The organism is Mesopusillimonas faecipullorum (genome assembly GCF_020539505.1).
Classification (GTDB): domain Bacteria; phylum Pseudomonadota; class Gammaproteobacteria; order Burkholderiales; family Burkholderiaceae_B; genus Mesopusillimonas; species Mesopusillimonas faecipullorum.
This window is the reverse complement of the sequence record NZ_JACDXW010000009.1, coordinates 1-57,671: the sequence shown is the minus strand read 5'-3', so window position 1 is coordinate 57,671 and position 57,671 is coordinate 1. Positions and strand designations below refer to the sequence as shown.

Here is a 57,671-nt window from a genome sequence, read left to right as displayed (position 1 = left end):
GGGGCCAGACCTTGGCAGGCGTTTTTCCAGGTCACTTTGCCTTTGTCTTTACCAGGGGTGATTGCAGGGGGCATGCTGGTGTTCATACCCACTGTGGGCGAGTACGTCATTCCTGAAATGCTGGGTGGGGCCGATACTTTGATGATGGGTCGCGTCATGTGGAATGAGTTCTTCAACAACACCGACTGGCCTATGGCGGCTGCTGTAACCTGCATCATGGTGGCCCTGCTTTTGGTGCCCATGGTGCTGTTTCAGTACAACCAGATGCGTCAGGCACAGGAGGGGCGCTCGTGAACGGGTCAGTCTTTCTGCGTGTGCTGGTGTTGACGCTGGGCTACGGTTTTCTGTACATACCCATCGCTACATTGATCATTTTCTCTTTCAATGATTCGGCCTTGATGACTTCTTGGTCGGGTTTTTCCTTGAAATGGTATGTAGAGCTTTTCCATGATCAGGCTTTGCTGTCGGCTGCTTGGCTATCGCTGAAAATCGGCGCTTTAACAGCCACCGCTTCCGTGGCGTTGGGCACATGGGCGGCTTATGTGTTGGCGCGTATGGGGCGCTTTCGCGGATTTGGCCTGTATGTGGGCATGCTCAGTGCGCCTCTGGTCATGCCAGAGGTCGTTCTCGGTATCTCGTTATTGTTGATGTTTGTCGAGTTCAATACTTTATTCGGCTGGCCCGAAGGCAACGGTATCTTCACTATTTGGGTGGGCCACGTGACTCTGTGCACGGCGTATGTGGCGGTGGTGGTGCAACCTCGCATACGCGATCTGAACCGTTCTTTCGAAGAAGCCGCCCTCGATCTTGGCGCAACGCCATTAAAGGTTTTTTTCGTGGTCACCTTGCCGCTGATCGCGCCGGCCTTGCTTGCGGCCTGGTTGCTGGCATTTACCCTATCGCTGGATGACGTCGTCATTGCATCCTTCCTTTCGGGGCCAGGGTATACCACGCTTCCCCTAGAGGTCTTCTCTCGGGTCCGGCTGGGCTTAAAGCCAGAAATCAATGCTTTGGCCACCTTGTTTATTTTGGTCGTGGGTTTATGCGTCATAGTGGCTAGTCGCATGCAGGGCCGTAGGGAGTCTTTATGAGTCAACTGAAGTTATATGGTTTGAAACGCTGCAGCACGTGTGTGAAAGCATTGGCTTGGCTAGAGGACAATAAGCAGATTTACACTTTTACTGACTATCGGGAAGACCCCATAGACCCCAATCAGCTTTTGGCTTGGCAAGAGCAGTTAGGGGGCTGGGAGAAACTGGTCAATCGAGCCTCCATGACTTGGCGAAATTTGCCCGAGGATCGTAAAGCACCGGAAAACGATGCCGCGTGGCTAACGCTGATCGCAGAGTTTCCCACCTTGATCAAACGCCCCGTCTTGCTCAAGGACGAAACGGTCATGGTGGGATTCTCTGAGAAAAAATACGCGGCTTTGCTGCAGGAGTCAGGCGCATGACGCAACAACAACTTAAGCAACAGGCGGCCCAGGCAGCCATAGACCTGATAGTGCCGCAACTCAAGCCCGAGATGGTGCTCGGCGTCGGTACAGGCTCTACCGTAGACTTGTTTATCGATCTGTTGGCCGAGCATAAAGGGCGCTTCAAAGCGGCGGTTTCCAGCTCCGAGCGCAGCACGGCGCGCATGCAAGGTTTAGGAGTAGCCGTCACTACTTTGGATGAGCTCGCCGAACCCATGCCTTTCTATGTGGACGGGGCGGACGAAATCGACACGCAGCTACGCATGATCAAAGGCGGTGGCGGTGCACTGACGCGTGAAAAAATCGTGGCTTCTGCCGCACGCCAATTCGTATGTATCGTTGATGCCACCAAATTGGTCGAACGCTTAGGTGCTTTTCCTTTGCCTGTCGAGGTCATTCCTATGGCGCGCGCCATCGTGGCGCGTCGACTGCAAGAGATAGGCGGACATGTGCTTGAGCGGGCAGGGTTTCTGACCGATAATGGGTGCGTCATTCTGGACGTCGCCGGCTTGAATATGCTTGAACCCGAGCAGCTAGAAGCTACCATCAACGACATACCCGGGGTGGTTACCTGCGGCTTGTTTGCACTGTCAGCAGCCGATGTTGCCTTGGTGGCTCATGCTGACGGTGTGCGCCGGCTAAGCCGCGACGCTTAACAAAACCGTCACAATCCCGGTGTAAGCTGGCCGGAATACAGGCAAGTCGCGTGCGGCTTGCCTGTCTGCGAATGTTTACCAACCGATTTCTGCGACAAGGCTGATATGTCCGAGCACACGAACAAACAGTTCACTTCCGATCTCGAAACCACGCGTTCCATGTTTTTGCAGATGGGGGGCTTGGTTGAGACCATGGTTCGCGACGCCATGGCTGTGCTGATTAGCGGCGATTTGGCTGTTGTCGACCAGATTCGCGAGCGGGAAAAAGAAGTCAACCGTCTCGAAGTCGAAATCGACGAACGTATCAGTTTGCTGATTGCACGCAACCAGCCTACGGCAGTTGATTTACGGTTTCTGTTGGCCGTTTCCAAGATGCTCACCGACATGGAACGTTGTGGCGACGAAGCCGAGAAGATAGCCAAAGTGGCGCGTCGTCTGCATGAGTCTCATGATCATTATGTGCCGGTGGTCGAGCTCAGGCACATGACGCAAGACGTCATCAGCATGATTCGCCAGACGCTGGATGCTTTTGCGCGCGAAGATGCAGTGCACGCCGCTACGGTTGTGCGCAGCGACAAAGAGGTCGATAAAGAATGGAAAGCCGCTTTGCGCCACACCATTACTTACATGATCGAAGACCCACGCACTATTTCACGTTCCATCGATTTTATTTTTATTGCCCGATCGCTAGAACGTATCGGGGATCACGCCAAGAATATGGCCGAACGCGTTATCTACATGGTACGCGGAGACGACGTGCGTCATACCGGTATCAAGGCTACCGAACGTGCAGCACGCGGTGATGACTTTGGCGAGGAAGCCAACGACGTGTAAATGCTTACGCTTCGAGTCGCCAAATAGCCCCGTAGTCCTTAAAACTATGGGGCTATTTGCATTTTGAGCAGACATAATGAACGCCATAAGGTGTAATAAAAAATTACATCCTTGCGTTTCTGAATTTTCTGGTTACTTTTAAGAAAAAATGTTTCAGGGAGTTATGTTTCAATACAGGGTGTGATGAAATGGCGTCAGCTTAAGCGCCATTGTCATTGAGCATTTTTGCATGTGGGCGCGTCGCATACTCCAACTTGGACACAGATGGATATTGAACGTTTTCTTCATGAGCTTCCCTTGGCCGCCGGCTGGTTTGATAAGCAACTGCGCCTACGATATGTCAACGCTTTGTTCGAAGCCTACGTGGGCAAGTCCAGATCGGATTTGATTGGCTATGGCTGGGAAGACTTAGCGGGTTTGCCCGGCTTCAAGCATTTGCATGCGCCCTTGTTTCAAGGGCTGCAGCTTGATGAGGGTGAACGACAAGCCCAGCATTTACCCGTGCTCAGTGCAAACTCCCAAGAGCTCACTGTGCTAGCCACCCGCTCCGATACCGGATTATTGACCGGCGCCATGTTCTGCATCCAAGACAATACCGAGCAAGTCACTGCCAAAAAAGATCTCAGGGATTTTATGCGTGCCCTGAATGCGCACGCCATTGTGGCCATGACCGATGACAAGGGTATCATTACCTGGGCCAACGAAAAATTCTGCGAGATCTCCAAATATTCTCGCGCCGAGCTCTATGGGAAGACACATAGGGTAGTGAACTCGGGTGCGCACCCACACGCTTTTTTTGGCGAGCTATGGCGAACCATATCCTCTGGGCGTATTTGGCAGGGAGAAATCTGCAACCGAGCGAAAGATGGCGAACTGTACTGGGTGTACAGCACCATCGTTCCTTTCTTGGGGGCCGACGGTAAACCCGAAAAATACATCGCCATTCGCGCCGACATCACCAAACTTAAGCAGGTGCAGCAGCAAGCCAAAGAATTGGCGCTGTACGACCCCCTGACCAATCTACCCAACCGCAGACTGCTGTGGGATCGCATGGAGCAAAGCCGCTATGCCTCGGAAAGAACGGGTAGTTATTGCGCGCTGCTGTCCATAGACTTAGACAAATTCAAAGACGTCAATGACGTTTATGGTCATAGTCAGGGAGACTTGCTGCTTATCAAAGCGGCAGAACGTTTGAGCCAATGTGTGCGCAAAAGTGATACGGTTGCTCGCATGGGGGGCGACGAGTTCGTCATCATCATGAGTGATCTGGGCCAAGAGTACCAGTTGGCTTGTCAACGCGTTTCCGAGGTAAGCACCAAGATATTCTCCCTTATGGGTAGACCTTATCATCTGTCTGGGCTCGAAGACTCGGGCGCTGGCGGAGTGATCGCGACTCCTAGCATGGGGGTCACCTTGTATCGCGGCACCGTCGCCTCGACCGAAGAGTTGCTGCAGCAGGCCGATTTGGCGCTCTATCGAGCCAAGGCCAATGGGCGCAACTGCATGGTGTTTTTCGAGATTTCCCAGCAGGAGGAAGTCAATCGGCGTAATGCCATGGAAAACGATTTGCGCGGTGCTGTGGCGCGTAACGAGCTGTGCCTGTATTACCAGCCTATCGTCAATGGCCAGGCTGAGGTTAGCGCAATGGAGGCGCTGATACGCTGGCGTCACCCCAAGCGTGGTTTGGTGGCACCTGCCGATTTCATTCCGCTGGCTGAACAAAGTGGCTTGATCGTGCCCGTGGGCCTGTGGGTGCTAGAAACCGCGTGTCGCGAGCTGGCAGAGTGGCAACAAGACCCCGTACGCGCTAAATGGCTGATGTGCGTCAATGTCAGTGCCCGACAATTCAAAGAGCCCGGATTTTGCCAGCATTTGTTGGATATCGTGACCCGGACAGGCATTAATGTGGCCGGACTGTGTCTCGAACTTACCGAATCTCTGCTTTTCAGCAATATCGACCAGACTTTGCTCGAAAAAATACACTCCCTGAGAAGTCATGGGGTGAAAATCGCCCTGGATGACTTTGGGACGGGGTATTCCTCGCTCAGTTACCTGAAAGATCTTCCCCTGAACACCCTGAAGATAGATAGGTCGTTCTTGCGCGACATCTTGCATAACCCTAAAGACCAAGGCATTACCGATGCCATCTTGGCTCTGGCCAGAACACTGGAGCTTCAAACGGTGGCCGAAGGGGTAGAAACCCAAGAGCAATTCGAGTACCTGCGTTCGGTGGGCTTTTCACGCTTTCAGGGTTTTTTGTTTGGGCGCCCCGCCCCCAAGGAAGAACTGCAAAAACATGGGTAGCGAAGGCAGGCGCCAGCTGTAAAGGTGGCGCCTACAGACTTATTGCGACGGTGGAACGTAGCCTTGTGCTTCGACATCGACGTCGTTGAACAAGAAGTTCTCCATTTGCTGGGCCAAGTATTTGCGCGCACGGATGTCGGCAAGGTTCAGGCGGTTCTCATTGACCAAGCGGGTTTGGGTTTGCACCCACTCCTGCCAAGCTTCTTGGGAAATGTTCTGCCAGATGCGCACCCCCAGCTCACCAGGGTAGGGTGGCGCTGCTAAGCCTTCGGCTTCGCGCTTGAGCTTTACACAGTTGACCATGCGTACCATAAGCTTGCTACCTTTAGGGTTGATTTCAAACCCGGCTATTGTACCCCCCCTGCGGGAGCTTGATGCTTGCTGGGGCAAGCGTTGCACTTATGAACGAAGCGGCTGGTAAAACCAGCGCGGGGCTGGTTTCAGGCGCTATAGTTTTTTAATGAAAATATGGCTGTTTCGCGAGCGGTTATACAAAGCCTGGCGTTCGCGAGGCAAGTCGGATACGCCCCCTTGAACAAAGCCGCGTTTGATGAACCAATGCGAAGTGCGTGTGGTCAGCACGAACAAACGTTGTGCGCCCATGGCGCGCGCTTTCCCTTCGGCATGGCGCAGCAACATCTCGCCTTCCCCTTCGCCTTGCCACTCGGGGTGAACAATCAGACAGGCCATTTCGACCATGCGTTCATCAAGGTAGGGTATCAGCGCCACGCAGCCGTAAATGACGCTGTCGTGTTCCAGCACGGTAAAGCGTTCGACGTCGCGCTCTACCACTGCACGGCCCCGCGGAACCAGGGTGCCATCTGCCTCAAGCGGCTCGATCAGCTGAACAATGGCCCCAACATCGTCTATGGTGGCGGGGCGTAGATCATCCAGGGTGTCTTCGACAACCATGGTGCCCACACCATCGTGAGTGAAGATCTCCAGTAACACGCTGCCGTCCAGCGTGTAGGGCAGCAGGTGAGCGCGAGCCACCCCGCGTTTGACTGCGCGCGATGCGGCGGTCAAGAATGCGCCGGTGTCTTCGTCCAGCGTGCCGCCGGCCAGCAGCCTGTCTGCGTCTTCGCGGGCAAGCTCGGTGTCGACGCTGCCGTCTTCGTTATGGACGAAAGCGTCTTGGGTCAGGAAAATGAGTTTTTCAGCCCGTAGCGATACGGCGACACTGGTGGCCAGATCTTCCATGGCCAAGTTGAAGGCATCGCCTGTGGGTGAAAAACCCAAGGGAGACAACAGCACGATGCCATTTTGCTTGATGATGGATTTGAGAGCGTCGGTGTCGACTTTGCGTACGGCGCCAGTATGGAGATAATCGACGCCTTCGATCACGCCTACCGGGCGCGCAGTGACGAAATTGCCCGAAATCACCCGGATTTGCGCATGCGACATCGGGGTGTTGGGCAGGCCCTGGCTGAAGCTGGCTTCTATATCCAGGCGTATCTCGCCTGCGGCTTCTTTGGCGCACTCGAGTGCCTCGGACGTGGTGGGTTCAGTGCCACGACCAAACTGGGTGTTGTAGCCCTTGAGCTTCAATTGCTCGTTGACCTGTGGGCGTGAACCGTGCACCAACACCAACCTGACGCCTAGCGCCGACAGTAGGGAAAGATCCTGGATAAGGGCATTGAGCGCCCCATCGCGTACGAGCTCACCGCCAAAAGCGACAACAAAGGTTTTACCGCGGAAATCGTGCACATAAGGTGCGACTTCGCGGAACCATCGCACGAACTGTGCGGGGGCGAATTCTGGGGCTTCTTGGGCGGAAACCGTTTCAGGGTCAGGGTCGGGGTCGGTATTGTTGAGCACGGCAAAGGTTCCAAAAATCAGGGGGCAGGTGCTTGTTGGGGCGGTTGCCCAGCAAGTTCCTGCGCAAAATTATAATAAGCGGGATTCCTCTATGACGTTTTTTATGACACATTCGGCCGATTTGTCGGTAAACCTACACAAACAGCAGCCCGCGACAGCCCTTGAACGTGCGTTGCCCCCCATAGAATTTCCAGATTCCCTGCCTGTCAGTGCGCGACGGGCCGATATTGCAGCGGCCATAGAGCGGCACCAGGTGGTGGTGGTTTGCGGGGAGACAGGCTCGGGCAAGACCACACAGCTACCTAAAATTTGCCTGGAATTAGGGCGCGGCAGGCAAGGCATAATCGGCCATACCCAGCCGCGACGACTGGCGGCCACATCGGTTGCGCGCCGTATTGCCCAAGAGTTGCAAACCGAACTAGGTGACTGGGTGGGTTACCAGATTCGCTTCAATGAGCGCACCAGTGCCGGCACAGCGATCAAGCTGATGACGGACGGTATTTTGCTGGCCGAGTCACAACGCGATCCCTTGCTGCGTCGTTACGACACCTTGATCATCGATGAGGCCCACGAACGCAGCCTGAACATCGATTTTCTGCTGGGCTATCTCAGGCAGTTGCTCCCGCGTCGGCCCGACCTTAAGCTGATTATTACTTCTGCAACCATAGATGCTGCTCAATTGGCAGGCCATTTCCGTTTGCCGGGTGCCGAGGAAGTCCCCATCATTGAGGTTTCTGGTCGCCTGTATCCAGTGGAGCTGCGTTACCGGCCCGTTTTGCAGGATAAACCCGATACCAAGCCTGGCTCAGAGAAGCCCGCTGCCGCACAGGACGCGGGCGTAGATGAGCGCGATCTGATAGACGCGGTGGTCGAGGCCGTGGACGAGTGTGCTCGGGATGGGGCGGGCGACGTGCTGGTGTTTTTGCCCGGTGAGCGCGAGATTCGCGAGGCAGCGGATGCGCTTTCGGGCTGGGCCCGCAAGGGAGAGCAGATATTGCCCTTGTTTGCCCGCCTTTCGCAGGCTGATCAAGAGCGTATCTTTCGCCCCCAAGGGCAGGCACGACGCATCGTATTGGCCACCAACGTGGCGGAAACATCTCTAACCGTCCCCGGTATACGGTACGTGGTGGATAGCGGTCTGGCGCGGGTGAAGCGTTATTCGTGGCGCCAGAAAGTCGAGCAATTACGCATAGAGCCCATCAGCCAGGCATCGGCCAATCAGCGGGCGGGGCGATGCGGCCGTATCGGGCCGGGCGTTTGCATACGGCTGTATGAAGAAGTCGATTTCAAGAGCCGGGCCGAATTTACCGATCCCGAAATCCGGCGTTCGTCCCTGGCATCCGTCATTTTGCGCATGAAAGCGCTGAACCTGGATGATGTCGAGGTCTTTCCTTTTGTCGATCCCCCAGCGGGTCGAGCGATTGCAGACGGCTATCAGCAACTGCACGAATTAGGCGCTTTGGACGAAAGCAACCGATTGACCAAGGTCGGTAAAACTTTGTCCCGCCTGCCCATAGATCCGCGACTGGCTCGCATGGTGTTAGAAGCGCGTGATCAACATTGCTTGGAGGAACTTCTGGTCATCGCCTCGGCCTTGTCGGTACAAGACCCGCGTGAGCGTCCCCTGCAAGCACGAGAAGCCGCCGAGCAGTCACACAGAAAATTCTTTGAAGGTAAGTCCGAGTTTCTGGCTTACGTCAAACTTTGGCAGTGGTTGCAAACGCAGTTCGAAGCCCTGTCGCAACGCAAAGTCGCGGCTTTGCTCAAGCAGCATTTTCTTTCACCTTCGCGGGTACGCGAATGGCGCGATGTGCATACACAGTTGCGCACTATTGTGGAAGAACATAAGTGGAAGACGAACGCTTTGCCGGCAACTTTTGAGCAAGTGCATCGTGCGCTGCTGGCGGGCTTGTTGGGCAATATCGGCTTGCGTAACGATCAGGGCGGCTACACGGGGGCGCGCGAAATCCGCTTTCATGTGCACCCAGGTTCTTATTTGGCACGTAAGGCGGGCACCTGGGTGGTGGCGGCTGAGCTTGTCGAAACCACGCGCCTGTATGCGCGGTGCCTGGCCAATGTAGAGCCTACCTGGATAGAGCAGGCCGGTGCGCATTTGCTTAAGAAATCCTGGTCTGACCCGCGCTGGCTGCGTAAAGCGGGCCAAGTCGTGGCCAACGAAAGAGCCACCTTGTACGGTTTGCCCGTGTATCACGGGCGGCGCGTGCATTATGGACGTATCGAGCCTGCTCAGGCGCGCGAAATTTTCATTCGAGATGGTCTGGTGGCCGGCGACGTCGACACCAAATTGGATTTTGTGCGTCACAACCTGCAGTTGGCATCGCGTATCGAGAAGCTGGAGCATCAGACGCGTCGGCCCGATATTTTGGTGGATGACAGCCTGATCATTGCCTTCTACGATCAGCATTTGCCCGCCGACATCTGCCAAACGGCTACCCTTGAAAAATGGGCGGCTGGCCTTTCCGACACTCAGCGTAAGGCGCTTTATTTGAGTCGCGATGAGCTCATGCGCCATGAGGCCTCCGGTGTCACCACTGAAGTCTTCCCACGCAAAGTGCGTTGGCAGGGGGTCGAACTCGCGCTCGACTACCATTTCGAGCCAGGTTCGGTGAAAGACGGGGTCACGATGAGTGTGCCGTTGTTCGCCTTGAACAAGTTGCAGGCTTGGCGTTGCGAGTGGCTGGTGCCCGGCATGCTGAAAGAGAAAGTTCATCTCTTGCTGAAGTCGCTTCCGCAGAAGATGCGCCGCCATTGCGTGCCACTGCCGGATTACGCTGCCGGCTTCTATGAGCGTTGGTTTGAGCGCGCGCGCGATCCCCAGGTCCCTTTGCTTGAGGCCTTGTCTCAAGACATGTGGGAGCAAGTCAAGGTGCGTCCGACGACAACGGATTTCAAGCTTGAGACGCTGCCGGCGCATTTGTTCATGAACTTCAAGGTCGTGGATGAGCATGGGCGCATGCTGTCGGGGGGGCGTAATCTTGATGCGCTCAAGGCCGAGCATGGCGGGCAGGCGCAGGCCTCATTTCAGCAGATGGCCGCCGCGGATGCTCAGGCCGGTAAGGTTCTTGCGCATGAGAACATCACGGACTGGTCTTTCGGCGAATTGCCCGAACTGATGGAAATTTCCCGCAAGGGCCAGTCGGTCATCGGGTATCCCGCCCTGGTGGATAAAGGCACGCATTGCGAGCTGGATGTCTTTGATGACCCGGAGCAGGCAAAGGAGCAGCATCGCCTGGGCTTGTTACGCTTGTTCCGCCTCGCTTTGCGAGAGCAGGTAAAGTTTCTGGAAAAAAACCTTCCCGATCTGACTCGCATGGGCATGATGTACATGAATTTGGGTACACAAGAAGCCCTGCGCGATCAGATCGTGGATGTGGCTTTGGAGCAAGCCTGTTTGGCGGAACCATGGCCGGCTAACGCGCAAGCTTTTGCTCAGCGGGATAAAGAGGGGCGAACGCGTCTGGGCTTACTCGCACAAGAGGTGGCGCGTTTAAGCTTACAAGTGCTGACCGAGTGGCAGGCGACACAGAAAAAGCTAGTGCAGGCCAAACCGCATGCGGCCAGCCATGCTGATATCCAGGCTCAGTTAGGCGCCTTGATGGGGCCGCGTTTTCTGGTGGCGACACCCTACAGCCAACTCAGCCATTTTCCGCGTTATCTCAAGGCGGTGCAGGCCCGCATAGATAAATTGCGCGCCGACCCGGCGCGTGACGCGCGCAATATGGCGGATATGGCGCCTTTGCTGGCGCAGTATCAGCGTGCTCGTACGGCCTTGAAAGGCGCTAAAGATGCCGGATTGGATAGTTATCGGTGGATGCTGGAAGAGCTGCGCGTGGCCTTGTTTGCGCAAGAGCTGCGCACCCCTATGCCGGTCTCGGTCAAGCGCTTGCAAAAGGCTTGGGGGGCTTTACAGAGGTAGTGGCTAGTCCCTGCGGCGTTCGCATACAATTCCGGGATGTCAGAAGCCGCCTCCACCCCCCCGTTCGTTCATTTGCGCGTCCACTCCGAATTTTCGGTCGTGGACAGCACCGTCCGTATTTCTAGCCTGGTCAAGAAGGCCGTTGGTTTCAACCAGCCGGCCTTGGCCTTGACCGATTTGGGTAACCTCTTTGGTCTGATCAAGTTCTACAAGGCTGCCAGAGGCAAGGGCGTAAAGCCCATCGCCGGTTGCGACGTCTGGGTTCAGAACCTGGAAGAGCGGGACAAACCCTATCGCATGCTTTTGCTGGCGGCCTCGTCAGCGGGCTATCTGGCGTTGTGCGAATTGCTCTCTCGTGCTTGGCTAGAGAACCAGAATATGGGGCGGGGTGAAGTTCATCCTGCCTGGCTCGAAAATCAGCCAGGATTGATCCTGCTTTCCGGCGGGCGCATGGGCGATATCGGCCAGGCGCTGTTGGCGGGTCGTATCGACGAGGCACAAGAGATGGCGCGTCATTGGTCATCTTGCTTTCCGGGCGCTTTTTATATCGAGCTGCAGCGTGCCGGCCATGAGGGCGACGAAGCCTATGTTCAGGCGGCGCTCAGGCTGGCGGCAAAATCGGGTTTGCCCGTGGTCGCCACGCACCCGGTGCAGTTTCTCGAAGAAGAAGACTTCCGCGCTCACGAGGCGCGTGTGTGCATTGCCGAGGGCGAACAACTGGGCAATCCGCGCCGAGTCCGACGCTTTACCCCAGAGCAATACCTGCTCAGCTCAGAGCAAATGGCCGAAAAATTTGCTGATGTGCCCAGCGCTTTGCTCAACTCGGTCGAAATCGCCAAGCGCTGCAATCTGGAGCTCGTGCTGGGCAAACCCCAGCTGCCTATATTTCCCACGCCCGAGGGCGTGACGCTGGACGATCACCTGATCAATTTGTCGCAGCAGGGCTTAGAGCGGCGTCTCGAATTCCTGTTTCCCGACCCCGCCGAACGCGAGGAGCGGCGGCCACAATACCAAGAGCGCCTGGAATGGGAATGCAAAACCATCATCCAGATGGGTTTTCCAGGCTACTTCCTGATTGTGCAGGACTTCATCAACTGGGGTAAAAGCAATGGTGTGCCCGTTGGGCCGGGGCGTGGTTCGGGGGCGGGTTCGCTGGTCGCTTACAGTTTGGGCATTACCGACCTTGACCCCATACGTTATGACTTGCTGTTCGAGCGGTTCTTGAACCCCGAGCGGGTGTCCATGCCCGACTTCGATATCGATTTCTGCCAAGATAACCGCGAACGCGTCATCGACTACGTCAAGCAAAAATATGGCAAGGCGGCTGTCAGCCAGATTGCCACTTTTGGTACGCTGGGTGCTAAAGCCGTGGTTCGCGACGTGGGCCGTGTGCTGGAAATGCCGTATTCACTATGTGACGGTTTATCCAAGCTGATCCCGTTTAATCCCGCCGACCCCTGGTCTCTCGAGCGTACCCTGGCCAATGAGCCCGCCTTTCGCGAGCGTTACGACCAAGATGAAGAGGTCAAAGCGCTGGTGGATTTGGCTCAGCCACTGGAAGGCTTGACGCGCAATATCGGTATGCATGCCGGCGGCGTGTTGATTGCGCCGGGCAAACTGACGGATTTTTGCCCCCTGTATTGTCAGCCTGGAGCCGATAGCAGCGCGGTATCGCAATTCGATAAAGACGACGTGGAAGCCGCGGGTTTGGTCAAGTTCGACTTCCTGGGCTTGCGCAACCTGACGATTCTTGACTGGGCGGTGCGATACGTTCGCCGGTGTAACAAAGACAAGCACGATTTCGACATCATGGCGCTTGCGCTGGATGATACGGCGGTCTACAAGTTGCTGAGCGAGGGCAACACCACTGCGATTTTCCAGCTGGAATCGCGTGGCATGAAAGACTTGCTGCGCAAGTTACGGCCCAGCACTTTCGAAGACATCATCGCCGTAGCGGCACTGTTCCGTCCGGGCCCGCTTGAGTCGGGCATGGTCATCGATTTCGTCGATCGCAAGCACGGTCGCGCCGAGGTCGATTACTTTCATCCAGACCTCGAACCCGTGCTTCAAAGCACGTATGGCGTCATCGTTTACCAAGAACAGGTGATGCTGATCTCGCAGATCATTGGCGGCTATAGCTTGGGCGGCGCCGACCTGTTGCGCCGGGCCATGGGCAAGAAAAAGCCCGAAGAAATGGCCAAGCATAGAGAAATTTTCGAGAAAGGCGCAGTCGAAAAAGGCTACGACGCCGATCTGGCCGTTAAGCTTTTCGACCTGATGGAAAAATTCGCGGGTTACGGCTTCAACAAGAGTCACTCCGCCGCTTATGCCTTGATTGCCTATCAGACGGCCTGGCTCAAGGTTTACCACCCAGCAGAGTTTCTTGCTGCCACCTTGTCGTCCGACATGGACGATACCGACAAGGTTCAGACATTCTGGAAGGACGCATTGCTGAATGGCGTGACCGTGCTGGCGCCGGATATCAATGCCTCGGCTTATCGCTTTGAGCCAGTTGAAGACGCGCACATGAAGCAGGGGCGCCCGCCGCGCACCATTCGCTATGGTTTGGGTGCGGTCAAGGGAACCGGCCAGGCGGCGGTTGAAGAAATCGTTCGGGCGCGACTTGAGGGCGGCCCTTTTAGCAGCTTGTTCGATTTCTGCCGACGCATAGACCGTCATACAGTCAATCGCCGAGCCATCGAGGCGCTGATTCGCGCCGGCGCTTTCGACACCATAGACGAGAACCGGGCTGCTTTGCTTGCCACGGTAGGCAATGCACTTGAGGCCGCCGAGCAAGCCGAGCGCAGCGCCAATCAGGTCTCATTGTTTGCCGATGATAGCGACGATATTGTCGAGGGTGAACTGGCCAAGGTTGCACCGTGGGACTTACAGCAGCGCTTGTCCGAAGAGAAGCTTGCTTTAGGCTACTTCTTCAGTGCCCATATGTTCGACGCTTGGCGTGACGAAGTACGCCGCTTTGCCTCTACCCCATTGGCTAGGCTGGCACCTTCGCGTACACCGCAATGGTTTGCCGGCGTGTTGGCTTCGGTGCGTGTGCGCATGACGCGACGCGGCAAAATGTTGTATGCCATGTTGGATGACGGCACGGCTCAGGTCGAGGTTGCCATTTTCAACGAGTTGCTTGAACAGCACCGTGGGCGCCTTAAAGAAGACAGCCTTATCATCATGAAGGGCAAGGTCAGAAATGACGATTACTCGGGCGGCTTGAGCGTTTCGGCCGAAGAGATATACGACTTGCAGATGGCGCGTGAAGCCCATGCCAAGTGCTTGTATATCAGTTTGAATGGCCAGGCCGATGCCGCACGGCTTAAGCAAATACTCGAACCTTATCGCGCTAAGGCCGATGACGCGACGCTGGGCGTGCCTGTCGAGGTGGCCTTGCATCGCGGTGAATACGCTTGCCAATTAAGGTTGGGCGACGACTGGCGCGTGCGTATGGCTCCGGCCATGGTGCACCAGTTACTTGAGTGGGCCCGTCCCGAACACGTCGAGATACGTTACGCATGAAGCCTTTGCGCATTGTCCATTCCGAGGCCGCCACCGACTGGGGCGGCCAAGAGCAATACATTTATCGGATGATGCTGCTGATGCGCGAGCGTGGCCATCATCTGGAAGCTATTTGCCAACCGGAAGCGGAACTGACAGCCCGACTACGTGAAAGTGGCTTCACCGTTCACACACTGCCTATGGATGGCACGCTGAATTATTGGCGCGGCGTGGCGCAGGTCCGTCGTATTCTCAAAGACGGGCGTTTTGACGTGCTTAACACGCACAGCCGCCGTGACGCTTTATTGGCCGGCCTGGCAGGGCGCTTGGCGGGTACACCCTTGATCGTGCGTACCCGGCATTTGGCCAAGCGGCCGCGTTCACTATTGTCTTACACACGCATTCCGCATTGCGTTGTCACGCCCAGCGAGTTCGTGCGCCAGTCACTGATAGAACGGGGTGTCGCCCCCAATAAGGTTGCGGTGGTGTATCCCGTCGTCTCTTTGCAGATACCCGAGCAAGACTCCACTTTGCGGGCCGAGCTGGGTCTGGATGAGCAGGCCGTCATTGTCGGTTGCGTAGCCGCCATGCGCCCTCGAAAAGGCCATGCGACGCTGTTCCAGGCGATGCAGCCGCTTTTACGTGAACGACCCAATGTGCATCTGGTATTCATTGGTGATGGCGAACCGGTGTTTCAGCAGCTGCAGCAAAGCATTGAGCAAGCCGGCTTGCAGCAGCAAGTGCATTTGCTGGGGCGTCGGGGCGATGTCCCCAATTTGCTTAAAGGGCTGGATGTTTTTGCCCTGGCGACAGAGCAAGAGGCTTCTGGCACCGTGTTTGTCGAGGCTGCCATGGCGGGTTTGCCCGTAGTGGGCACCAGGGTCGATGGCGTGCCCGAGATGCTGAGCGAAAACGTCACTGGCTTGCTGGTGCCGGTGGGTGACGCCCAGGTGTTGATGCAGGCCTTGCGCAAATTGCTGGATGACCCAGCGCTGCGTCGCGAAATGGGCAGTGCCGGGCTGCGCCTCATACTTGAGCAAGGCAAATTCACGCCCGAAGGCATGGTAGAGCGCGTGGAAGCCTGCTATGGTCGATGGCTGAGCGAGCGTGGTGCCGGAAAGCCGGCCTGAATAGCGCTGAAACAGGATGAACACATGATATACGCCCATTCCATACCCGTCTTGATGTATCACCATGTGTCGCCGGCGGGCGGCTTTATTTCGGTGACGCCCGAGAATTTCGACTCCCAACTGGCTTGGCTGGCGCAGCATGGCTACCGTGCTCTGACGACGGACGAATTCGCGGATCACCTATCTGGCCGCCGGCTCGCCCCGGCGCGTTCTGTGTTGATCACTTTCGACGACGGTTATTTGGATAACTGGATTTATGCCTATCCGCTGCTTAAGCGGCATGGCTACCACGCTACGTTTTTCGTCGTCACCGGGCAATTGGGCGAAGGGCCGGTGCGCACCGAGATGCCGGCCCATGACACCGTATCGCATCAGGAATGCGAAGCGCGTATCGCTCAGGGGCAGGCCGATAGTGTCATGCTTCGCTGGAGCGAAGTAAAAGCCATGCGCGATGGCGGCTATGCCGAGTTCCATAGCCATAGCCATACCCATACACGCTGGGACCGAGTTGAGGCCGCCAACAAGAACCAACGTATGCGCGAAGAGCTTGAACAGTCTCGCGAAGCTTTTTTGGCTCATTTCGGCGAGGCTTCCGAACATTTATGCTGGCCTCAAGGTTATTTCGATGCCGACTACCAGCGTATTGCCCAAGAAGCAGGTTTCCGTTATCTGTATACCACCGAGCCTTTTGGCCAAAATCTGGTGGGTGGTGATGCCAGCCACATTTACCGTTTTGCCGTGCGCAATACTCACGGGGCTTCGGTCGGACGGCGTATTCAGGTAGGGCAGGGGCGTGTTGTCGGGCCCTTGTTCCATGCTTGGAAGCGTTGGCGTCGTGCTGCCAAGCGCAGCTGAAACCCTTCCTCTCTTTTCCACTCTTTCTCTCTTCTATCATGCCTTCCGCCGCGTCTGCTGTTTCTTCCGGCATGCTGGCTCAGCGCTATACCTGCCTGGCCGTCTTCCTTTTTTTCTCTATTTCCTTAGTGGTGCCATCAGGCTACTCGGTGGGCTCAGCTTTGCTGTTTCTTGCGGGTTTGACGGTGCTCGCGCGCCCGGGGGTTTGGCCTGAATTGCAAAGGGAAGATAAACGCCTGTTATGGGTGTTTGGCTTGTTTTTTCTGGGCTGGGCGCTTGAGATTTGGCTGGATGGGCAATCCTCCAGCCGTTTCGACAAATCCGTGCGCATTGTGTGTGCGATGGTGGCCTTGCTATGGCTGTTGCGGCATGCGCCCAAAGCCGCGTGTTTTTGGGGCGGCATCGCCGCCGGCGCTATTGCGGTTGGGGTGTGGTCTGGCTGGCAGCGCTGGATACTGGGGATGGAAAGCATAGAGGGCTACACCCTTATTATTCAGTTTGGCAACATTGCCATGCTGCTGGGCATGATGAGCCTGGCGGGTGTGGGTTGGGCGTGGTTTGATCGGCGTTCATCCATCTGGAGCGCGTGGCTGTTGCTTGGCTTTTTCTCTGGTTTGGCGGCTTCTTTTCTGTCCGGCTCGCGAGGCGGGTGGATAGGAGCACCTTTGGTACTCTTGTTGATACTGTTCGGCTACCGGGATCGTTTGCCCAAGTACTTGTTAAGCGGCTTTGTGGCGCTTATGGTGTTGCTTGTCGCAGTGCTGTATCAAGCCCCTTCCACCGGAGTCCAACAGCGCGTGGAACTCGCCGTCAGCGATGTACAGCTATATCTTGATCAAGCCAGGGTCGACACCTCGGTGGGGGCACGCTTCGAGATGTGGCGTACAGGCTTGTTGATTGCCCGCGAATCGCCTCTGATCGGCATGGGGGGGCAGGGCATGCAGCGCTATATGGAAACGCTGGTCGAGGAAGGAAAAGTCGACCCTATCGTGACGAATTTTGGCCATCTGCACAATGAGTACGTGGATATGACGGCCCGACGAGGCTTGATAGGGCTGGGTCTGCTGCTGGCCTTGTATTTGGTACCGTTGGCTGCGTTTGCGGGTCGGATGTGCTCAAGTAACGTGCAGGCTCGGCCTTATGCATTGGCAGGGGCGGTACTGTGCGTGTCGTATATATGCTATGGCCTTTCCCAGACCTTTCTAAGTCATAACAGTGGGGTCATGGTGTACTTTTTTGGCGTCGTCATTTGTTGGTCTATGGTGCGGCGCTACGACTAAAGCGGCCTCAGGCCCAGCCTCGCACCCAATAAAGCAGCAAAGCGGCGTATTCCTTAATGATCGAACGCGAAGCCGCGAGGGCCCGTTCGTTAGGTAGCCACATCGAAAACTCAGGGTCTTGGGGGGCAACGATCTGTGGTGGGGAAGGGGCCGCAGTGACGGCTATGTCCAGTTTCTTAAAAGCAGCCATGGCTCTGGGCATGTGTAAACCCGAGGTCACCAGCAGCACCGGCCCTATTTTCCGCTCATTCAGTTCTTGTTGGGTGAACAAGGCATTTTCACGGGTGTTTTGACTGCGTTCTTCCAGAATCATGGCCTCGGCGGGTATTTGCTCGCGCTCCAGCGCTGCGGCCATGGTTTGCGCTTCACTGGTACTGCCGTCCAGTAAGGCACCTGACAGCACCATGAGCGGAGCCCGGTTGGCGTGGTAAAGCTGAGCAGCCGTGTCGCTACGTGTAATACGCTTGTCGGGGTCGTAGTCTTCAAACCAGTTGGGCCTCCCGCCTGCGGTATGTCCCCCCAGCACGACAATAGCCTCCGCCTTGGGCAAATCTTGTGGCGCTTGGTAGGGATAGCGTTGTTCCAGCCAACCACCGGCCCAAAGCGAGGTGGCCGGCAATGACCACATGCCGCCCCAAATCAGCGCAACAACGACCAGAAGCTTGGCTGTGCGCCGGCAACGCAGTATGCGCATAAGGACAGCGCCACATAGCAGAGCCACGCAAAGATTGAGCGGGATAATGAACTGTGCCAGAAAATTCGATAGCGACATTGGGGTGTGGTGTTAGTGGGCTTTGCCCAGCTGGGCCATGACTTGGGAGAAGACGGTTTGGACGGTAGGCCAGGCGTCCATCTCGCCCAGACATTGTGCATTCGGTGACCAAGGGCCAGTTCGCGACGGACTGGTGACGCCAAACAGCGTAAGCTGGGGCGCGTTGACAGCCGCTGCCAAATGAGACACGCCGGAATCGTTACATACGACCAGCGCAGCCATGCCAGTGAGTGTAGCAAACGCCCCTAAGGGCAGAGGGGGTAGGCAAACAGCCTCCGGCACTGCCGCGCGTGCTTGCCCGGTTTCGGAGGGGGGCGGGCACATGGCAACCTTTACGCCCTGGGCCTGTAGCAAAGAGGTAAGCTCGCGAAAACCTGACCAAACCTTGATGCGGCCTTTATGCAAGCCCGTAGCGGTTGGGGCAATGAGTACGAAGGGTTGGTCGGCCAAGCCAACGCTGACCAGGGCAGCTTGGGCTTGTTGCTTTTGGGCTTCGGTGGTGTGTAGGCCCAGCTCTTGCGGGACTTCGCGATTGTGAATGGGTAGCTGCCACTGCGCCAAGGTGTTCATGGTTAGATGATGCCATGACTGCACGGCATGCAAGCTTTGCGTAGGCTTGTTCATGGGCCAGCGCAATAACAGGCTGCGCCCGTCGTCTCGATAGCCCGCGCAAGGTAGGCCGGCCAGACGGAATGCCAATGCACTGGAAAGCGAGTCGGGCAGCAGCAGGCCTCGTGCAGCTTGATGCGCTCGTGCCTGCGACACGGCGGCTCGGTCTTGCCATAGTTTGCTGCTCATGGGAATAAAACCGTGTAGTTCCGTGTGTCCCGAGAGCAGCTCCTGCGCCCAGGGCCGCGCACAAACAATCACCGGGCGCCCGGTTTGGCTAAGCAGGGCCAGGCTGGGCAAGCTCATGCAAACATCACCCACCCAGTTGGGCAGGCGTACAAAAATGGTTTCTGATGCTTTGGTAGAGGAGGTCATCGGGTGCAGCGGCAGCACGCTAAAATGGCAAACTCTCCCAGTATAAAAGTGAGTGGACGTTTTGAGCCAAGAGTCTTCCGCCCGGCACGCTGCCGGCGCGCCCGTGGAGTTTTCGCTGTGGCGCCGCATTTACCTCAGGGTTGGGCCCTATTGGAAAGTCGTCGTGTTGGCGACGCTGATGGTCAGCCTGGCCGCAGCCACGCAACCCACACTCGCCATCATCATGAAACCTTTGCTGGACGAAGGATTCTCGGGCGCCAAGCCGCAATACGTGTGGATGATCCCCCTGGCGGTCATTGGCCTTACCCTGGTGCGCGGTTTCAGTAACTTTGCCAGCGATTACCTGCTTTCGTGGGTAGCCAACAATATGTTGTTGGGTATACGCAAAGATATGTTTTCGCGTTTGCTTGAACTCCCCGACGAGGCCTTCAAGCGTGGTGACACGGGGCGCCTGCTTAACCGCTTTACAGTAGACGCTGGTGTGGTTACCAGCATGGCCACCGAGGTCATTACCGTCATTGTCAAAGAAGTGCTTATTGTTGTGGCGTTGTTGGGCGTGCTTTTATACATGTCTTGGCAACTCACATTGATCGTCATCGTCATGTTGCCGGTGTCCACGTTCATCGCACGCTTGTTTATCAAGCGTTTGCGCCGCATCAACCGCGACACCATCACCATGAATGCCGAGTTGACGCGTGTGGTGCGTGAAGGCATAGACGGCCAGCGTGTGATCAAGCTTTTCGACGGTAAAGCGCGGGAGTCCGAGCGCTTTGATTACGTCAACGCGCGTTTGCGTCGTTTTGCCATGCGGGCTGCCAGCGCTGATGCGGCGATGACGCCCCTGACACAGGTGGCCATAGCGATAGCGGTGGCGTCGGTGATTGCCGTGGCCTTGTACCAGGCCAATGCCGACACGCTCACTGTGGGCGGGTTCGCAGCTTTCATGGCGGCCTTGGCACAGATTTTCGATCCGGTGAAGCGCCTGACGAACGTTGCAAGCAAGATGCAGCGTATGCTGGTTTCCGCAGAAAGCGTGTTCACGCTGATCGATGAGGTCGGGGAAACGGATCAAGGCAAGCATGCCTTGCCGTCGCCTGTGCGGGGCAAGGTAGAGTTTCGCGATATCCGTCATCGCTTCCCAGGGGCTGCAGCCGACACGCTGGCCGATGTTTCCTTTACGATAGAACCTGGGCAAACCGTGGCCTTGGTAGGGCGTTCGGGTAGCGGGAAAACCACGCTGGCCAATATGCTGCCGCGCTTTGTCACGCCAACCGAGGGCGGCGTATACGTAGATGGGAATCTCATCACGGATTGCACACTGTCCAGCCTTCGGGCTCAGTTATCCTTGGTCAGCCAAGATGTCGTCATGTTCGAAGGTACGATTGCCGATAACGTCGGTTACGGCGCCCTGCACGAAGCCAGCGAACAAGAAATCAATGCCGCCATTGATGCGGCGCATTTGCGCGAATTCGTCGATTCACATCCACATGGCCTGCAGGCCAAAGTGGGCGAGAACGCAAATGTGTTGTCGGGCGGGCAGCGTCAGCGCTTGGCTATTGCGCGGGCCCTGATCAAGAATGCCCCTATCTTGATCCTGGATGAGGCGACCTCGGCGCTGGACAGCGAATCCGAGAGCCAAGTTCAGGCTTCTCTAGACCGTCTTATGGCGGGGCGTACCACGCTGGTCATCGCCCATAGGCTTTCTACCGTACAAAAGGCCGACAAAATTCTAGTGCTGGATGCCGGCCGCATCATTGAGCAGGGTTCGCATGACGAGCTGCTGGCCAAAGGCGGCTTGTACGCGGCGCTATATCAGATGCAGTTTCAACAAATGCCTGGCGACACCGCCAACGAGTCGGCGCAGCCCACGCTTCGCCCTGAAAACGAAGAGGAATGACATGATGAAACGATGGATGGGTGTGTTGGCTTGCCTGGCAACCGTAGGGTGCGCCTCTACCGGAGCCGGCTCGGGCAGCATAGGCTTGAGCCAACTCGAACGCGAGACTTATCAGCGTGAAAGCCGTCGTTTGCCTATGGATTTCGTCAAAATCCAGCGCGCCGTGTTTCGTCATCAAGCGCTGTGCGGTGGCGACGTGAAATTCGCGGTAGACGGCAGCAATGCCACCTATGCACGCATTACCAAGGCTTATAAACCCGGGGCGGAAAACCTTAGCGCAACCTTGGTGTTGGGCTTGCAGATGATGCAAGACCTGACAACTAAAGCTGATTTATTCAGTTACTACACGCCTTCCAAAGCGCAAATCAACTCTATCTATAACGTTATATTGCGCCCCGACCTTTGCCCAGGCCAAGAGGGCAATGAAGACTGGATAGAAATCGAGAGCGAAGAGGAAGATAGCGACGGTGGCCTTGAGGGTTCTGAGCCTGGCATCAGAATCCTTTAAACCGGCAGATGGCGCCTAACGCTTAAAGGCGTACGGCGCCAGCCGCAAGCATCAAATCAAAATAATGTCGTACTCTTCCTGAGAGTATGTGGTTTCCACACTCAGTGAAACTGGCTTGGCGATAAAGTCACCCAGCATCGCAAGATGCTGGCTTTCTTCTTCAAGAAACAGGTCGATTACACTTTGCGAAGCCAGAATACGGAATTCTCGTGGGTTGAATTGACGTGATTCGCGCAAAATCTCACGCAAAATTTCATAGCAGACCGTGCGCGGGGTTTTGACGATGCCGCGAGATTGGCAGGTTGGGCAGACTTCGCATAATTGGTGGGCTAATGAATCGCGCGTGCGCTTGCGTGTCATTTCGACCAAACCTAGCTGGCTGAAGCCGCTTACCGTTACGCGGGTGCGGTCGCCGGCCAAAGCCTTTCTTAGTTCTGCCAATACCGCATCGCGATGCTCAGCGTCATCCATATCGATAAAGTCGATGATGATGATGCCGCCCAAATTACGCAGACGTAATTGGCGGGCGATGGCAACGGCGGCCTCTAGATTGGTTTTGAATATGGTGTCGTCGAAGTTGCGCCCGCCTACATAGCCTCCGGTGTTGACGTCTATCGTTGTCAGGGCTTCAGTTTGATCGATGATGAGGTAGCCGCCAGACTTAAGGTCGACACGGCGAGACAAGGCGCGTGCGATTTCTTCGTCAACGTTGGCGGTATCAAACAAGGGGCGTTCGCCACTGTAATGACGAATGCGATCACTGACCGAGGGCGTAAAGACAGCGGCCCATTCCGTCAGGTCTTGTGTGGTGGTGCGGGAGTCGACCAGAATCGCGTTGGTATTGGGCGTGGTCATGTCGCGCAGCACGCGTTGCGCCAACGTAAGGTCGTCGTATAACAGGGCAGGTACCGGCACAGTGCGTGTCTTGGCCTGGATACGCGACCACAAGGTGCGCAGATAGACGATGTCGGACGCTAGTTCTTCGTCAGAGGCGTCTTCAGCTTGCGTGCGAACGATAAAGCCCCCGGTCTCGTCAGCAGGGCGCAGGCCTTGCACGCGCTCTCGCAAAGCCAGGCGTTCAGCTTCAGAACCGATTTTTTGAGAGATGCCAACGTGAGGGTCGTAGGGCAGGTAAACCAGCATGCGCCCCGCGATGCTAAGGTGGGTGGACAGCCGCGCCCCTTTGCTGCCTAGGGGGTCTTTGATGACTTGCACCAGCAAAGACTGCCCTTCAAACAACAGCTTTTCTATCGGGGTAGGCGCTGCGTTGGCCCCGCGTTCCATGCGATTTTGGCGTAAATCGCCGACGTGTATGAACGCCGCGCGCTCAAGGCCGATATCGACAAAGGCGCTTTGCATGCCGGGCAACACGCGCACCACCTTGCCAAGATAAAGATTGCCCACGTGACCGCGCTGAATACTGCGCTCTATGTGAAGTTCTTGCGCTGTGCCTTGCTCGACGATGGCCACCCGGGTCTCGAAAGGCGTGACGTTGATGAGGATGTCTTCTGTCATGGGATCCAGGAGGTTGCAGAGTCGATCAAGTATAGACGAGGGCTGCTTGGGCCAGAGTCCAGAAGACAAGAAAAAAGCCCTTGATTTCTCAAGGGCTTGATTCATTCTGGCGGAGACGGAGGGATTCGAACCCTCGATGCGGGTATAAGCCGCATGCTCCCTTAGCAGGGGAGTACCTTCAACCTCTCGGCCACGTCTCCGCGAGGTAAGCCCCGAATTCTAGCATAAATTTTTCCCCTGTTTTTAGTAAGTCACGCTTTAAAAGACATTGCTGAGTGTTTGCCGATCAACCAGTGTAGAGAGCTACGTAGTTAACAGGGCTGGGTTATCCCCAGTAATTGTGCATAACCCTGGGGGAAACCTTGGAACACCTTATGCAAGTGCAATGAATATGCGTGTCTGAGGTTGTTCGGGTAGGTTTTGACCAATCTCTTTGTGACAGCAGTACTATCGGCTTAAGAATCATGCGCTTGCTTACATTCGTTGTCGCCGAAGGCTTAAGCGGTGCGCTAGAATCGCCTATCTTCAATTTGCTTTGAATTATGCTCAATGGCCGAAAACACCGCGCCTGATGGCGTTTTGCGTAGCCGGATGGCCATCTATATATCGGGCGGCATCGGTGACGTTGTTCTGCATATGGGGTATGTGCGTGCCCTTGCCCAAGAGGTCGGTGAACCTCTTACCATGTTGCTGCCCCATGCTCAGGCTACGCATTGCCTGTTTGATTCGCAGTCCTACATAGATAGGGTCATCGGTCTGGAAGATATTCATAAAGATCGCAAGCACCGTGTTGCACATCTGAGTGAATTGCTGCGGGCACAGCAGATAGACACTTTGTTTTTGTTCAGCTTCCATCGCTTCGTGGCTCAGGCAGCCAAGCGCGCAAGGGTGGCACGCCGTGTGGGTTTTATTCGCTATCACCAGCCTCATTTGGCGCGACTGCTGACCCATAGGGGTTGGGTCAGGCGTAGGGGTACGCCTCATCCGGATACCCACACATGGTTGCCACCCATCTTGCGACGCTGTGGTTACGACGTAACGCCGGTCTATCCTTCTTTGGAGGTGGCGCCGGCCGCGCGGGATCAGGTGCGCGAACTGTTACCAGCCGATGCTTCTCGCATGGTGGGTATTGGGCTAAATGGTTCCAGCGCCGACAAAAGATATAGCGGCGAAGCATTTGCCCTGGTCATTCAACAATTGCATCAGCGCTTTCCCGGGCTTAGCTTTTTATTATTCGGCGCGAGCGATGTGGCGGATACGGCCAGTGCTATCTGTGCCTGTCTGCCCAGCGACGTGTCGCTGATAAACATCACCCAAAGCAAGCTGAATCTATGTGAAAGCGACGCTTTGTTGGCCGAATGCAGCTATTTCATCGGCAATGACAGCATGGGCTTGCATTTGGCACTTGCCCACCAAATACCTTCTATAGGGCTGTTTGGCGCTACGCCGCCCATGAGCTACGTACCCTGGTTATATCCTGTCGTCACTACAATTCCCTCTAGCATGGACGGCATCAGCCCTCAGGCTGTTATCGACACCGCTTGCCGGCATTTCCAGTTGGGTTTGGCTGCCGCTTCAGCCTTGCAGCCCGAGCTGCCTGCTTCTCCAGCTGGGTCATTGTCTTCGGTAGAACCGGCGTCGCGTTTGGAGCGCAGCGCCTGTTAGTTCAAGAGGGCTGCAAGTCGACTTCGACTTGACGCGGCTTTAAAATTCGGGGTATTATTCTGTTCTTGCTTACAGGCGGTTAGCTCAGTTGGTTAGAGCGCTACGTTGACATCGTAGAGGTCGCTGGTTCGAATCCAGTACTGCCTACCAGAATACCTGCAACGGCTTAGCAGCCGTGCCAAGAAATCCCCAAAGACAATTTTGGGGATTTTTTTTTGCCTATCGTTTCAAGCTGCGCCAGGCCCATAAAAAATTTGTAGAGCAGGGCGGCGAAAGCCGCTTTGTAATGGCGGCAGTGTCAATCTAGCACGCCATAAATCCTGAACATCCACAGTACCTTGTATACAAGTATGCCGGCGACAAACATCCCTTGGTAAAGCTTGCTGGGCACAAATATCGCAATCAACGATAGCAAGATAAAGCCTACCTGCTGCAGAGGATAATCAATTCCGAGCGCGTAGAAATGATCTAAACCTTTGATGGCGGTATCGATAAGATCTGCAGCGGCCAACGCAGCAAACATCGAATAGAAGGTTTTGCGCCGCGCCTGGAAATAGTCTTCATAGCTTTCATATTCCGACATGCTAGACGGAAACAACATGGACGCTGCGAAAGCAAACAAACAGGCAAAAGAGATAAGAAAAAGGTAAAGGCCGAAAGACCAAACCCTGACCTTGAACAGCCCAAATTCGTACCACCAAAAATGGGTGATGGTCAAAAAAAGATAGAGCACCCAACCCAGATGAACCAAGTAGATTTTTTTGCGGTTAGGGTGCTGTAAAAATTCTGACGTCCCCACCACAAGACGTGCCACACTGATACCGAGCACCATGCCAATGATGATGCGGACATGCGTAAAGTGTTCGTAGTTGACTACGTTCTGCTCCATTTATTGCCTCATTCATCTCTGCTGGTATCAAAAAGTAGCGCAATACACCGTGGTATGGCAGGGCTGGGCGCAAACTATTGCTGACTTGCTTTACGCGCTATGCCAAGTTTGCCTAGGTTTTCGACCATGTCTTCGGCAGAAGTAGGCGGGTTGATATCCGTGTCTATCTTCAGAATTTTGCCGTCCTTGCCTATATAAAAGGTATGGCGCTTGGCGAAGCCGCGCGGGCTCAATACGCCATAGGCCTCGGCCACCGTTTTATCTTCGTCGCTAAGCAGGGGGAAATCGGCGCCTGTCTCTTTGGTAAAACCCTTGTTATCGGCCAGCGGGTCTACGCTGGCCATGAAATAGCTGACGTCGTACTGACGTATCAGTGGGCCGTTATCGGCCAAAGATTTGCACTCTATGGTGCAACCCGAAGTGTAGGCTTTGGGAAACCAAGCTAAGACCACAGCTTGCTTGCCGCGATAGTCGGAGAGCTTATGCATTTGACCGTCGGAGCCGGGAAGCTGGAAGTCGGGTGCCATGTCGCCGGTTTCCAGGGCGGTGGCGGGCAGTGCGGTGATAAGTAATAAGCTGGCAAGGCAATACTTCAAAAAATTCAGCATCAGAAATCTCCGTTGATCGGGGTTGGGGCCGCGCAAATACAATGGTCTCGCATTTACCTAAGCCATTAATGGGGTTTGCTTAAGCACCTAAATTTTGCACGACATCAGAATTAAGCCAGCATAGAATGGGGTAACTCGTTTTTGCTCTTCGAAGGTGCCGATCATGAGAACCACAACTTGCGACAACTCTGACAGTACCGACAATACATTAAGGTCACAGCAAACGCCTGATGTTTATCGTAGACAATTGTTGCAGTGGGCGGGCATGGGGGCCATGCTTTACTGCCTGCCCGGCTGCCGTGGCGATAACGCCGAAGACACCGACACCGGCGAATTCTCTGAGGCAGTTCAGTGGGGAAGGGACAGCATTGCGCAAGCCATGCAAGACACTAGCGTAACGGCCATCTCGATTGCCCTGATGAGTCGGGACAAGATAGTCTGGCAAGAGAGCTTTGGCCTTGCCGATACGCAAGCCAAAACCGCTGTAGATCTAGACACGCGTTTCAATATTGGCTCGGTCAGCAAGGTGGTGGCGGCATTCGCGGCAATGATATTGTGCGACCGTGGTCAATTGGCGCTTGATACTCCCATTGTCCGCTACCTGCCCGATTTTCAGATGCGTTCCGAGGGGTTCCGTAATATGACGCTCAGGCACTTGCTTAGCCATAGTTCAGGCTTGCCGGGTACCAACGGGCGTAATATTTTTGCTTTTGTGCCTATCGACGGTTATGCCCAAGATACATTTGATGGCATGCCGCATTTCCACCTTAAGCACGAGCCCGGAGAGCTAGCCGTCTATTGCAACGATGGCTTCACGATGGTTGAGAGCTTAGTAACAGCCGTGACAGGGTTGAGCTACCCAGAGTTCGTTCAGCGTGAAATTTTGCAACCCTTGGGCATGCATCATTCGGCTTTTTCCACCCAGCCGTTTACTGCGGGTAGCTTTGTGAGCCCCGATTTTCAAGGCCAGCCCCAGGGGCAAGAGTTCGTTGCGGCCTACGCTACCGGCGGTCTGGCCAGTACGCCTGGCGACATGATGAAACTGGCAGCACTCTTTATGAATCAGGGTGTGCACCAAGGTAAGCGTATTTTGTCGCAGAAGGCGGTTGAGCAAATGGGAAGCGATCAAACGACTCGCTTACGCATCAATCCTTGCCCTGAGTGGCGCTGGGGCCTGGGGTGGGACAACACCCTTCAGCCCGGACTGGACAGTGTTGGGGTGCGCGCTTGGGCAAAGAACGGGGGCACGGCCTTCTTTACAACAGAGTTTTTTGTTTTGCCTGATGAAGGCCTTTCTCTGTGGGTGTCGGGAACAGGGCCTTATCGGCCTTTACCCATTGCGGAGGGTGTGCTTTTGCGCGCGCTTAAAGAAAAAGGCAGCATCCGCAAATTACCAGACCCCCTGGATACCACCGTGCCACGCGTAGCAAACGCTTCGGGCAACGCTGGCTTGTGGGCGGGCATTTATGCCAACTACATCACTCCCTTCAAAGTGGTAGAGGTCGATTCCCACACCTTGGATATCTGGCAATGGAAAGAAGGACAGTGGGCAATACTAGCCCAAGGGTTGAAGCTGCGTACCGATGGCTGGTGGTGGAGCGATTCGGCCCCTGGCGTCAGCTATCGTTGGCAGGCCATAGATGGCAAGCTGTATCTTATCAACCGTGTGCCGGGCGGCTCGCCCCATTATCGCCTAACGTTCAGTACGGGCCAACGACTGACGCCGTCTTCTACGCCCATGCCGGCAGCGTGGCAGCAACGCATGGGCACGCGTTGGCAGATTGTGAACGAGTCACCGGATTCGGTCGCCTCGCGTATGGGCGGTGGCATTGTGACCTTGGGCGCGCTGCCCGATCTGGATGGCTATATTTTATGGGACAACGAACAGTTGCTTTGGCCAGAAGGCAATAGCAGGGCTCGCATGACGATACAACTGCCCGTTACCCATGGCCGCGATCTTGTTGAGTTGGAAATACGAACGGTCAACGGCCAGGAGGAGCTCAGGGTCGGGACGTCTGTCTATCGCCAGATTGCGTCTTAGCGCAGGCAGAAAATCACTTCAAGAGGGTGTAAGCAAGGCGCCAAGCTGATGGCAGCTATGTAGTAAAGCACCTGACAATGACTGGCGAAAAACGCTTTCGTCAGGAAAGCTGACTTCCGGTGCGACCAGGCTGATCGCACCCCGAACCTGGCCTTGTGCATCCAATAACGGGGCAGCGCAGGCATTGATGCCCTGATCAAACTCAGAAAAACTCCATGCACACCCTTCGTTCAGAATACGTGCCCGTCGTTCTGGCAAAGTCGCTAAGCTGGCTTTTTTGCCAGGCCATTTAGCAAGCGCTTCTTGCAGCATGCGGTGGCGCGTGGCGTCGTTTTGGTAAGCCCAGATAACCAGGCCTGGGGTTACGGCAAAAAAGGGAACATGCACGCCGGTTCGTATATTGGTGGTAAGTGGGGTGGCCGGCATGGCGCTGGCTAAATAAAACACATTATCTGACTCGGGCAGCACGTGATAGGCAGAGACATGGAATTGCCGACTCAGTGTCTGCAATGCTTTTTGGCATTGAGCGTTAAAGTCGCTGGCGCCCAAGCTGCGTGCCGCCAAAGCCAGGAACTTCAACCCAAGCTCGTGGCCGCCATCCTGGCGCTCACTCACTATGCCTTCCGCGTTCAAGGCCTGTAGCAAACGCATGGCAGTGACGCGATTGATACCGGTTTGGCGCGCCAACTCGCTTAGATTGTGACTATTGAAGCCTTGTGCCAGGTAATCCAATAATTGAAAAACCCGTTTAACGGCATGGCTGGAGGCATGCGTAGCGGATGCGGATGCACTCTTTGTGGCTTGCGTGTCTTCTTGCATGGCGTCTGCTGATACCTATCGAATCATTCTTGTTCGGCACTAAAAATGTTCATAATTGAACATTTTGATCATTTTAGATCAATTCTGGTTTGAGTTGATAAATTACGCTTCAGGGTGCCGGCTGGCACATTAGCCATAATCAAATCGGGAGTCGGAGATGACAGCATTAAAGATCGGTATAGCGGGAGCAGGCATCGGTGGCCTGACCGCCGCTATCGCTTTGCATCAGCAAGGGCACAATGTCACCGTGCTAGAGCAAGCGCCAGGGTTTCTGCGCGTGGGGGCCGACATCAACTTGACGCCCAATGCTGTCAAGGCCTTGGACGGCGTAGGGGTGGGGCAGGATATCCGGCGTACCGCAGCGCGGCCTACGCATCGCATCAGCCGCCAGTGGGACACGGGTGAAGAAACCTCGCGTTTGGCTATGTCTTCAACGGCCGAAGAGAAATACGGTGCGCCGCAGTTAACGCTGCATAGACCCGACCTGCTGGCCGCCTTGGCCGCCCATTTTCCGAGCTCACAAGTCCGGTTCGACAAAAAAGTTTCAAGTTTGCAGCAAGAGGGCGGGCAGGCCGTGTTGCAGTTTACGGATGGCACCCACGCTGGGTATGACGTATTGGTGGGTGCTGACGGCATACATTCAGCCGTGCGCAAAGCGCTATGGGGCGAAGAATCTCCCCGGTTCACTGGCATCGTGGCGTTTCGTGCGGTGGTCCCGGTAGAGAAAGTCGCCCACGTACCCAATATTCAGGCTTTTACAAAATGGTGGGGGCCGGTGTCCACCAGTCAGATCGTCACTTTTCCGCTGAATCAGGGCAAGGATATCTTCATATTCGCCACCATAGGACAAGACTCCTGGCATCTTGAATCCTGGACGACTCAGGGCAGCGTAGAAGAGTTCAAGCATCTTTTTGCCGACTTCCATCCAGACGCCACGGCATTGCTTAACGCTTGTGATGAAGTGCTGAAAACGGCACTGTACGAGCGCGACCCTATGGCAGAGTGGGGGCGTGGTCTTAGCACCTTGCTGGGTGATGCTTGTCATCCTATGTTGCCCTTCATGGCTCAAGGTGCAGGCATGGCTATAGAAGACGCGATTGTGTTGTCACGCGCTTTGGAAGACCTGCGTTCGGGCGCCGACGTTGCGGGCGCATTGCGACGCTACGAGGCTACGCGCAAGCCGCGCACAGCCGAAGTGCAGTTAAGCTCACGCGGCAATAATTGGCTTAAGCAGGGCGGAAACGGTGATTGGGTCTATGGTTACGATGCCTGGACGGTACCTCTGGCTGATGCGTAAAGGGGGGCGCATACAAAGCCATCTGTACCGCTGTTCAATGAATATCGCGCGTGTAGATAAACTTGGGCATGCTCCAGCCATAATGTATGGCCAACAGGCGCAGGCTCAAGCCGCAACTTAAGGCCAGTATGACGGCTAGATCGTGGTTCAGGCCCAAGTCTTGGGCCACCATGTACAAAATGCCGGTAAAGATGGAAACCATGGCATACAACTCGGCGCGAAATAGCAAGGGCACGTCTGCACACAGCATGTCTCGTAATACGCCGCCCACGCAGCCAGTAATCATGCCGGAGGCAATGACGACGACAAACGGCAGGTCCAAGCCCAGGGCGATGTTGCAACCTATCACGGTAAATGCCACCAGGCCTACCGCGTCCAGCACCAGAAACAGCTTGCGCAAATGGTGCATATAACGTGCGATTGCTATGGTGCCCAAGGCCGCCCCGCCGGTGATCAGAAGGTAATGCGGGTTGGCCACCCAGCTTAAGGGGTGGTGATCCAGCAGTACATCGCGTACCGACCCGCCACCCAGAGCGGTTACGCAGCCCAGCAAGCAAACGCCGACCCAGTCCATTTGCCTTCGGCCTGCCGCCAACGCGGCTGTCATGGCCTCGGCCACAATGGCGACCAGGTAGGCAACATGCAGTAGGGTGTCAGCATCGTAAGCTGCCATGGGCTTATTCCTCAGGCCTGTGCACGTCGTGGGTAACAAACCCTGCTTCGTTGGCGGGCATATCCAGCCGCGTGGGGTCAGACAGTGTATTGCGAATATCTGCCAACCCGCTATCCCAATGCGCCCTCATGCTACTCAGGCTGAAGTCAAAATCCCGGTAGTGGGACTCATGCTGCGCATGCTGATAGATGAGATGGACGATGTTGTAGCGCGCGCTGGTTCCCATCTCGTCGGCCAGTTGCATGTAATAAGCATCCTCGCGTTTGTCGGCTTCGAGGTCGTGCCGCATGTGGTTCAGTACGCGACGTAGTTGTTGAGCCTTATGCAGTTGGTCGGTAACCAGTCGGGTGCGGCTTGAGTACATGATTTCTTTCATGCGCTCGGCAACTTCATCCATATTAGTGGGTACGTGACCCCGCGCGGCCCAAAGGTCTACCTGGAAGGCCAGCGTATCGCGCAAAGGGCGTGACGCCAGTACGTAGGAAAGCGGCGTGTTCGAGACGATGCCGCCGTCCCAGTAATGTTCGCCGTCGATCTCGATGGCAGGAAACGCCGGTGGCAGTGCGCCGGAAGCCATGAAGTGCTCGGCCCTTAGGCGCTGAACACGGTTATCGAAGTAAACGAAGTTACCAGACTGAACGTTGACGGCACCGACCGCTACATGCTGTGGGCCGTCATTGATAAGGTCAAAGTCACACAGGCGCTCCAGGGTTTCTTTAAGGGGCGAGACATCGTAATAGCTGGCACTTTGTATAGCCCCTTTGCCATTGCGCGATGGGGGCGGAAAGCGCGGACGAAAAAAACCCTTCTGACCATTAAGTAGAGCGGTGGTAGCGCCAAACATACCTAGCGCACCTCGCATCAAGTCGTTCAGTTGAAAAAGACTGTGCTCAATGAAAGGGTTGAAGCGCAGGCCGACGTCCGGTTGGCAGATGGTTTCCCAGAATTCTGTCAATCGTTCCAGCCGGCGTTCTGGCGGGTTGCCCGCGATCAAGGCGATATTCAAGGCGCCGATAGAGATGCCGGCTAGCCAGTTGGGCGTAATTCCCGCTTCGCTCAAGCCTTGATACACGCCCGCCTGATAGGCGCCCAATGCCCCGCCGCCCTGCAAAAGCAGCGCTACGCTTTCGTAGGGGGGGAGGGTAAGCTGGGCCGTGGGTTCGACATTCATGGCAGAAATCAGGCAAACCAGGAAAGAGATTGCTTGGTGATGGCGACGCCTACGACGTAAGCGAAGATAAGGACGGCTAACACTGCGGCAGCGGCCCGTTTGGCAGGTGTGGGACCACGCTTGATGGCATAGGCGCCAACGAGAATGTACAAAATGACACCCGCAATCTTGGCATGCAGCCATCCGTGATTAAAACCTATGCTGGCTGCCATTATCAGGCCGCACAGCAGCAAAATAGTGTCGATGATATGCGGGACGATACGCATGAAGCGGGTCTGCAATTTAGGCGAACCCGCCACCGACCAACAGGCGCGTATGACGAACAGCAGCAGGCTCAGTGCGGCTGTGGTGGTGTGTAGGTGCTTTAAAAGCATATAAGACATGAAGCATGCTCCTTTAATCTTTGAGGCTAAGTGAAATGTCTTCCAACTGCCAGCCACCCCGACCATCAAGCAGCAGTTGTTGGCCATGATGAGACAGCAGCGTATTACGGTGCCCGACGCTGATCAGCCAAGCCTGGGGTAGCCGTTGCCGCACCAGTGTATACATGGCATCTTGCAGGCCTTCGTCTAGAGCGGAGCTGGCTTCGTCTAAAAATGCGGCTTGTGGCTGAGCCAGAAGCAGTCTCCCAAAGGCCAAACGCTGTTGCTCACCCAATGACAGAATGCGGGACCAATCGGCGGCCTCGTCCAGTCTTGGGATCAAATGTGCTAAATGCACATCGCGCAATACGGCGGCGGCTGCGTCATCGTTGCTATTGGAAGAGTCGCTCAGCGCAGGCAATGACGGGTAGTGTAGTGCCGAGCGCAAGCTGCCCAAGGGCAAATACGGTTTCTGAGATAAAAACAGCACGTGTTCGGGGCGGATGATGGTGCCTTCGCTGTATGGCCATAGGCCGGCAATGGCGCGTAGCAAGGTTGTTTTTCCCGAGCCTGATGGGCCGCGTATCAGCAGCGACTCGGCCGGCGCCAGGCTCAAATTGAGCTGGCTGGCCAGGTTTTGCCCATCTGGGTGACGTACCGTTAAATCTTGCAACGCCAAGCGGTTTTCTTGCAGGATCTGGGGGCGGGGCAGGTTCTCGGCGTCTTGCGCGGCTAAAGTGAAGCCATGCAAGCGGGTCAGTGTGGCACGGTACGAGGCAAAGGCATCGTAGGCGTTGCGGAAGAAAGACAAGTTATCTTGCAGGCGATCAAAGGCTTGCATGGTTTGCATGAGGTCGCCCAGCGTAATCTGCTGGGAGAAAAACCGCGAGGCCTGCAGCAGCATGGGAAACACCACGGCTGTCTGGCTGACCGCAAAGTTAAAACCCATGAGCTTAAGGGTACGGAAAACGATGTGCCAGGCATTACGGATAACCAGAGCAAAGCGTGTGTTCAGCAGCAAGTGCTCGATTTTTTCGCCGGCGTAAAAGGCAATACTTTCACCGTATTCTCGGACGCGTACCAAGGCATAACGGTAGTCTGCGGTGTAACGTTCGTTTTGAAAATTAAGGCTTATTAATGGGCGCCCGATCAATACGGCCAGCACCGTTGCCACCAATACGTACAGAAACACGACGAACACCATGGCCCGTGGCACCGTGATGCCTAGTATGTCGAGCGGCCCCGAGAGCGACCACAGTATCAAGGTGAAGGCCACGGTAGAAACCAAGGCATTTACTGTACCCATGAATAAGCTCATGGATGTTTCAGCAAACGAGGTGATGTCTTGCTGGATGCGTTGATCGGGGTTGTCGACCGGGTGTTCAAGATACTGTGAACGGTAATACACTTGCTTATGCAGCCAACTCTGCAACAGCTTCTCGTTCAGCCATTCCCGCCAATGCAGAATGAAGGCCTGCTGGATATAAACGTCGAACAGCGAGCGAAGCACATGCACCGTAGCCAACACCGCGAACAGCCACATGGCAAGCCAAAAAGCTTGGCTGTCCAAAGCCTGTAAAGACGAATAAAGGGCGTTGTACCAGTTGGAGAAAAGAATCTGTAGCCTGACCGCAGCCAGGGTCAGCAACAGGATGAGTGCAATGCCCAGCAAAGGGCGCCAGCTGCGTCGCGGCGAGAAGTAGTCACTGCTTAACGCCCAGAACTGTCTGCCCCATACGGTGCGTCGCGCCAGAAACCAGACAGCCAAGGCCGAAGCCACCAGTGTGATGGCATAAGCCTGAGCCAACCAAATGCCGCTTTCCTGAAGAGCTTGTTTCCAGTCCATGTCTTTTTTTGTGTGTTGAGATAGGAGTCGTCACCAGCACAGCCCCGATCAAGGGCCGCGCATAAAGGTAACAGAAATCCCGAAGACACGGCAGAAAGCCTGATGATCAGGGCTCCGCTGGCGTTACGGCATGCAGAATTTCAGTGGTCCATTGCTGGCTCTTGATCCACACACGATTAAAGGTTTCGGTCTTTGCGGCTGTCCAGTTTTGGGTGCGTGCGTTCTCGAAGGCGTCGATATCTTCCAAGAGTTCGCCCAGGGCATGACGGCGGAATAGAATGGCTTCACGCACAGCGGGCTCCATGGGGATTTGTTCGAGCAGCTCGGACAGCGAATCATTGATTAACAAGCCCATCATGGAAAGTAAACCGGCAGTAAAAGCGGTACCCTGAGGCTCTTCGGCAAGATGCTCACACATGGCGGCACGCGTGAGAGCTTGCGCCAATAGCAGGCGACTGGCTGGGCCATTATTGGCCATCATGATGGTTAGGGTGATCGTGCGCGCCCGATTCAAGCCTAAAGCATTTAAAGCCTGCTGTATGGTCAGTATGCCTCCACGCCGATTCAGCAAGGCGGAATTGGTGTACTTGAGCAACATGAAAGTCAACTGAGGGTCTTGCGAAATCAGAACCTCAAGCTTTCTGTAGTCAGTGTCTTCGCGCTGTAACTCGGCCAGCAGACGTAGCAGGGCGGCATGATTGCTGGAACGATGGCGCGAGGTTTCTCTATGTGTTTCCGGACGAGCGTAAAAATAGCCTTGAAACAACTCGAAGCCCTGACTTTTCAATCGAGAAAACGATTCCAGGGTTTCTACTTTTTCGGCTAAAAGCCGCAGGCCCCGAGCCTGATACAAGTAGATATGGCGCCAGTTCATGGGTTGACGTACGTCAACCTTAATAATGTTGGCGACGTCCAGCAGCGGCAAGGTTTCGGGGGTCAGCACAAAGTCGTCCAGGGCGACCTCGTAACCCAGCGAGCGTATCTTATGTAAGGCGGCGATGACTTTAGGGCTGCCACTGACGGTTTCCAACACCTCGATTACCACCTGCTCGGGGTGTGGTGGTAAAAGCTCGGGCTTGAGCAGCCACTCTTGTGGCGTGTTAACGAATACTTTGCGACGGCCCACCAACTTGCTGATGCCGGTTTCGTAGAAGGCAATATTGCAGACCCGTGCAGTGGCTACGCGATCATCTTCAATCAGTGCGGCGGTGGCGTCGGGGTGGTTACGGTACAAGAGCTCGTCTGCCACATGGCGCATATTGGCGTCGCATATGGGCTGCAAAGCTATACAGTAATTTGCTGGGGGGTTAAGAGACACCCCTGTCGAGCTCGTGACTGAACTGGTCTTGGGAGAAAGTGGCGGGCTGAAGTTCATTGTCAGGCGAGACGGTAAAGCGGGTCGCCCCGATACGGGGTGGCAAGCCAAAAGCGTAGCATGAGTTTAAGTATCAACGTTGTTGGGGTGCCCATTATTTATCATGTATGAAGGCTATGACGATAGTTGACGGAAGCTAGGCTGGGTTATTTAGTAAAAATATGTCTTCGCCGATTTCGTCGTTTTGCGTCCCAGATTAAACGTTATTCCACTGGGGTACTGCGCTTACTCAGAAAAAAAGCCTGCTTGAAAACAAGCAGGCTCGAAATCAAATCTACGGAACGTAAAACTGGTTAGGGGGCGCGTTGCCCGCCTTTACTGCACAACTGCTAAAACTTGATACTGCGAATCCGGCCAAGCCTGACAGAATCAAGACTTGGCCGGAAGGGTCATCAAATGCTAAGCGATGTGCTTAGAAGTTGTGACGCAGGCCAAAACCAACAGCGGTCTGGTTGACACCAGCTGCAGGGTTCAGACCAGCCGTGCCGCCAGCGGCGGACAGGTTGGAGTTACCCTTGTTGGCCATGTAAGCGGCTTGCAGGTAAACCGAAGTGCGCTTGGAGAGCGAGTACTTGGCACGAGCAACCGTGTACCAAGCATTGGACTTCTTGGCAGCGTTGTTGTACTTGATGTAGTTAACCGAACCGTCCAGCGAGAAGGCGGGGGTGAACTGGTAAGCTGCGTTCAGGGTCCAGAGGTCGCTACGATCGCCCAGACCGGCGCCGATGCCGCCAACGGCTTCGTTTTTGCGGTTCAAGTAGATCAGGCCGACTTTCAAGGCGTCGAACTTGACGTAACCGTTAACAGTCCAGCGACGGTCGTCTTGGTCTTTGGTCAGGCGGTTCCAGTTGGTGGGAACGCCAGCAACGTCGTTACCGGTGATGACGTCATAGGCTGCTGCGACACCCCAGTTGGCGGCATCGTAGCCCAGCAAGAACGAGTAAGCGCCGCAAGCGGAGTTGGAGTTGTAGTCAACACCGCAACCCGTGGCAGCGGGGCCGCCAGCGTTGGAGTTGTCACGGCCACGGGCCCAGGCGGCACCGAAGCGGAAGCCGTCAAAGTTGCCACGGTAGGTGATGGCGTTGTCCATACGGGTGTTGGGGATGTAGCTGTCGATCGCGCCCAGACCGTAGGCGTTAGGGCCCAAAATGTCGGAGTGGATCATGCTCCACATCAGCATGTTGTATTGACGACCGAAAGCCAGTTGGCCCCAATCGCCCTTCAGGCCGACGAAAGCTTGGCGACCGAACAGACGGTTACCTTGACCGGACATGCCGGTGCCGGGGTTGAAGCCGGACTCGAGCGTGAAGATTGCGCTGAGGCCGTTACCCAGGTCTTCGGAACCGCGCAGACCCCAGTGGGAGGGCCAGGAACTAGTCAAGTTGGTGAAATGGAAGGAGCTGTTTGTGCCACCGGCACCGTCAGGGATCTTGTTGACGTATTCGAGCATCGTGTCAACGGTACCGTACAGCGTAACGCTGGTCGAGCTTTGCGCGCTGGCCATCAGGGGGAAGGACAGGGCGAGCCCGATCGTGAGTGCTTTTAACTTCATTGGGTTTTCTCCAACGTTGATGAAAGAAAAACGTTATGTATCGTTTTGTTTTTACTTGCTTCGTTTTGTGAAGCATTCCACCGCCACTATATCCGTCGGCTTACGCCTGGAAAAGAGGGGGGCTTACCTAGCAGTTGGGTTGGAACAACCGAAAAGCAGTTGGTTGTAGACCTGATGCTGCTGTAACCTCTTGATCTGATTGAAAGGAAGTTTAAACATTTAAGATTCTGAGCGACGATAAGGGTTAACCCGTTTTAGATGAAAAACATATGAAAAATAGGGTGATTGTTGTAATAAAGAAACACGTCTGCCCTAGGGGTTGCGCAAATGTGTTGTCTGGTGGCAACGCATTGGGGGGCTGAGTGTTGCTCATATGACGTCGTGCTGCGCTGCCGAAGCGGGGTTTCCGCCCCGGCAAACGAAGTTTTTTCCTTAGCCTGCTGTGTTGGGCGCTACGCAAGCAAAGCTGGATGCGACCTTGGGATCACCCTTGCCGTCGTACTGGGCGTACTGGGGGTGGGGGCACAAGGGACGGCTTTGCACGTTGTCACCCAAAGAGCTGCCAGCCGAGGCTTGGGCGATGATCTGATCAGGCGCCTTGCCTTCCTCTACCCAATCCACCAATGCCGTCAGCATGTCGAACTGGCTGGTCGAGGGGCCGCCACTGCAGTGGTTTTGCCCCGGGATAGTGAACAGACGGGCGTAGTCGGCTGCCTTGGCATCGGCGGCACCCAGGTTTTCGTACCAATTGATGGTGTCGTGTACCGAGAACACGGGGTCGCTATTGCCGTGGTAAACGATCATCTTGCTGCCCCTGTCGCGGAAAGCCGACAGATCGCTAGGGTTAGGCGGCGTCATGAACGACATGGCTGACTCGGTATAGACATTGTTGGTGCGATAGATGCCCGGCGCGTCGCTATCGAAGTTGTAGCTCAACAGATAATCGATCAAGCCGTGTCCGGCCCCGGAAACGGGGCTGGGGGGCGTCATGAATACATAGGGCAATGATGAGCCGCCCATGGTGGCGATGATGGAGTTAGGAATAGTGGGTGTGGGGTTGGGGAAGGGCATAGCCAGTTTCCACAGCCTCCATCCCATTTCGCCTACGCCTGCATCCCAGGGCCAGCTGGCGTACAGCTGTTCGCCTTGGCTGTTTTTGGGGCCGCCAAAGACACCTTTCAGTGCATCTATTTGCTCGGCGCTGAGGCATGATGCGTCTTTTGCTCCTTCGCAACGGGGCAGATGCTGATCTGGGTCGAAGGTGGCGTCGCACGCTGCCAGATTGGAGATCAGACCGTCTGCCAGGCCGTCCAGCGCGTCACATTGTTGCAAGGCTGCGTTTGCCACAAGGCCCATGTCTTGCATCGTGAACGCGTCTTGAATGATGGGAAGACCGCTGTCGGCGTCTATGGGGGCCACTTTGGCAAACTGTTGATTATCCCAAGCGTGCTGGATCCCCGCCTGTGGCAGGTTGAAGCCTGGGTTGCCGGCAATGATGCCGTCGTACAAGTGGGCAAATCGAGAAGCTGCAACCATGCCTTGGCGCCCGCCGTTCGAGCAACCGACAAAGTAAGAATGATGAGCGGCTGAATCGTAATGTCGTTCGATCAGGTTTTGGGCAACTTGTGTGACTTCTCCCACGGCGTTGTAGCCGTAGTCAACACGGGCTTGAGGATCTAGACCAAAAAGGGAGCCGCCGGCGGGTGTGCCGTCGTCTACGCTTTTGTGGCCACCGTCTGTACTGGCGACTGCGTAGCCCAGTGCCAGGGCCGTGGTCGTGTTGCCTTCACCCGGCAAGCTGCCCATGGCTGGATTGATAGCGCCATCGGTGCCGCCGCCGCCTTGGAAGAAGAAGCGGCCGTTCCAGTCTTCTGGCAGACGGACTTCGAAGCCAATGGCATATTGCTGGTTATCGACCTCGCTTTTGCGCGCATGTAAATTACCTTCTACCAAACAATGAGCCGGTGAGCTTTCTTCGGCGCCGTTTTGAGAGGCTTTGGTGATGACCAAGCCTTCCAGGTCCAGAGCCTCGGTCGTGATTTCGGCACAACTAAGCTGAGGAGCTGGGGCGGGTGGTGTAGGCGTGGGTTCGGGGCTGTCGCTGCCACTGCTGCCGCCGCAACCAGCGATCAGGGCGGATAGGGCCACAGCGCCCGTTATCGTATAGCGTTTGTTCATGGTTGATGTCTCCTGCACTGGGGGATGGACCGTTCGATGGACGAACGAGCGCCTGGCGCTTGGGCGCCATACTCTTGTTATTTCAAAATAATCGTGCCGCGGGCGGCCCTTTTGATGGCAAGGGCGCGCCCGGGCATGGAAGGGTTTTTACTTCGCGGCAGCGAAGGCGCCGTCTTTGATGGTAAGCATCATTTGGGCTTGATCGTCGAAACCGAAGTGATCGGTAGGCGAGTAAGTGATAACGCCTTGGGTGATGGGAATACTGCCTTGGTTTTCCAGGGCCTCTTTAAGCGCTGCACGGAACTCTGGGGTGCCGGGCTGAGCTTTTTGCTTGGCTACGGGCACTATTTTGTCCAAGATAAGGTAAGCGTCGTAGGCGTGAGCGGCAAACTGGTTGCGGGTGCCGGGGCCGAACTTGGCTTCGTACTCGGTGACGAAGTCGGTAGCGAGTTTCTTGGAGGGGTGGTTTTCAGGCAAACCGTCAGGTAACACTGCCAAGCCCGACACGACGAACGAGTCTTCTACAGCCTTGCCACCAAGACGGATAAGGTCGCGGGAGGCGGCGCTATGGGTTTGGTAGATTTTGCCTTTGAAGCCACGGTCCACCACTGTGGTGTGGGGCATGGCGGCACCACTGCCCGAGGCCACGATGACAATGGCGTCGGGGTTGGAGCCGACAGCCTTCAGGGCCTGGGCCGTGACACTGGTGTCGGCGCGGGCGTAGCGCTCGGCGGTAGTGATCTTGATACCGGCTTCGTTGGCCAGTTTGGTCAGGTCACGTAGCCAGTTCTCGCCGTAGGCATCGTTGTAGCCGATGAAGGCAAAAGACTTAACGCCATTTTTCTTCATGTGCTCGATGATGCCGCCGGCCATAACCATGGTGGTTTGTGGCAAAGCGTATGTCCAGGTGCCCTTGCCGGCAGGGAACTCGGCTGGCGAGGCGGCCAGTTGCACGGTTTTACCTTCGGCGGCAGCTTCGCCCATGGCGATGGCCGGCGTGGTGGTGCTAGAGCCAATGATCACGTCGACTTTGTCTTCGCTGATCAGGCGTTGTACGTTCTTCTGAGCGCGAGCAGGGTCGCTGGCGTCATCCAATGTGATGAAAGTGACTTTTTCGCCACCGACAGTTTCGGGCCAAAGCTCGAAACCGGTATTGACGGGAATACCCAATCCGGAGGCTGGGCCGGTCAGGGAAAGTACGACGCCGATCTTCAAGTCGGCTTGTGCGGGGCCTGCTATGAGGGCCAGCGAGGCGGCCAGCAGGGTGGCGCGTAATGTTGTCTTCATAAAAACCTCCTTGGGGCGGATAGGAACGACAGATGTTGTTCGAGTGTGGGTCGGATAAAACGGTTTATGGGGACGGCACCAATACCTTGAGGGAAGTGCCGCTGTAGAGTTCGTCTATGAGAGGCGCGCGGTGTGAGAGCACAGCACGCTGGTTGATGGAGCCTTTATCGGTGATTTCGCCTTTGTCCAGTGAAGGCGGTTCGGTCAGGACAAGCGCGCGAGTGATACGGGTGGCACTGCCTGTGCCCTGGGCGTGCAGGCGATCTAATAGTTGTTGGAAGAAAGCATGAACGCTGGGGTGGGCCAGAACTTCAGTATCAGAAGTGTGCTCTTGAGCCCCTGCCAAACGCCGGCATTGCTGCAGATTGGGCACAATGAACATGCCCAGCTCGCGGCGGTTGTGGCCGGTGATGACGGAGTCTTGCAGGTAAGGGGCGCCTTCGCGTGCGGCCAAGCCACGTAATGGGCCGACGCTGACCCAGGTGCCGGTGTCGAGCTTGAAGTCTTCGGCAACGCGGCCATCGAATAAAAAGCCTTGGGTAGCGTCGTTTGGATCTTGCCACTTAATAGCGTCGCCCGAGCAGAAGTAGCCTTCTTCGTCAAAGGCACTGGCGGTTTGCTCGGGGGCGCGCCAATAGCCGGGCGTGACGTTGGGCCCTATGTAGCGTACTTCCAGTTTGTCGTCGTTGGGAATGATCTTGATGGTCATGCCGGGTACCGGCAAGCCGATCTGGCCGGCGCGGGCTTCGTGGTCGAGCACAAAAAAAGCGGAAGGGGCGGTTTCTGTCATGCCCAGCCCGGTGGTCATGACTATGCGTTCACCGCATTCTTTCTCGGCGGTTTCGTGCAGTTTGTCCCAGACGGGTTGAGCCAAGGCAGCCCCCGAGTAAAACTGCATTTTGATCCGACTATAGTAGTTGGCCCGCAAGACATCGTCGGTCTCTAGGGCGTTGGCGATTTTTTCCCAACCTATGGGCACATTGAAGTAGATGGTGGGGGCAATTTCGCGCAAGTTGCGCAAAGTGGTGGCGATGCCTTGGTCGGTGGGTTTGCCCTCGTCTATATATAGAGTGCCCCCATTGAGCAGCACCAGCCCCACGTTGTGGTTGCCGCCAAAGGTATGGTTCCAGGGCAGCCAATCAACCAGCACAGGGGGCTCTTCTTTGATGAACGGCCATGACTGCGCCATCATTTGCAGGTTGCTGCAGATCATGCGCTGCGTATTGATGACTGCCTTGGGCATGCTGGTAGAGCCCGAGGTAAACAAGAATTTGAAGATGGTGTCGGGGCCGGTAGCTGCGCGCGCGGCATCAATGGCCGGTGTGGCTTTGGTAGCCGCCAAGGCCGTAAACGATGTGCATTCACGACCGGCGTCTTCTAGACGCGTGGCGACCAGCTCGACGTCGTCAGGCATGACGGCATCCAGGGCTGGGCGAAAAGCCTGGGCGTCGGCTGCAAATACCAAACCCGGCGTCAGGAGCTCGAAGACGTGACGCAGTTTGTCGTAGTCTTTGGAGACCAGCGAATAAGCGGGAGAGATAGGAGCATGAGGCACGCCGGCGAATTGGCAGCCCAGCGCCAGCATGGCATGTTCAAGATCGTTACCGGAGAGAATGACGACGGGCCTGTCAACCGACAAGTTACGGTTCAGCAAGGCTTGGCCAATGTTGCGCGCATATTGCAGAGCCTGGGCATAGGTAATATGACGCCAATCACCGCCTTGGTCTCGCATGGCCATGTAACTGCGATCGGGTGTGGTTTGTGCCCAATGCAGCAGTCTGTCGGTAAGACGTTCGGGATAAGCCTCGAGCGGCTCGGGGTTGCTGACATACAGCGTGCCGTTCTCGTGGGGTTTGACGTCTATGCGTTTTTCGCTAAGTTTGATGCGACGGTAGCGTGGGGGGGATGCCATATCGTTAAAAGTGCTGTGATGAGCGTGGCGGGAAGAGCGCGATCGGGCACGCCGAATAAAAGCGGGACGCCGCTTCGCAGTGACGATCGTTGAAAGCTTCGCGCAACATTGCCTGAAAAAAGGGAGCTTGTCTCTGTGAGGAGTTATATGTTTTGTATGGCCCTTGGCGGTTTACCAAGTGACCTAAATTCTTTATATCAGTCTACCTGATATTAAGCTTATACTACACTTCGACACTGTCGGTGACAAGCGATCATGATCCAGAAAAACCCCATATTCACGCAGAGCTGGCCGGAAGGCCCCAATGGCATTGCCTACTTGGTGGGGCGCCTAGACCACGTCTTGAATCGGCGGGTGCGCGAGTGTGTGGCCAGCCATGGGGTCACGGCAGCTCAGTACACCGCGCTGTCCGTCCTTAATTACCATGGGCAAATGTCTAACGCACAGTTGGCGGAACGCTCCATGGTTTCCCCCCAGTCTGCCAATGAGATGGTCAAGATCATGCAGAGTAAAGGCTGGGTTGAGCGTGAATCAGCCACCTCACACGGGCGTATTATCCATTTGCGGCTTACACCCGAAGGGCGGGCCTTGCTGGCACTGTGCGACCGAGCGTTGGTGCAGGTCGAGCAGGCTATGCTGGCTGAATTGTCCGACGCTGAGCAGGGGGTGTTGTATAGCCAGCTTCGCAGTATGTTGAAGGGGCTTAGCCTGTTTAACACCTAGAAGGGCGACCGCTTTGGTATGAGGCGCTACAAAGCGTATAATTCTGCTTTGTGAACGGAGTTATCGAATGCGGCTCATAAAAAAAGCACTGACCTTTGACGACGTCCTGTTGGTGCCTGCCTACTCCGAGGTTCTACCTCGCGACACGTCCCTTGCCACTCAACTGACCCGCGACATCACCCTCAATATTCCACTCGTGTCCGCTGCCATGGACACGGTTACCGAGTCGCGTTTGGCTATCGCCATGGCTCAAGAGGGGGGTATCGGCATTATCCATAAAAACTTGTCGGCAGACGAACAGGCGCGCGAAGTCGCCCGTGTCAAACGCCACGAGTTTGGTATTGTCATCGACCCAGTTACCGTAACGCCCACCATGAAGGTGCGCGACGCCATTGCTTTGCAAAAGCAACATGGCATTTCGGGCTTGCCGGTTGTAGAAGGTGGCAAACTGGTGGGTATAGTCACCAACCGCGACCTTAGATTCGAAGATCGCCTCGAAGTCCCGCTGCGCGACATCATGACGCCGCAGGATCGCCTGGTTACCATGCACGAAGGGGCTACCCTCGACGAAGCCCAGGCTTTGATGCATAAACATCGCCTGGAGCGCGTACTGATAGTCAACGACGACTTCCAGTTGCGCGGCTTGGCGACTGTCAAAGACATTGTCAAAAACACCGAACACCCAAATGCATGTAAAGATGCCTTTGGTCAGTTGCGTGTAGGCGCAGCCGTAGGCGTAGGTGACGGCACCGAAGAGCGCGTCGAAAAACTGGCGGCTGCGGGTGTCGACGTGATCGTGGTGGATACTGCTCACGGCCACTCTGCCGGTGTTATCGAGCGTGTGCGCTGGGTCAAGCAAAACTATCCCAAGGTGCAGGTGGTAGGCGGTAATATCGCCACACCCCGCGCAGCTCGCGCTTTGGCTGATGCAGGCGCCGATGCTGTCAAGGTCGGTATTGGCCCTGGCTCTATCTGCACCACGCGTATTGTGGCTGGTGTGGGGGTTCCCCAGATTACCGCGATTGCCGATGTTGCCGAAGCCTTGCATGGCACCGGCGTCCCCTTGATTGCCGATGGCGGTATTCGCTATTCCGGTGACGTTGCCAAAGCCTTGGCTGCAGGGGCTAGCACCTGCATGATGGGCGGCATGTTTGCGGGTACCGAAGAAGCGCCTGGCGAAGTCGTTTTGTTCCAAGGGCGTTCGTATAAGTCGTACCGCGGCATGGGCAGTGTTGGTGCCATGAGCGACGGCTCTGCCGACCGCTACTTCCAAGACCCCGCCAATAACGCGGATAAGCTCGTGCCTGAAGGCATCGAAGGTCGTGTGCCCTATAAAGGCAGTGTTATCGCCATCATCTACCAACTGGTGGGTGGCGTGCGCGCTTCCATGGGTTATTGCGGTTGCGCCACCATCGAGGCTATGCGCAGCAAGGCCGAGTTCGTCGAGATCACCTCGGCTGGGGTGCGTGAGTCACACGTTCACGACGTGCAAATCACCAAAGAAGCACCTAACTACCGCGCCGATTAGTCGTACACCGGTAGGTTTTCACACCCCAATAGCCTGCTTAGGTATTGGGGTGTTTTACTATGTGGCGCTGCTTATTTCAGGTAGATATTCCGGCCGGCCATGTACCCCAAGGCAGCCATCAACACGCAGCAAAGTACGCCCAGCATGAGTACGCTGCTCCAGTTACCCGAGACGTCGCGCATCCAACCGGTAAGCAATAGACCTGCGGCGGCCATCAAGTAGCCAAGAAACTGGGCCATGCCCGAAAGCTGGGTGGTATGTAAAGGCGTTCGGGTACGCAGGGGGATCAGCGAGAGCGAGACCACAAAGCCTGAACCTGCCGAGACGCCAAAAATGATTGACCACAGCAAAGCCCAATGCGGCCACAGCCAAATGCCCAGGCAGCCTACCAGCATGCCGAGGCTGGTGGCGCTGGCAAGTAGGCGCTGATCACGCAGGTGGCGGAAAAGCGGGATAAGAATAAGCGATGGAAAGGCGGCGGACAGCAACATCAGCCCATGCACGGAGCCCGCCTGTTGAGCGGAGTAATGAGCTTGCTGCAGCATGGCGGGTAGCCACCCGACAATCAGAAAAAATATGAAAGAGTTCAAGCCCAGGAAAAACGTCACCTGCCAGGCTAAAGCAGAGCGGTGCAGGGGGCGGCTTAGCGGTGCAGCTTGGGGGGCATCGCTTGATCCGCTCGCGCCACGACTATATTTACATCGGGGTAGCCAATAAAGTGCGGCGGGAATAGCCAGGGTTAAAGAGCTGGCCAGCGCCATTTGCCAGCCTAGCTTGAGCCCGTGTGCGATAGGGACGGCGACAGCCGCGCTCAGCGCGGCTGTGATGCCGATCAGTACTGCATAAGAGGCGGTGAGAGTACCTTTATCTAGAGGAAAGTCACGTTTGACCAAACCCGGTGCCAGCACATTTCCTATACCTATTCCTATCGCAATGGCGATGGTTCCGGCAAAAAGTGCCGCTAGTGAGCCCGATGAACGTAGCAATAAGCCTGCTATTAAAGCGAGCGTGGCGATGCCTAGCGCTTGTTCCAGGCCTCGGGCGCGAGCCAGCCGTGTGGCAAGAGGTGAGGTCAGGGCGAACAAGAAAACGGGGGCGGCGGTCAGTACCCCTAAAGCCGTGGTGCTTAAGGAAAATGCCTCGGCGATGTCATTAAGCATTGGGGGGACGGCGGTAAGCGCGGCGCGCAAGTTAGCGGCGATGAGCAACAGGCCCAACACTTTCCATGCGTAACTTAGGCGGGTAGCAGCCGGGGGGCTTGTCTCCGTTGGGCTTCTCGTCATGATTGCCGTTGTATTCTTTATTTATGATGCGGCATTGTAGACGGGGATCAGTGGAAATCCCGGCTGCCGATTGAGAGCTGCCCTAGCAAGGGGCTTAAGTCGAATAGCTGACGGGCATGCAGGTGCCGAACCTGGCCCTGCACTTGCCAGATACCGCGCGCGCCTAATAATTGGGCGTGAATAAGTACGGCGTATTGTTGCAAAGCCAGTGTGGGCGGCACAATCAAGTTCACGCTTCCGTATTCGTCTTCAAGGGTCACGAATACCACGCCTTTTGCGGTACCGGGGCGTTGCCGTACGGTGACGAGCCCGGCGCTACGCGCTTCAAAGCGATTTCTGTGGTGCCGCAATTGTTCGCTACTGAGAAAGCCTTGCTTGCCGAGGGTGTTGCGCAGCATGCTTAAGGGGTGGCGGCCTAGGGTCAGGCCCAGGCTGCGGTAATCTTGAAGGGTCGCCTGGCTTTCTGCTAGTAAAGGTAAGGCAGGCGTCTCATGGTTAGGGGTGTCAGCCTCTCTAAGCAAATCGGCAGAAGGGGCGTGCGCGCCGGCATGCCACTGTGCCGCGCGACGACCACCGGCTAACTGACGCAAAGCATCGGCACGCGCCAAGGTTTCCAAGGCGGATTTGTCTAGGGCAGCGCGCCGGGCCAAGTCGGCCAAATTAAGAAAAGGCGCTTGCATGCGTGCTTGTGTAATACGTTGTGCGATGGGCTGCGCCAAGCCCTTCACTTGGTTGAAACCTAAGCGAACGGCATGGTCTTCAAGTTGAGCCTTCCAGGTGCTGTGCATGATGTCGACGGGCAGCACGCAGACGCCGTGACGCCGTGCATCTTGCACCAGGGTGGAGGGCGAATAAAAACCCATGGGCTGGCTGTTGAGCAAAGCGGCCAAGAAGGCGGCGGGTTCGTGGCATTTGATCCAACTGCTGATGTAAGCCAGAAGGGCGAAACTTGCCGCATGGCTTTCAGGAAAGCCGTATTCGCCGAAGCCCTGGGCCTGACGAAAAATTTGTTCGGCAAACCCGCGTTCATATCCTCGACTGACCATGCCCTCTATCAAAGGGTTGCGAAAGCTTTCCAGCCCGCCCTTGCGACGCCAAGCAGCCATAGAGCGTCGTAATGCGTCGGCCTGACCGGGAGTAAAACCTGCGGCCAGAATGGCGATCTGCATGACCTGCTCTTGGAAAATAGGGACGCCCAAAGTGCGCTGGAGTGCCTGTTTGACGGCAGGGCTGGGGTAGGTGACTTTTTCGCGTTCTTGCCTGCGTCGCAGATAAGGATGCACCATGCCGCCTTGTATAGGCCCTGGACGAACAATGGCGACTTGAATGACGAGATCGTAATAACAACGGGGCTGCAAACGAGGCAGCATGCTCATCTGAGCCCGCGATTCAATCTGAAAAGTACCTATGGTGTCTGCGCGGCAGATCATGTCAAAGGTGGTGACATCGTCTCGGGGGATGTCTTGCATGGAAAATGGGCGACCCTGCCGCTGTGAAACGAAAGCCAGTGCGCGGCGGATGACGCTGAGCATGCCTAGCGCGAGTATGTCCACTTTGAGTAGACCCAAGGCGTCGAGATCGTCTTTATCCCATTGCACTACGCTGCGCCCGGGCATAGCGGCGTTTTCTATGGGAACCAACTGGCTGAGCGGCCCGCGTGAAATGACGAACCCACCCGGATGCTGTGACAGATGGCGTGGGAAGCCTATTAATTGGCTGGCCAAGACCGCCCAGTGTCGAGTGGTGGGGGCTTGTGCGTCGAGGCCGCAAAGTTGCAGGTGTTCGAGCAGACTTTCGTGCCCTTGCCAACGACGGTAGGATTTCGTGACGTGTTCAACCAGAGCTTCATCCATGCCCAGAGCCCTTCCCACATCTCGCAAGGCGCTACGCGTGCGATAGCTGATGACGACTGCGGTCAGGGCTGCACGATGACGCCCGTATTTTTCGTAAATGTACTGAATCACCTCTTCGCGGCGCTGGTGCTCGAAATCTACGTCTATGTCGGGGGGCTCGTTGCGTTCTTTGCTGATAAAACGTTCAAACAAACTGTTGCCTTGGCTGGGATCGACTTCAGTAATCCCTAGGCAATAACACACCGCGCTATTGGCGGCCGAGCCGCGCCCTTGGCACAATATGCCTTGACGGCGGGCAAAGCCCACAATGTCGTACACGGTGAGGAAATAAGCCTCGTAGTTCAATTCGGAGATCAGTTGCAGTTCGTGCTTGAGCTGCTGCTGAACAGAGGCTGGGACACTGGCGCCATAGCGGCGTTGCGCACCTAGAAGGGTTTCTTGTCGTAAATAAGCAGTGGGGCTCAGCCCCTTGGGGCAGATCTCGTCGGGGTACTCGTAGCGAATTTCATCTAGCCTAAAGGTGCAACGCTGCGCGATGCTCAAGGTTTGTGCCAGATGTTGGGGGTCGTGCAATGTGGCCAAGCGCTCAAGTGGACGTAAGTGTCTTTCGGCATTGATCATGCGCTGTTGGCCGCAAGCGGCAACAGGCTGGCGCACACGTACCGCAGTCAAAATATCGTGCAAAGGTTTGCGAGCGCGCTTGTGCATAAGCACTTTGCCGACTGCAACGATGGGTAGACCGCACAGGCGTGCGGCATGCTCGGCGATAACTTGGCGCTGTTCATCAAGCCCGTCCAGCCCTTGATGCAAGGCAATCCAGGCGCGGTTTGCGAATACTTTGGCCAGCATTTGGAGATGCCTGCCCGTGTCTTCTGAAAAGTGCTCGTTGGTATCGAGCAGAGCCAGGCATTCGGGTAGGCCTTGTAAATGGGTATACGGTTCTGGTGGCGTGCTGAGGTCGGAAAGATAGAGTCGATAATCCCCTTTTTCGGCGCGAGATCGCCCCAATGTGATCCACTCACAGAGCTGTGCATAGCCTTGGCGAGTCTGGGCCAGCAATACCAACGTGCAGGCAGGTTCGCCTTGCTTATCCAGCAAAGTGCAATGGGTGCCTATCAGTAAGCGTATGCCGTGCTCGCGTGCGGCCACATGCGCGCGCACGATGCCCGCCATCGAGCATTCATCAGTGAGTGCCAGTGCGCGATAACCCAGACTTGCGGCGTGTTCTACCAGCTCTTCGGGGTGCGAAGCCCCCCGCAGAAAGCTGTAATTGGACTGACAATACAGTTCGGCGTATTCCGACACTGGAGGGGCTGGGTTGTTAACCGAATAAACCATGCAGAAACCACCCTGGCTTGTCGCCTTGGTCAGTGTAGAAAACCCAATAGCATGCCCCTTGGGAAGACTGCGCCACGTAATAGTCGCGACGTATGGGAGCAGACCACCAGCCGTCTTCTATGCGCTCGGGCCCCTGTTTCAGCATGAGCGGGCCATTGTGAAACGGCCTTGAGCCTTGACTGGCAAGAGGGGTGGGGGTTTCCAGCAGCCAAGCAGGGCGCGGCGTTTGAGACTCGACAAAGCGGCAAGAAGCAAGAGCGGGTTTGCTTGTTCGGTTTGCTTGAAGCGGTATCCAGTTATTGGCAATTTCGGGCCTATGGTCTTGGCGGGGCGCAGCCTGCAAAATGGCCTCGTGGCCTAACCGAGCAGCTAGAAGATCCAGCGTTTCGTGAAAGCCAGCGGTGCCCGCACCCTTGGCGTTTGGCAAAAGCGCAGCGGAGGTGGTGGGCCGTGCTTGCAGTATCTGTGTTTGCAGATGCAGGCTTAGCACCGGTGCAGGCAGTGGCAGATGGGTAAGCTGGGCATTTAATAAACGCAGCCAGTCTTCTGCTTGCCACAATGGCTGGGCAGATTGCAGCGTCAAGGTCGTACGGGTAGTCGTGTAGCGGCGTGCATCGTGTTCGAGTATCAGACTGATGCGTGTGGCGGCCCGCTTGGTTTGCTCTAGCCATGCGCACAAATCGTGCAGCAGGCGCTGCGCGGCGATGCTTAAGGTTTCTGAACGAACCCCGGGAACAGGAAGCTCAAGCTGTTGATGGAAATGATCGGGGGGAATGAACCAAGCCAGGCTTGTGTCTGGCGTTTTGCCATAGACGCAATCTAGTGCTTGCAATAAGTTTGGGCTGGTGCGGCGCTGTAATTCTGCGCGTGACAGCTGCCGCAGCATGCCCAAATGACGGCATCCTATGCCCTCTAGCCAGTCTAGGTAAGGTTGGGCGGCGGGTAAATGAAGGCATAGCAGTTTATCGAGGCGACGCGCTAACGTATGGGGCGCTAGCGCGTGCCGTATATGTGAACCAGGGTGTGTTGCCAACAACCATGCGGCTTGCGAAACACATGAGCTTGCCAGCCGATATGAAAGGCCCGCTTGCCGCAAGGTTTGCCTAATTTTGCTACGCAAGCTGTGAATACCACCGAACAGCCTGAGGCTGGCAGAGACTTCAAGCAGCAAGGTATAAGCATTGGCCTGTACCAAGCAAGGGGTATAGGGCAAAAGCTGGGTGGTGATTTTGTTTAGTCGCTGAGCCAATAAGCGGGGTGTGTGCGGTTGAGCCAGGGCTTGGGGAAGCAAGCCCTGGGCACTTGAGAGCGGCATGCCTAAACGCACGCCGGCTTGGCGTGCCAAGGGAGAGCAAGCCACGACGACTCGGGCGGACCTGCCCTGACTGGCGTAAATGAAAGCAGGGTCAGTGCGCCAGTGTGGGGTGAGGGTGTCGAGTACGAAATGATGGAAATGTAGAGCTATCCAAACCATGGTGCGAGGCTTTAGTACGCGTAGCCAACCGTAGCAGTACAGGTGAAGAATGGGGGTGGCCGCGGCGTTTGAGCACGTGGATGCTTAGTCCTTGAGGCGTGGGCTGCAAAGACAGACGCAAGGAGGCGGGGCTGGCCTGAGAGCATGCGCGCCATGGGCGATACAGCACACACAAGGTGCGCCCGGCTTGTGCTGCCAGATGCAGGCGGCGTGCAGCCTGGAATGACAGTGTTTGCTGCCATAGCAATAGCACGGTAAAAGACCGGCTACGTAAAACTTGTTCTGCGGCCCAAAGGGCGTCGGTGGCGTGTTGGGGGCGTAACCACAGGCAGGAGGAGGCTAATTGGGTAGGCCAGTTGGTGGCGCAAGGGGGGTAGGGGGGCTGTATGAGTACCACTGAGGCTGCCTCCAATGCGGTCAAGCTTGGGCGCAGTAGGTGAATTTCGCCTATGCCCGCTTGTGGCAGGCAAAATTCGATGAGTTCTCCTAAGGGCCATCCACCGCCCGGCAAAACATCGTTCAGAGGCGCATAACCAGTGTCTACAACGGCGGCGGGAGCCTGGGCAAGTTGAGACGCCCGCCACAAGGCGGGGTGCAGGTTTTCAAGAGAGGCGGGGGTATTCATCTGGAAAGGTCATACCGTGGTTTGCATTTATGCTGTATAAATATACAGCATTTGGTGCGGGGCTTCCAGTTGCCTAGACACCACAAAAACCTGTTTTACTGTCACTCATATGCGTGCTCTGTACGCTCAGGGTTAGGCCCGCCGCGCGCATTGGCGCGGGGTTCATTACAATAGCGACTCCTTTTTTGCGCTTTGGCGATTCCTTCATCATGCATCAGACTATTCTCATCCTCGACTTCGGTTCACAGGTTACGCAGCTGATTGCCCGCCGTGTGCGCGAAGCCGGCGTTTATTGCGAGATCGTGCCGGGCGATACGATAGATGCGGCGGCCCTTGCGCGGCCCCAACTCAAGGGCCTTATTCTGTCGGGCAGCCATGCCTCGGCTTATGGCGACGACGCCCCTTCCGTGCCGCCTGCCGTATTCGAAGCCGGGGTGCCGGTGCTAGGCATTTGCTACGGTATGCAAGCCATGGCGCAGCAACTAGGCGGTGAAGTCATCTGGTCCGACCAACGTGAATTCGGTTACGCCGAGGTGCGCGCCCATGGCCACACCCAACTGCTGAAAGACATCCAGGATTTCGCCACGCCCGAAGGCTATGGCATGTTGAAGGTCTGGATGAGCCACGGAGACAAAGTCGCCAAGCTGCCTCCAGGCTTCAAGTTGATGGCTTCTACCGAGTCCTGCCCCATCGCAGGCATGGCAGACGAAGTGCGCCGCTTCTATGCAGTGCAATTCCATCCCGAAGTCACCCACACTCAGCAAGGCCCCGCCATGCTGACCCGTTTCGTGCGCGATATCTGCGGCTGCACGGGCGACTGGAGCATGCCTAACTATATAGATGAAGCCGTCGATCGCATTCGCGAACAGGTCGGCGACGAAGAGGTCTTGCTAGGCTTGTCGGGCGGCGTCGACTCTTCCGTGGCTGCGGCGCTGATCCATCGCGCTATCGGCGACCAGCTCACCTGCGTTTTCGTCGATCACGGCCTGCTGCGCCTGAACGAAGCTGAACAGGTCATGCAAACCTTCGTGAAGAATCTGGGCGTGCGCGTCATTCACATCGACGCCACCGAGCAATTCATGAGTCAGCTGGCAGGTGTCTCCGACCCCGAAGCCAAGCGCAAAATCATTGGTAAAGAGTTTGTTGAAGTCTTCCAGAGCGAGGCCGCCAAGCTTAAAAATGCCCGCTGGTTGGCACAAGGCACCATCTACCCCGACGTCATCGAGTCGGCAGCCAGCAAAACCGGCAAAGCAGTCGCAATCAAGTCGCACCATAACGTCGGCGGTTTGCCCGACACCTTGAACATGAAGTTGCTCGAGCCTCTGCGCGAGCTTTTCAAAGACGAAGTGCGCAAACTGGGCGTCGCTTTGGGCTTGCCGCCCGAAATGGTCTATCGCCATCCTTTCCCCGGCCCAGGCCTGGGGGTTCGTATCTTGGGCGAAGTCAAAAAAGAATACGCCGACCTGCTGCGCCGTGCCGATGCCATTTTCATCGAAGAGCTGCGCAAAACGCTAGACCCCGTTACCGGCAAAAACTGGTACGACCAAACCTCCCAAGCTTTTGCCGTCTTCCTGCCGGTGAAATCCGTAGGGGTCATGGGCGACGGGCGCACCTATGACTACGTCGTTGCTTTGCGTGCGGTAGAAACCACCGACTTCATGACAGCCGACTGGGCAGAACTCCCCTACAACTTGCTCAAACGTGTGTCCTCTCGCATTATCAACGAGGTCAGAGGAATCAATCGGGTGACGTACGACGTGTCCAGCAAACCGCCTGCAACGATCGAGTGGGAGTGAGTTTATTTTATAAGCCACTGATTTAACTAAGTAAATTAATGCCGTTGATGGTGTTTTTTGCATCATCAATGGCATTTTTCATGGTATCCGATGGGCATACCATGGCAATCATGATTGATACCATGGGCGAGTGAATGGTACTGGCATGGGATTGGAGAAATTCACCATTTATCGCTTTTCACCGGATGTCGTTCAGTTTCTTTTTTTGATGGAAAAAGCACTATAAGTGATCCTTTTCGAATTTCATTAAACTGCTTCAACTGGTAGTGTTTATGACTTGTTTGAATGACTGCATTGAAATAAGATTGCTGTCATAGATGGCAAATTGCAGAGTTTGAAGTATGGCAATCCTGACTGTAAGAAACGTGCCGGATGACGTGCATCGTGCTTTGCGTGTGCGGGCGGCCGAGCACGGTCGCAGCACGGAAGCCGAGGTGCGCGAGATTCTGGCGGCAGCGGTCAAGCCAGAGAAACGTGTACGTGTAGGGGATGCACTGGCCGCCATCGGTCGCAAGGTTGGCCTGACTGACGAAGAATTTGCGGTCTTCGAGAATGTGCGCGACAAGACGCCGGCCAAGCCTGTGAGTTTCGACTAAATGATTATCCTGGGTACCAATGTCGTTTCTGAGGCGATGAAGCCGGAACCGGATACGACCGTAAGAGCCTGGCTGAACGAGCAGGCAGCGGAAACCTTGTATCTATCCAGCATCACCTTGACCGAACTGCTGTTCGGCATCGAGGCGCTGCCGGAGAGCAAGCGCAAGAACATGCTCGACCGTGCTCTTGCCGAGCTGCTGGAATTGTTCAAGGATCGAGTCTTGCCGTTCGGCACTGATGCGGCGCGCCACTATGCGGACCTTGCCGTGACAGCCAAGAACGGCAGACTCGGTTTCCCGACGCCAGACGGTTACATCGCAGCCATTGCTGCATCGCGGGGCTTCATGGTGGCGTCGCGCGACGCCGCCCCCTATGAAGCAGTTGGCGTGGCCGTTATCAATCCCTGGAAAGACGTATAGCAATGGTTTCGACGAGATCGGTTTTGAAATGAATGCTGTAGAAATCGAACAGGCCATTACTGATCAGCGACTATCGGAGCAACAGCGCATGGAGCAGCAAAACGCTACCGAACCGTTTTTCATCACCGAAGAAATTGGGGCCATGATGGTCGCCGCCGGCTACGAGTTTGAGCCGCCGCTCATTGCCTGTACGGGGCGTCTGCGTGATGTGTTGGGGCGTATGGGGGATACCGAGCTAGCATTGCAGCCGGGCGAAATTGCCGACCAGGAGTGCGCACGTCGACAAGCAGCCTGCTTATCTGGAGGGTAGAGCGGAATGACTACCACACCGACTTGCTGGATCATTGCGGGCCCCAACGGTGCCGGGAAAACGACTTTTGCGCTGGATTACCTGCCTGCGGTCGCCCAATGCCAGACGTTCATCAATGCCGACCTGATTGCTGCGGGGCTGTCACCCTTGAATCCTGAGCGTGAGCAGTTAGCTGCGTCCAAGCTGTATCTGGCGGAAATCGATCGGTGCGAACGGGCGCGCCAGGACTTCGCCTTTGAGACAACTTTGTCTGGGCGCGGCTACTTGCGATTGGTGGATCGCTTGATGCAAAGCGGATGGTGTGTGGAGATGTCATACTTGGCCCTACCCAATGTGCAGCTGTCTCATGACCGGGTGGCCGAGCGTGTCGCTCACGGCGGCCACAGTATCCCAGCGCAGGCGATTGAGCGGCGTTTTGCCCGTAGCTTGCGCAACTTGTTTGAACTGTATGCCCCCCGGGTCAGCGTGACGCGCTGCTACCTGAACAGCTTGGATGACCCGGCTCTTGTGTTTACTCAGCAGGGGAATCGTGTTGAAATTTTTGATGATGCCGTCTATCGGCACCTACGCAGTGAGGCGGGCCTATGACTCCCCAATATGATGAAGACACGCGCAAGGCACTGGAAAGCCTGCGTAATTCCGTGGCCAAGGCACTGGATCGGAAGCGCCGCTTAGGCCAGTACGCCGTGGTGTGGAAGGATGGTAAATCCGTCTACATCGGGCCGAATCCGCCTGACTCGAAGGAAGCGACGCGTAGCGAACCAGTACAGCGCTGAACGGATATTCAGCGCAGTGTCTGGCATTGTTGGACACGATCAGGTGTCACGCTGAACATGGTATTTTTGATGGTATTGAGTTTTATATGGTTGGAAATGCTGATTTAAATCAATAAGATAAATATCCTATTGATAATCGAGTGGGAGTGAGGTTTTCTCCTAGCTGATTGATTCTGCTTTGTAAAATGAATGCCATTGGTGATGCTTTTTGTATTATCAATGGCATTTTTCATGACATGAGCACTACGAGGTGGATGCGTGGTTGCCTCATGTCCCATTGGATGATGTTGATCTGGGTCAGGGTAAACGATCGTTGGTGCCAGGGGAACGCCTGCATCCTACTTACCAGATAACCTTACCGAGAGATCTTGATGAGCACCTTGTTTGATCATTGGGATCGCCGTTATACCGACCGTGTACGGCTGTTGGTCGATATTCTGCCGGTACTCGGCGAGGAAACGCGCTTCGCGCTCCAATGGTATCGGCCTTTGATCTACTGTACGACGAGTGTGATTCATCCTTGGAGCGGCTAAAGGCCCGTTGCGATTTCGTGATCTATTTCAAGGTGGGCAAAATGCCAGCGGGGGTGATCGAAGTCGATGGAGGTAGCCATGATCAAACAGAGCAGGTGGCGTGGGACGCTCTGGTAATCCCCCCATTTTTAACGGTCGTTAAACGTAGAGGCTAAGCGGCCAAGGCCATTTTTTGAATTGGCGTAATGCCGCCCAAGGCCATATTTGGCCGTTCGTGATTGTAAGTCCAGAGCCAGCGTGTGGCGAAGTCCTGGACATCAGACACAGAATCAAACAGGTGATGAGCTAGCCAGTCGTAGCGTACCGTGCGGTTATACCGTTCGATATAGGCGTTTTGCTGCGGCTTACCTAGTTGGATAAACTGCAATTTGATATGGTGCTTTTCAGCCCAGCCCATCAGTGCAGAACTTGCGTATTCCGGGCCATATCACAGCGAATAATTTTTGGCTTGCCGCGCCATTCCATAACCTGCTCAAGCGAACGAATCACTCGTAAGGCAGGCAGCGAGAAGTCCACATCGATGCATAGGCCTTCGCGGTTGTAATCGTCGATTACATTGAACAGCCGGATGCTGCGCCCGTCAGCCAACTGGTCGTGCATAAAGTCCATCGACCAGATTTCATTGGGTGCGTACGGCACCGCCAAGGGCTCTGGTTGCTCGCGCACCAAGCGTTTGCGCGGTTTGATACGCATGTTTAACTCCAGCTCACGGTAAATGCGGTATATGCGCTTGTGGTTCCATTTGAAGCCTTTGACGTTGCGCAGATACAAGTAGCACAAGCCGAACCCCCAGTTCCGTTGGTTGTGGGTCAAGCGCAGCAGCCAGTCGGCAATCTGCTGATTGTCGCTGCTTAACTTGGCCTGATAGCGATAACATTTCTCGCTAATGCTAAACGCGTTGCAGGCCAGGCGAATACTGGCTGCATACTGCTTGACCGCTCGTTGCGCCATCTCACGTCGGTGAGATGGCTTCACCACTTTTTTCAATGGCCTCCTTGAGGATTTCGGCCTTGAGCCGTTCCTCTGCATACATCTTTTTCAGCCGGGCGTTCTCCGCCTCCAACTCCTTCATGCGTGACATCAGCCCAGCATCCATGCCTCCGTACTTGGCGCGCCATTTATAGAACGTGGCACTGCTCATGCCCCCCTCAGTCACAATAGATGTCCGCTCAGTTGATTTGAATATTTGAGGGGGCGGACGGAGTGAAGCAGTGCCTAGTTACAGCGCAGAGTTCAAAGAACAGGTTGTCAGGAAGCTGATGCCGCCGCA

General features: G+C 55.8%; 45 protein-coding genes, 2 tRNA genes and 2 pseudogenes (1 of these 49 running past the window's edge). 26 read left to right on the top strand and 23 right to left on the bottom strand.

All coding sequences use genetic code 11. The annotated features are described in order from the left end of the window. The 6 genes from H0484_RS14015 to H0484_RS13990 form a co-directional block, all read left to right on the top strand. Positions 1-294, top strand: partial view of an ABC transporter permease subunit gene (locus H0484_RS14015; RefSeq protein ID WP_226955261.1) — the 3' end only. 615 nt of this gene lie to the left of the window's left edge; 294 of the gene's 909 nt are visible here — the last part of the coding sequence; the start codon falls outside the window, past its left edge; it ends in the stop codon at positions 292-294. Next, positions 291-1,091 carry an ABC transporter permease subunit gene (locus H0484_RS14010; RefSeq protein WP_226955260.1) on the top strand — a complete coding sequence of 267 codons (801 nt, stop codon included), beginning with the start codon at positions 291-293 and terminating at the stop codon, positions 1,089-1,091. Before H0484_RS14015 ends, H0484_RS14010 begins: the two co-directional genes overlap by 4 nt. Next, complete coding sequence (locus H0484_RS14005; protein ID WP_226955259.1) at positions 1,088-1,453, top strand: Spx/MgsR family RNA polymerase-binding regulatory protein; 366 nt, start codon at positions 1,088-1,090, stop codon at positions 1,451-1,453. Before H0484_RS14010 ends, H0484_RS14005 begins: the two co-directional genes overlap by 4 nt. After that, complete coding sequence (rpiA, locus tag H0484_RS14000) at positions 1,450-2,130, top strand: ribose-5-phosphate isomerase RpiA (RefSeq protein WP_226955258.1); 681 nt, start codon at positions 1,450-1,452, stop codon at positions 2,128-2,130. The genes H0484_RS14005 and rpiA overlap by 4 nt, the downstream gene beginning before the upstream one ends. 105 nt (positions 2,131-2,235) lie before the next feature. Continuing rightward, positions 2,236-2,964: a phosphate signaling complex protein PhoU gene (gene phoU / locus H0484_RS13995; protein WP_226955257.1), complete on the top strand. Its 729-nt coding sequence runs from the start codon at positions 2,236-2,238 to the stop codon at positions 2,962-2,964. A 264-nt stretch (positions 2,965-3,228) separates the two neighbouring features. Next, positions 3,229-5,268: a putative bifunctional diguanylate cyclase/phosphodiesterase gene (locus H0484_RS13990; RefSeq protein ID WP_226955256.1), complete on the top strand. Its 2,040-nt coding sequence runs from the start codon at positions 3,229-3,231 to the stop codon at positions 5,266-5,268. A gap of 39 nt (positions 5,269-5,307) precedes the next feature. Here H0484_RS13990 and H0484_RS13985 read toward each other — a convergent pair whose 3' ends face one another. Together H0484_RS13985 and argA are read right to left on the bottom strand one after the other, a co-directional pair. Beyond that, a complete protein-coding gene (locus tag H0484_RS13985) occupies positions 5,308-5,580 on the bottom strand; it encodes an oxidative damage protection protein (protein ID WP_226955255.1) in 273 nt (90 codons plus the stop codon). A gap of 135 nt (positions 5,581-5,715) precedes the next feature. Continuing rightward, positions 5,716-7,086 carry an amino-acid N-acetyltransferase gene (gene argA, locus H0484_RS13980; RefSeq protein ID WP_226955254.1) on the bottom strand — a complete coding sequence of 457 codons (1,371 nt, stop codon included), beginning with the start codon at positions 7,084-7,086 and terminating at the stop codon, positions 5,716-5,718. 103 nt (positions 7,087-7,189) lie between these two features. Between argA and hrpA the strand changes: the two genes are divergently transcribed. The 5 genes from hrpA to H0484_RS13955 are packed head-to-tail and all read left to right on the top strand — an operon-like array spanning position 7,190 to position 17,795. Then, positions 7,190-11,023 carry an ATP-dependent RNA helicase HrpA gene (hrpA, locus tag H0484_RS13975; RefSeq protein WP_226955253.1) on the top strand — a complete coding sequence of 1,278 codons (3,834 nt, stop codon included), beginning with the start codon at positions 7,190-7,192 and terminating at the stop codon, positions 11,021-11,023. Between the two features lie 36 nt (positions 11,024-11,059). Further along, positions 11,060-14,551 (top strand): DNA polymerase III subunit alpha, encoded by a 3,492-nt coding sequence (gene dnaE / locus H0484_RS13970; RefSeq protein ID WP_226955252.1) that lies wholly within the window; start codon positions 11,060-11,062, stop codon positions 14,549-14,551. Further along, entirely contained in the window at positions 14,548-15,660 is a 1,113-nt protein-coding gene (locus H0484_RS13965; RefSeq protein WP_226955251.1) for a glycosyltransferase family 4 protein, read from the top strand. Before dnaE ends, H0484_RS13965 begins: the two co-directional genes overlap by 4 nt. Positions 15,661-15,684: 24 nt before the next feature. Further along, the gene (locus tag H0484_RS13960) at positions 15,685-16,515 is read left to right on the top strand and encodes a polysaccharide deacetylase family protein (RefSeq protein ID WP_226955250.1); all 831 of its coding nucleotides are present in this window, start codon (positions 15,685-15,687) and stop codon (positions 16,513-16,515) included. A 38-nt stretch (positions 16,516-16,553) separates the two neighbouring features. Continuing rightward, the gene (locus H0484_RS13955) at positions 16,554-17,795 is read left to right on the top strand and encodes an O-antigen ligase family protein (RefSeq protein WP_226955249.1); all 1,242 of its coding nucleotides are present in this window, start codon (positions 16,554-16,556) and stop codon (positions 17,793-17,795) included. A 7-nt stretch (positions 17,796-17,802) separates the two neighbouring features. On the opposite strand, the gene H0484_RS13950 is transcribed toward H0484_RS13955, so the two are convergent. Both H0484_RS13950 and H0484_RS13945 read right to left on the bottom strand, forming a co-directional pair. Continuing rightward, entirely contained in the window at positions 17,803-18,567 is a 765-nt protein-coding gene (locus tag H0484_RS13950; protein WP_226955248.1) for a YdcF family protein, read from the bottom strand. Positions 18,568-18,579: 12 nt separating this feature from the next. After that, a complete protein-coding gene (locus tag H0484_RS13945; protein WP_226955247.1) occupies positions 18,580-19,551 on the bottom strand; it encodes a glycosyltransferase family 9 protein in 972 nt (323 codons plus the stop codon). A gap of 61 nt (positions 19,552-19,612) precedes the next feature. Between H0484_RS13945 and msbA the strand changes: the two genes are divergently transcribed. Both msbA and H0484_RS13935 read left to right on the top strand, forming a co-directional pair. Beyond that, on the top strand, positions 19,613-21,448 hold the full coding sequence (gene msbA, locus H0484_RS13940; RefSeq protein WP_226955264.1) for a lipid A export permease/ATP-binding protein MsbA: 1,836 nt from the start codon (positions 19,613-19,615) through the stop codon (positions 21,446-21,448). A gap of 1 nt (position 21,449) precedes the next feature. Continuing rightward, a complete protein-coding gene (locus H0484_RS13935) occupies positions 21,450-21,956 on the top strand; it encodes a hypothetical protein (protein ID WP_226955246.1) in 507 nt (168 codons plus the stop codon). A 51-nt stretch (positions 21,957-22,007) separates the two neighbouring features. On the opposite strand, the gene rng is transcribed toward H0484_RS13935, so the two are convergent. Together rng and H0484_RS13925 are read right to left on the bottom strand one after the other, a co-directional pair. Further along, complete coding sequence (gene rng, locus H0484_RS13930; protein ID WP_226955245.1) at positions 22,008-23,471, bottom strand: ribonuclease G; 1,464 nt, start codon at positions 23,469-23,471, stop codon at positions 22,008-22,010. Positions 23,472-23,578: 107 nt separating this feature from the next. Next, positions 23,579-23,671 (bottom strand) — tRNA-Ser (locus tag H0484_RS13925). A gap of 349 nt (positions 23,672-24,020) precedes the next feature. On the opposite strand from H0484_RS13925, the gene H0484_RS13920 reads away from it, so the two are divergent. Continuing rightward, on the top strand, positions 24,021-25,136 hold the full coding sequence (locus tag H0484_RS13920) for a glycosyltransferase family 9 protein (protein WP_226955244.1): 1,116 nt from the start codon (positions 24,021-24,023) through the stop codon (positions 25,134-25,136). A 73-nt stretch (positions 25,137-25,209) separates the two neighbouring features. Further along, positions 25,210-25,286 (top strand) — tRNA-Val (locus H0484_RS13915). Between the two features lie 148 nt (positions 25,287-25,434). Here the strand turns inward: H0484_RS13915 and H0484_RS13910 are convergent. After that, a complete protein-coding gene (locus tag H0484_RS13910; RefSeq protein ID WP_226955243.1) occupies positions 25,435-26,025 on the bottom strand; it encodes a hypothetical protein in 591 nt (196 codons plus the stop codon). Between the two features lie 74 nt (positions 26,026-26,099). Beyond that, positions 26,100-26,633 carry a peroxiredoxin gene (locus H0484_RS13905; protein ID WP_226955242.1) on the bottom strand — a complete coding sequence of 178 codons (534 nt, stop codon included), beginning with the start codon at positions 26,631-26,633 and terminating at the stop codon, positions 26,100-26,102. A 163-nt stretch (positions 26,634-26,796) separates the two neighbouring features. Between H0484_RS13905 and H0484_RS13900 the strand changes: the two genes are divergently transcribed. Beyond that, positions 26,797-28,674 (top strand): serine hydrolase domain-containing protein, encoded by a 1,878-nt coding sequence (locus H0484_RS13900; protein WP_226955241.1) that lies wholly within the window; start codon positions 26,797-26,799, stop codon positions 28,672-28,674. A gap of 18 nt (positions 28,675-28,692) precedes the next feature. Here the strand turns inward: H0484_RS13900 and H0484_RS13895 are convergent, their stop codons facing one another. Next, positions 28,693-29,493 carry an IclR family transcriptional regulator gene (locus tag H0484_RS13895; RefSeq protein ID WP_226955240.1) on the bottom strand — a complete coding sequence of 267 codons (801 nt, stop codon included), beginning with the start codon at positions 29,491-29,493 and terminating at the stop codon, positions 28,693-28,695. Between the two features lie 157 nt (positions 29,494-29,650). Here H0484_RS13895 and H0484_RS13890 point away from each other — a divergent pair, with 157 nt between their 5' ends. Continuing rightward, positions 29,651-30,790 carry an FAD-dependent monooxygenase gene (locus tag H0484_RS13890; RefSeq protein WP_226955239.1) on the top strand — a complete coding sequence of 380 codons (1,140 nt, stop codon included), beginning with the start codon at positions 29,651-29,653 and terminating at the stop codon, positions 30,788-30,790. A gap of 34 nt (positions 30,791-30,824) precedes the next feature. Here H0484_RS13890 and H0484_RS13885 read toward each other — a convergent pair whose 3' ends face one another. The 9 genes from H0484_RS13885 to H0484_RS13845 all read right to left on the bottom strand — a co-directional run bounded on the left by H0484_RS13885 (position 30,825) and on the right by H0484_RS13845 (position 43,146). After that, entirely contained in the window at positions 30,825-31,463 is a 639-nt protein-coding gene (locus H0484_RS13885) for a trimeric intracellular cation channel family protein (protein WP_226955238.1), read from the bottom strand. Positions 31,464-31,467: 4 nt separating this feature from the next. After that, positions 31,468-32,634, bottom strand: coding sequence for a patatin-like phospholipase family protein (locus H0484_RS13880; protein WP_226955237.1), 1,167 nt, complete (start codon positions 32,632-32,634; stop codon positions 31,468-31,470). Positions 32,635-32,642: 8 nt separating this feature from the next. Then, positions 32,643-33,017, bottom strand: a complete 375-nt coding sequence (locus tag H0484_RS13875) for a SirB2 family protein (RefSeq protein ID WP_226955236.1) — start codon at positions 33,015-33,017, stop codon at positions 32,643-32,645. A gap of 13 nt (positions 33,018-33,030) precedes the next feature. Beyond that, positions 33,031-34,842 (bottom strand): ABC transporter ATP-binding protein/permease, encoded by a 1,812-nt coding sequence (locus H0484_RS13870; protein ID WP_226955235.1) that lies wholly within the window; start codon positions 34,840-34,842, stop codon positions 33,031-33,033. A 106-nt stretch (positions 34,843-34,948) separates the two neighbouring features. Then, positions 34,949-36,124, bottom strand: coding sequence for an EAL and HDOD domain-containing protein (locus H0484_RS13865; RefSeq protein WP_226955234.1), 1,176 nt, complete (start codon positions 36,122-36,124; stop codon positions 34,949-34,951). 505 nt (positions 36,125-36,629) lie between these two features. Then, positions 36,630-37,769, bottom strand: a complete 1,140-nt coding sequence (locus H0484_RS13860) for a porin (RefSeq protein WP_226955233.1) — start codon at positions 37,767-37,769, stop codon at positions 36,630-36,632. A 432-nt stretch (positions 37,770-38,201) separates the two neighbouring features. Beyond that, positions 38,202-39,947 carry a tannase/feruloyl esterase family alpha/beta hydrolase gene (locus H0484_RS13855; RefSeq protein WP_226955232.1) on the bottom strand — a complete coding sequence of 582 codons (1,746 nt, stop codon included), beginning with the start codon at positions 39,945-39,947 and terminating at the stop codon, positions 38,202-38,204. 147 nt (positions 39,948-40,094) lie between these two features. Further along, positions 40,095-41,234 (bottom strand): ABC transporter substrate-binding protein, encoded by a 1,140-nt coding sequence (locus H0484_RS13850; RefSeq protein WP_226955231.1) that lies wholly within the window; start codon positions 41,232-41,234, stop codon positions 40,095-40,097. 64 nt (positions 41,235-41,298) lie between these two features. Next, a complete protein-coding gene (locus H0484_RS13845) occupies positions 41,299-43,146 on the bottom strand; it encodes a feruloyl-CoA synthase (protein ID WP_226955230.1) in 1,848 nt (615 codons plus the stop codon). A gap of 255 nt (positions 43,147-43,401) precedes the next feature. On the opposite strand from H0484_RS13845, the gene H0484_RS13840 reads away from it, so the two are divergent. Both H0484_RS13840 and guaB read left to right on the top strand, forming a co-directional pair. Continuing rightward, a complete protein-coding gene (locus H0484_RS13840) occupies positions 43,402-43,869 on the top strand; it encodes a MarR family winged helix-turn-helix transcriptional regulator (RefSeq protein ID WP_226955229.1) in 468 nt (155 codons plus the stop codon). 67 nt (positions 43,870-43,936) lie between these two features. Further along, entirely contained in the window at positions 43,937-45,397 is a 1,461-nt protein-coding gene (guaB, locus tag H0484_RS13835; protein WP_226955228.1) for an IMP dehydrogenase, read from the top strand. Between the two features lie 71 nt (positions 45,398-45,468). Here guaB and H0484_RS13830 read toward each other — a convergent pair whose 3' ends face one another. From H0484_RS13830 to imuA, 4 genes are read right to left on the bottom strand one after another with little or no spacing between them, the layout of a single operon-like run. After that, complete coding sequence (locus tag H0484_RS13830) at positions 45,469-46,680, bottom strand: MFS transporter (RefSeq protein ID WP_226955227.1); 1,212 nt, start codon at positions 46,678-46,680, stop codon at positions 45,469-45,471. A 47-nt stretch (positions 46,681-46,727) separates the two neighbouring features. Then, positions 46,728-49,871 carry an error-prone DNA polymerase gene (locus H0484_RS13825; protein ID WP_226955226.1) on the bottom strand — a complete coding sequence of 1,048 codons (3,144 nt, stop codon included), beginning with the start codon at positions 49,869-49,871 and terminating at the stop codon, positions 46,728-46,730. Next, complete coding sequence (locus H0484_RS13820; RefSeq protein ID WP_226955225.1) at positions 49,855-51,345, bottom strand: Y-family DNA polymerase; 1,491 nt, start codon at positions 51,343-51,345, stop codon at positions 49,855-49,857. The genes H0484_RS13825 and H0484_RS13820 overlap by 17 nt, the downstream gene beginning before the upstream one ends. Beyond that, entirely contained in the window at positions 51,278-51,970 is a 693-nt protein-coding gene (gene imuA / locus H0484_RS13815; RefSeq protein WP_226955224.1) for a translesion DNA synthesis-associated protein ImuA, read from the bottom strand. Before imuA ends, H0484_RS13820 begins: the two co-directional genes overlap by 68 nt. 209 nt (positions 51,971-52,179) lie before the next feature. On the opposite strand from imuA, the gene guaA reads away from it, so the two are divergent. The 7 genes and pseudogenes from guaA to H0484_RS15305 all read left to right on the top strand — a co-directional run. Continuing rightward, positions 52,180-53,766: a glutamine-hydrolyzing GMP synthase gene (guaA, locus tag H0484_RS13810; protein WP_226955223.1), complete on the top strand. Its 1,587-nt coding sequence runs from the start codon at positions 52,180-52,182 to the stop codon at positions 53,764-53,766. A 341-nt stretch (positions 53,767-54,107) separates the two neighbouring features. Continuing rightward, complete coding sequence (locus H0484_RS13805; RefSeq protein ID WP_108620388.1) at positions 54,108-54,362, top strand: FitA-like ribbon-helix-helix domain-containing protein; 255 nt, start codon at positions 54,108-54,110, stop codon at positions 54,360-54,362. After that, positions 54,363-54,782, top strand: a complete 420-nt coding sequence (locus tag H0484_RS13800; RefSeq protein WP_226955222.1) for a type II toxin-antitoxin system VapC family toxin — start codon at positions 54,363-54,365, stop codon at positions 54,780-54,782. Between the two features lie 28 nt (positions 54,783-54,810). Further along, complete coding sequence (locus H0484_RS13795; protein ID WP_449288525.1) at positions 54,811-55,092, top strand: hypothetical protein; 282 nt, start codon at positions 54,811-54,813, stop codon at positions 55,090-55,092. A 6-nt stretch (positions 55,093-55,098) separates the two neighbouring features. After that, the gene (locus H0484_RS13790) at positions 55,099-55,680 is read left to right on the top strand and encodes a Zeta toxin family protein (RefSeq protein ID WP_226955221.1); all 582 of its coding nucleotides are present in this window, start codon (positions 55,099-55,101) and stop codon (positions 55,678-55,680) included. Continuing rightward, complete coding sequence (locus tag H0484_RS13785) at positions 55,677-55,868, top strand: hypothetical protein (protein WP_226955220.1); 192 nt, start codon at positions 55,677-55,679, stop codon at positions 55,866-55,868. The genes H0484_RS13790 and H0484_RS13785 overlap by 4 nt, the downstream gene beginning before the upstream one ends. Before the next feature lie 256 nt (positions 55,869-56,124). Continuing rightward, positions 56,125-56,256 (top strand): annotated as a pseudogene (locus H0484_RS15305) (type IV toxin-antitoxin system AbiEi family antitoxin domain-containing protein); the annotation flags it as partial. A gap of 296 nt (positions 56,257-56,552) precedes the next feature. Here the strand turns inward: H0484_RS15305 and H0484_RS13775 are convergent. Continuing rightward, positions 56,553-57,587: pseudogene (locus H0484_RS13775) on the bottom strand (IS3 family transposase). Positions 57,588-57,671: the final 84 nt, after the last annotated feature.

Excerpts from the sequence above, each read along its gene's own strand:
- H0484_RS14005 (WP_226955259.1), top strand. The coding sequence starts at position 1,088 with ATGAGTCAACTGAAGTTATATGGTTTGAAACGCTGCAGCACGTGTGTG.
- rpiA (WP_226955258.1), top strand. The coding sequence starts at position 1,450 with ATGACGCAACAACAACTTAAGCAACAGGCGGCCCAGGCAGCCATAGAC.
- phoU (WP_226955257.1), top strand. The coding sequence starts at position 2,236 with ATGTCCGAGCACACGAACAAACAGTTCACTTCCGATCTCGAAACCACG.
- H0484_RS13990 (WP_226955256.1), top strand. The coding sequence starts at position 3,229 with ATGGATATTGAACGTTTTCTTCATGAGCTTCCCTTGGCCGCCGGCTGG.
- H0484_RS13985 (WP_226955255.1), bottom strand. The coding sequence starts at position 5,580 with ATGGTACGCATGGTCAACTGTGTAAAGCTCAAGCGCGAAGCCGAAGGC.
- hrpA (WP_226955253.1), top strand. The coding sequence starts at position 7,190 with ATGACACATTCGGCCGATTTGTCGGTAAACCTACACAAACAGCAGCCC.
- dnaE (WP_226955252.1), top strand. The coding sequence starts at position 11,060 with ATGTCAGAAGCCGCCTCCACCCCCCCGTTCGTTCATTTGCGCGTCCAC.
- H0484_RS13965 (WP_226955251.1), top strand. The coding sequence starts at position 14,548 with ATGAAGCCTTTGCGCATTGTCCATTCCGAGGCCGCCACCGACTGGGGC.
- H0484_RS13960 (WP_226955250.1), top strand. The coding sequence starts at position 15,685 with ATGATATACGCCCATTCCATACCCGTCTTGATGTATCACCATGTGTCG.
- H0484_RS13955 (WP_226955249.1), top strand. The coding sequence starts at position 16,554 with ATGCCTTCCGCCGCGTCTGCTGTTTCTTCCGGCATGCTGGCTCAGCGC.
- H0484_RS13950 (WP_226955248.1), bottom strand. The coding sequence starts at position 18,567 with ATGTCGCTATCGAATTTTCTGGCACAGTTCATTATCCCGCTCAATCTT.
- H0484_RS13945 (WP_226955247.1), bottom strand. The coding sequence starts at position 19,551 with ATGACCTCCTCTACCAAAGCATCAGAAACCATTTTTGTACGCCTGCCC.
- H0484_RS13935 (WP_226955246.1), top strand. The coding sequence starts at position 21,450 with ATGATGAAACGATGGATGGGTGTGTTGGCTTGCCTGGCAACCGTAGGG.
- rng (WP_226955245.1), bottom strand. The coding sequence starts at position 23,471 with ATGACAGAAGACATCCTCATCAACGTCACGCCTTTCGAGACCCGGGTG.
- H0484_RS13920 (WP_226955244.1), top strand. The coding sequence starts at position 24,021 with ATGGCCGAAAACACCGCGCCTGATGGCGTTTTGCGTAGCCGGATGGCC.
- H0484_RS13910 (WP_226955243.1), bottom strand. The coding sequence starts at position 26,025 with ATGGAGCAGAACGTAGTCAACTACGAACACTTTACGCATGTCCGCATC.
- H0484_RS13905 (WP_226955242.1), bottom strand. The coding sequence starts at position 26,633 with ATGCTGAATTTTTTGAAGTATTGCCTTGCCAGCTTATTACTTATCACC.
- H0484_RS13900 (WP_226955241.1), top strand. The coding sequence starts at position 26,797 with ATGAGAACCACAACTTGCGACAACTCTGACAGTACCGACAATACATTA.
- H0484_RS13895 (WP_226955240.1), bottom strand. The coding sequence starts at position 29,493 with ATGCAAGAAGACACGCAAGCCACAAAGAGTGCATCCGCATCCGCTACG.
- H0484_RS13890 (WP_226955239.1), top strand. The coding sequence starts at position 29,651 with ATGACAGCATTAAAGATCGGTATAGCGGGAGCAGGCATCGGTGGCCTG.
- H0484_RS13885 (WP_226955238.1), bottom strand. The coding sequence starts at position 31,463 with ATGGCAGCTTACGATGCTGACACCCTACTGCATGTTGCCTACCTGGTC.
- H0484_RS13880 (WP_226955237.1), bottom strand. The coding sequence starts at position 32,634 with ATGAATGTCGAACCCACGGCCCAGCTTACCCTCCCCCCCTACGAAAGC.
- H0484_RS13875 (WP_226955236.1), bottom strand. The coding sequence starts at position 33,017 with ATGTCTTATATGCTTTTAAAGCACCTACACACCACCACAGCCGCACTG.
- H0484_RS13870 (WP_226955235.1), bottom strand. The coding sequence starts at position 34,842 with ATGGACTGGAAACAAGCTCTTCAGGAAAGCGGCATTTGGTTGGCTCAG.
- H0484_RS13860 (WP_226955233.1), bottom strand. The coding sequence starts at position 37,769 with ATGAAGTTAAAAGCACTCACGATCGGGCTCGCCCTGTCCTTCCCCCTG.
- H0484_RS13855 (WP_226955232.1), bottom strand. The coding sequence starts at position 39,947 with ATGAACAAACGCTATACGATAACGGGCGCTGTGGCCCTATCCGCCCTG.
- H0484_RS13850 (WP_226955231.1), bottom strand. The coding sequence starts at position 41,234 with ATGAAGACAACATTACGCGCCACCCTGCTGGCCGCCTCGCTGGCCCTC.
- H0484_RS13845 (WP_226955230.1), bottom strand. The coding sequence starts at position 43,146 with ATGGCATCCCCCCCACGCTACCGTCGCATCAAACTTAGCGAAAAACGC.
- H0484_RS13840 (WP_226955229.1), top strand. The coding sequence starts at position 43,402 with ATGATCCAGAAAAACCCCATATTCACGCAGAGCTGGCCGGAAGGCCCC.
- guaB (WP_226955228.1), top strand. The coding sequence starts at position 43,937 with ATGCGGCTCATAAAAAAAGCACTGACCTTTGACGACGTCCTGTTGGTG.
- H0484_RS13830 (WP_226955227.1), bottom strand. The coding sequence starts at position 46,680 with ATGACGAGAAGCCCAACGGAGACAAGCCCCCCGGCTGCTACCCGCCTA.
- H0484_RS13825 (WP_226955226.1), bottom strand. The coding sequence starts at position 49,871 with ATGGTTTATTCGGTTAACAACCCAGCCCCTCCAGTGTCGGAATACGCC.
- H0484_RS13820 (WP_226955225.1), bottom strand. The coding sequence starts at position 51,345 with ATGGTTTGGATAGCTCTACATTTCCATCATTTCGTACTCGACACCCTC.
- imuA (WP_226955224.1), bottom strand. The coding sequence starts at position 51,970 with ATGAATACCCCCGCCTCTCTTGAAAACCTGCACCCCGCCTTGTGGCGG.
- guaA (WP_226955223.1), top strand. The coding sequence starts at position 52,180 with ATGCATCAGACTATTCTCATCCTCGACTTCGGTTCACAGGTTACGCAG.
- H0484_RS13805 (WP_108620388.1), top strand. The coding sequence starts at position 54,108 with ATGGCAATCCTGACTGTAAGAAACGTGCCGGATGACGTGCATCGTGCT.
- H0484_RS13800 (WP_226955222.1), top strand. The coding sequence starts at position 54,363 with ATGATTATCCTGGGTACCAATGTCGTTTCTGAGGCGATGAAGCCGGAA.
- H0484_RS13795 (WP_449288525.1), top strand. The coding sequence starts at position 54,811 with ATGAATGCTGTAGAAATCGAACAGGCCATTACTGATCAGCGACTATCG.
- H0484_RS13790 (WP_226955221.1), top strand. The coding sequence starts at position 55,099 with ATGACTACCACACCGACTTGCTGGATCATTGCGGGCCCCAACGGTGCC.
- H0484_RS13785 (WP_226955220.1), top strand. The coding sequence starts at position 55,677 with ATGACTCCCCAATATGATGAAGACACGCGCAAGGCACTGGAAAGCCTG.